The organism is Flavipsychrobacter stenotrophus, from assembly GCF_002954265.1.
In the GTDB taxonomy this organism is placed as follows: Bacteria; Bacteroidota; Bacteroidia; order Chitinophagales; family Chitinophagaceae; genus Flavipsychrobacter; species Flavipsychrobacter stenotrophus.
In genome coordinates this window covers 980,418-1,038,088 of the sequence record NZ_PPSL01000003.1, presented here as the reverse complement: position 1 = coordinate 1,038,088, position 57,671 = coordinate 980,418, and the positions used below count along the sequence as shown (strand labels likewise).

Genomic DNA, 57,671 nt, shown 5'->3' with positions numbered 1-57,671 from the left:
GTATTGCAGGTAGTAGCCAAAGCCCACGTGCCTACACTGACCAAACCGAATATGCTGCGGAGCATTTGAGAAGCGGCTAAAGATTGCTGACCGAGGTGCTCGATAAAGAAAAAGAACACCAGCCAGCCCCCAATACTGAACATGAACTGCACAATGAGTGGCGCTGCTACGGTAAGTGTTTGCTTGGAATGCTCAAAGTCGAACCGGATATATTTGAATATAGGGTACTCTTTGTGCAGATTGTGATAGAAGAAAATACCCACCATAGTAAGGCAGTAGGCTACTTCGGCTATTACAGATGCTACTGCGGCACCTCTGAAACCGAGTGCAGGAAAGCCCCAATGTCCGAAAATGAACAGGTAGTCGAAAAGAATATTGAGTACGGTAGTTACGATGGAGCCATATATCAATAAGCGAGATCTGCCGATAGATATAAAAAAGGAACTGAACAACTGTGCTAATACCAGAAATGGCAACCCCCACACTCTTATGTATACGAAATTGATACTCATGGACAGATTATCATTGTCGTTGAGGCTGATACCGAAGAGAATGGGCACGAACCACAGCGTCAACATCATGAGCCCAAGAGAGAACATGAGCGACAACATGGCACCGTTCATGAAGGTTTCAGCAATACCATTCTTATTTTCCTGGCCCGCACGGCGAGCCATTTGTATCTGCACTCCGCTACTCAAGCCGTAGCCGATCATGGAAAGAATGAGATAGAAAACCCCGGTAATACCGTTTACCCCCAGCTCGCGCTGGCCCAACATACCCATAAAGACGTTGTTGGTAAAGAAATTGGCCTGCGGTATGAATAATGCAACGGAAATAGGAAGCGCTAACTGTATTATTTCTCTGTTTGTTGCCGATACGCTTAATTTTTCCATGGGTGTAGCAAAAATAGATTATTTATTTGTCTGAAGCAGAATAGCCTGAATTTTAGAATGAACAGAATGCACATGTTGGGTATTTGCTTCTTTATTGGCTGCTTCGCTACCTGAATTTTATTTTTATTACTTTTACCCTGCAATAATTGCAGGCATTTACACCTGACATTATGCGTAAACAATATGGGTACAGAATATCAGAATATATATCGCCAGGTATATAATGTACGAGAAGATGAGCATTTGCTCGCCGAGACCGATAATGTTACCTGTGTGCTTTCACGCAGAGGGCTGCTGGCTGCAGCTTATTCTGCATCTAATGAACTGCTTTCGATACACTATGCTGCTTATGGCAAAGAAAGACCGGTGTGGGAGCTCGATTTTTTTGAACAGCTTTTTGCACAGGAACCACTGCTGGTAAGACAGGATAAGATAAAGAAGGTATTTGTGCTGACTTCTTCTAACCTAATCATACCTGAAGAGTTGTATGATAATAATGAAGCAAAAGCCTGGTTTGACCAGATACATTTTTCTGAGCCGAATGATTCACTGGAGTACTACCAATTACAAAAAGAAAATGCCTGGTATGTATACAGTATTCCCCATGGCATTAATGAGCTGGTAAAGATCAATTGCAGAAGCGCCGTAGTTATGCCATTGCCTATCTACCAATTGAGTGGAAAAACCAATCAGACATCGATACAATGCTTCATTACCTGTGAGCAGGCTTGTGTAACCATACATAGTAATAACAAGTTGCTGTGGCACAGAGTATTTGACTACGCAGCTGCGGAAGACATAGCTTATGAAATAAGGTTGATCTGTAAAGAGCATAAATTGAATGCAGATAAACTGACCATAAGCTGCGACACAATGAGTGCGACGGAGTATGCGGCAGCGAATGCACTTTCTCAATATTTTACTGCTATTACCGATGGCATTCAACAGTCGATAAAGGGATTGTGGCAACCTACGCTATCGTTTGTAAAACAACTGACTACATGCGCATAATAGGCGGCGAATTTGGCGGCAGGCGATTTAATCCACCTGCCAATATTCCGGCACGGCCTACTACCGAACTGGCCAAAGAGGCCCTGTTCAATATACTTAGCAATAGTATAGACCTGGAGGACATTAAAACCCTTGACCTGTTTAGCGGCACGGGCAGCATAACCTATGAACTGGTATCGAGAGGAGCAGGTATGGTTACGGCTATAGAAAAGGACGAGAAGAGTTTTGCCTTCATTAAAAAGATGGCAACCGACCTGAAGATAATTGACAGAACTACAATTATAAGGGGGGATGTATTCAAATTTCTGAAACAATGTACAGCGCAATTCGATCTTATTTTTGCAGATCCACCGTATGCCCTGGCCAATATTGATGAATTGCCCAAACTTGTGTTTGAAAAGAACCTACTGGTACCCGGAGGCATATTTGTGATGGAACACGGCAACCGGAATAATTATGAAAAGCACCCCAACTTTTCAAGATCAAAGAACTACGGTACTTCTTTATTTACCATCTTTACAGCACCCAATAACATAACTGAATAATATGGAGCGTATCTGCTTATTTCCCGGCACTTTTGACCCGATAACCAAGGGCCACGTAGACATTATAGAGCGGGCAGTATCTCTTTTTGACAAACTGGTAATAGGCATTGGCACCAACTCGTCTAAACAACCCATGTATAGCGTGGAGCAGCGTGTGGACTGGATAAAGGAAATATTTAAGAATGATCCGCGTATAGTTGTGACCGGGTATAGCGGATTGACAGTTGACTATTGTAAGCAGATAAATGCCCATTATGTGCTGCGAGGTATACGCTATATAAGTGATTTTGAATACGAAAAGGCCATTGCGGATATGAACCGTATGCTGGCACCTCAGATAGAAACGATCTTCCTTACCTGTTCTCCACTCTATTCTACCATATCATCTACCCTTGTGCGAGATGTGATCCGTAACGGAGGAAATGCAGGTATGTTTTTGCCTGATGAGGTGAAAATATAAGTGAACCGTAAAACCAACTCCCGTAATACATCCTGCTGATGCGCCTTTTAATTGGATACGTTATTGTATTGGCTATTTATTTTGGGGTTAAGGCCATCCTTTTCCTACCGCTGACAGTGGCTGAGGGGGAAGTAACGCGCATAATGTGGGTGAAATACAGAGTAGAAGGCAAACATGGTGGCTCTACCCTGTCTTATTCCTATCCAGAAATACAATTTACAGTATCGGCAAAGGGTAACGATACTGCCAGAACATACCTGACCACTGATGATCAGTCTATGTCTTACGAGGATAATAGTTACAAACCCGGGGAGAAAGCGCGTGTAAGTTACCCTTCAGGCCATCCGGAAAAAGCACGTGTGTATTCGTTCACTGAATACTGGTTACCCGCACCTAACATGGTGATGCTGATAATGGGCCTGGTATTTGGAACGATAGCGTACGTAATGATAGTTTACAAACCGTTCAAGTACATGGGAGAGGTAAGTTGATGACTTGCATACACTTACGCCTTTACAGCCTGTGATCGGGCTGAATATACAGATGCCACATCAACTCATTTAATTTGAGGCAGCAACCTTACGCTTCAATAAATATATACTTCTCAAAAATTTGCGCACGGGGCGTAAGGACAATAATAGTGCTACCAGCATTGGGATTGTGTTGCTTTTTTTAATTGTTACAGATGGCTTACGCTGCTCTCATTTGTTTCTCGATCTCCTGCTTTATCAGCGGCATAAGATAGCTGTACTCGGTGTTCGTATCCGCAACCCAATTATATTTTTTAGTTAACGGATTTGCAATTGCTTCCAGAATGAAAATTCCTGCCCCTTTTATCTCGCAGGTAAAAAATTTACCCGATGGCATAACCTTCCCTCTTACATCAATGTTATAACACTGTTGGTTATAAACAATGCTCAATGGCATAAACATTATTGGTCGTGTATAGGTTTCATTCATTTCCCAGATGTATTAAAAAGTAAAACAATCTTGTTTTCAGGTGAGATGTTTTATTATTATTTCTAATACCTTAATCAATTGTTAATGCAATCTAAGGAAGAAAATTTGATTAACCAACGTTTTACAAATCTTTTATATTATAATTTATTAGGGTGGTACTGAAAGTTAAGAAAGCAGGAAGTGGAAGCACAGGGAAGTCAGCGTCAAGCAGCGCTGAATGATAAGATAAAAATTTTGAGTAAAACAATCCAATAAAAAAGACGAATCGTAAGTACTTGCAAACACACACTTATGAACGTGCTGGTAACTAAATCAACTATTAAAATACCCATCGAAATTCAATACAAGGGTGAGCACCATAAAGCAGAAGTAGTGGGAAGAATACACCCATTCAACAAGTACTTTACTTGTCGTATACCCGGAGAGAACTTATTGATAATGGAAGCAACCTACAACGAAACTTCACGACACTACCAATGGAAGGCCTGCGCCCAGCATAACTTTGCCTACATGGCATCACTGATTGGCAAGGAAATAGAAAAATTTTTATCGTAACCAATAAATCAACAAGCCTGATTTAAGAATAAATCAATCGGTGCCATGAAAAAAATAATGATAAAATTTCTCGTCTATTTCACCTCCGTGGAGGCCAATAGTAAGGGTATTGCAATGACAGATACTACAGAAGTGTTCAGAATATGCTTTAGTCTGTCCTAGCCCATTTACCACCGGGCAAAAATATTTTACGGATTCTCAAAACCATTGTCATCCAATTGTCGTAAATACTCTTGCCATTCCGGGTAAATAAGGAAAATTGAAACCAAATAATAACTATCATGAATAAGAAACTGGTCAAGAAGATAGCAATTGGAACAGCAGGAACTATAAGCCTGCTCTGTATTATACTGTGTGTACACATATACTTAGTCACCAGGCCTAAAGCGCCGGATGCCAATACTGTAGCACTTGCCAGGATAGACGTGAAACAAGACATTGATGATGCGGACGCAAGTAAAATAGGCGCATGGCTATCGACTAAAAAAGGTGTAGACCACTATCTGTGTAATACACAATCTAACATAGTTGTATTTAGCTTTCACCCCGCCGTGGTAAACGCAAATGAGATAGCGGAGGAATTCAGTCATAAGTTACATTATAACAGCACAAGGTACGTTCCGAGTGCTGACGAATTGAAGGGAGGGTGCCCTGTTGCAGCAACATCGATATCATCTAGAGCATACAATTTCATCAAACACGTTTTTTAAACATCACCAAAACAATAAATTATGAAGAGAACAACGCTAATGCCAAAAGCACTATTAGGAACACTTGTTCTAGCACTAGCTATTTCAGTATTTTCCATTTCATCATGTAAGAAGAAAGATTCAGGCGGATCAACCATGACATTGTATGATTCACTGGGAGGAACAACAATGGTAGCCGACCCATATAACCCGGGCCAAATGGTAGAATCGGGCAGACTGGGTATACGCAAAGTTGTAGATAGCACCATATTTGTAATAGCAGGCGATACTGCAATTAACGGATACTTTACAGTTTTACTTACAGAGGTAACATCAGGTAACACAACAGGTTTTGCGGCATTGAGCAAAAACCTGACCGATTTCTTCTGTGTTGCTACAGGAGCTAAGAACTTTACCTATGGTGGTAAGAGCATGACAGCATCGCATGACCCGGCACAAAATTCAAGAATGAGTGCAAAGGCTGATAATGGCGATTTTGACGCCTTTGTTACCGATCTGGTTGCGGGTGCACACAAAGTAGGATTATCGGACGTATTAATAGGCCGTGTAGGTGCTGTAGTAGGCACACTGAGAACACAGGTAGTACAACGATAGAAAAAAGCAGAGTATTAACAATTGATACAGAGCGCCTTTCCAGGCGCTCTTTCTATTTTTTACTAACCATTTAAGTCATTGCTGAAGGAGCCAAAACCTTATCCAGAAAGCAACCAGCGAATTTATTTATCTAAATGCAATCCTTAGTTAAAAGCCATGCGTATGTTAATGAGAGAGCCTTACCGGAATGGGGTCGATCATTTTTTTACCACATTTTAAATCACCAATTTTATGCAAAAGAACAAGTACTTTTTGAGAGGGCTACGGATAATTCCAGCACTTCTCGGAGTGATGGCACTAGGGTTTACAGCAAACGCCTCGAGCCATAGAGAAGCTCCATTGATATCATTAGATCCACAGGCCGACAACACTGACCTTTACGCATTCAGAAGCCCGGACAACCCGAATACAGTAACGATAATAGCCAACTATATACCGTTCGAGTCTGCAGAGGGCGGACCTAACTATTATAGCTTTGGCACTAACGTAAGGTACGAGATCCACATTAAGAACAAAACAACAACTATGGGTGATGACATCACCTACAGGTTTACGTTCTCACACGTGAACCAGGACACAACAACGTTCTTCAACATCAGGCTGGGTCAACAAAACCTGAAAACAACGTACACATGTGAAAAGAGCCTTGATGGCGGCACTACGTGGACAAATATCCTTACCAATGGGATTGTGCCACCGCCAAATATAGGTGCACGATCTATAGAGAATGCAGTAGTAGGACTGGGCGCGCCAAACTATATGGCCCTTATGACGGGAGCCATAGGCAGCGCCAGTACAGGAGAAAGTATTTTTTGCGGACCAGTTGATGATCCATTTTTCGTAGACCTTGCCGGAGCTTTTGATCTTGGCAATTTCCGCCCGAATGGCCTAAGCACTGCTAACGCACCTAAAGATGCGCTTGCAAGGTTCAACTGCCATACTATAGCACTGAAAATTCCGATTAATATGTTGCAGAAGAATGGCCTTGCCGTTACCGCTGCATCAAGCATACTTGATCCTGAGTTTGTTATAGGCGTATGGGCATCAGCCAGCAGACAGCAGATCAAAACAATTTCCACAACATCAGAAGGCTATTCAGGCTCATGGGTACAGGTAAGCCGCGTAGGTATGCCATTGACCAATGAAGTAATTATACCTATCGGCATGAAGGACAAGTGGAATGCAACAAATCCTGCTAATGACGTACAATTTGCGAAATATTTCAGCAACCCTGAATTGGCGCTATACATGGATGATTCTCAGTTTGGAACCGCAGTACCTGCAATGAATGCACTGCGCATACAGTCTGCATCACTTGGCGCATTTGATTTCAGGAACTACAAGAAAGGATTGTGGTCATTGAAAGGTAGTGCCGGCGTAGCGGGTACCGCATTGGATGATGCCATCTTCGGAACAATATTGCTTCCTGACTCAATGAGTCCACGCGCAGTAGACATCCTGCCAATATTCTTCACCGGTGTTCCTAATCTTGCTCCGTACCAACTAGCAACAGGCAAGCCAGCGGGCAACCCACTGGGCAGAGGTAAGCCATTCATCAACAACTTCTTACCAACACTAGGTGATATGCTTCGCCTGAATATGGCCGTACCGGTTACTCCGCGCTCAGATCCAAACTTCAGCTCACTGGGTATAGTAAAAGCAGCGGTACTTGGCCTTACAGTTCCAATTTATGCCGATACAAGCATACAGTTCATACCTAACATGGATGGTTTCCCTAATGGCCGTCGCCTTGAAGATGATGTTACCACCATAGAACTACAGGCAGTAAGCGGCGTAGCTCTTGCAGCAATAGGATTGTGGTATGACGATTATCATGGTGTAGGTTCACCTGTTACTGCGCGCCTGGGTAATGTACTTGGATTTAATGCCGGTGTAGTAAAGAACGACACCACATTCCAGACAGCATTCCCTTATGTACAGCAGCCGTGGAGAGGATATGACTACACATTGCAGGCCCGGTTCTAAGACCAATTCATAACGAACTAAAAAAATCAATCATGAGCAATATTTTAAATAAACTATTTACGGCAGCAGCTATATGCATGCTACCGCAGATACAGGCTGTAGCTTCGTCTCACAGAGAAGCGCCCCTGATATCGCTGGATGCACAGGCAGATAATACTGACCTGTATGTATTCCGCAGTCCATGTGATACCAACAAGGTGGTGATCATAGCCAACTATGTTCCATTCGAACATCCGGCAGGTGGACCAAACTGGTATTCATTCGGATCGAACGTACGATATGAGATCCACATTAAGAACAAGACCACGACAACAGGTGATGACATTGTTTACCGGTTTACATTCTCGCAGATCAATGAAGACACAACTACGTTCTTCAATATTCGCCTGAACAAACAGAACCAGAAGACTACCTACACATGTATGCGTAGTATGGATGGAGGCGTAACATTTACCACCATACAAACAAACGGAATAGTACCACCGGCAAACATAGGTCCACGCTCTATAGAAAGCGCGGTAGGCCTTGGCCATACAGCAGGCTATGATGACCTTATGACAGCCGCTGTAACAACTGCAACAACAGGAGAAAAACTATTCTGCGGACCGGTTGATGATCCCTTTTTCGTAGATCTTGGTGGTGCATTTGATGTGGGCGGATTCCGTAATACCGGCCGTGATGGTCTTGCGAAATTCAACTGCCATACAATAGCTTTGGAAATACCGATCAGTACATTGCAGGCTACAGGCCTTTCAGTATCATCTGCAACCAGCATACTTGATCCGAACTTTATCATTGGTGTTTGGGCGTCTGCAAGTCGCCAGACAATAACTACCCTAAGCACAACCGGTGGTAATCCAACAGGTTCAGGGTCATGGGTACAGATATCAAGAATAGGTATGCCGCTTACTAATGAAGTGATCAACCCGATAGGTGCTAAAGACAGGTGGAATGGCGCTGATCCTTACACTGCGGATGTTACTTATGCCAATTACTTCAGCAATCCAGAACTGGCATTGTATATGGACAATGCAGCTTTTGGCGGTGCGGTACCGGGCCTTGCTCCACTGCGCATACAAACTGCTTCATTAGGCACATATAACTTTACCAACGGCAACCAGGGACTATGGCCTTTGAAAGGAACACCTGCAGTAGCGGGCACTGCTCTTGATGATGCATTGTTTGGTACTTTGTTGTTACCTAATGCCACTAGCCCACGTGCAGTAGACATTCTGCCTATCTTCCTGACTGGCGTACCTAATCTGCGTCCTTATCAGTTGGCAACAGGCAAAGGCGGTAATCCATTGGCAGCAGGTAAGCCATTCATCAATAACTTCCTGCCTACAAAATCTGACATGATCCGTTTGAACATGGCTGTACCTGTTACTCCACGTACAAGTGCATCGTTCAGTTCATTGGGCCTTATACAGGCTGCAGTACTTGGTCTTACAGATCCATTGTACAACACAACTGCAACATTACAGAACATACCTAACATGGATGGATTCCCTAATGGTCGCAGACTGGAAGATGACGTAACAACAATTGAATTACAGGCAGTATCTGGTGTTGTATTAGCTGCAATTGGTTTGTGGTATGATGACTATCCGGGCACAGGATCACCAGTAACTCCTAATTTGCTGAGTGTATTGTCATTCAATGCAGGTGTCACTCATAATGATACTACATTCAAATCATGCTTCCCGTATCTGCAGGATCCATGGCAGGGCTTTAATGGAACTGACTACACTGGTCCGGTAGCAGGGGTTGGTATTAACAACCTTGGCTTAAGCACACCACTTGTAGCTATGAGCGCATACCCTAACCCTATGGTTAGCAATGTGACCTTCAGATACAAGCTGGATGTTAATGCCAACATCAGCATACAGATAACTGATCTTCAGGGCAGAACGGTAAAGATGATCAATGAAGGCAGCAAAACAGCCGGTGATTACACAGTACAGTTTGATGCATCAGGACTGAGTGCAGGCACTTACCTGGCTAACCTGATGGCTAACAATCAGAACCAACAAACGGTTAAGCTGGTGAAAACCAATTAAAAAGTAAAAACTGAAAAGTAAAAACTAAAAAGTATACCCTTAGTTATTTACTTGTTGTTTACGTAACCGCAGGAAAGGCCGGACATAAATGTCCGGCCTTTCCATTTACAACGTGAAATATTATCTGGACATCAAAACATTTTACAGGATTCATGCGTATATGTTACTACCAAAGAAAATACTTATGAAACTAACTAAACTTTTTACCGTATTATTTATCACACTTTGTTCATGCACAATAGTTCTTACGTCGTGCAGTGAAAAAAAGAGTGCGATCCCTGCCCTGCTTGAAAGAAAGAAATCTGTAGGTAGCGAAGAAGAGAAGGCACACATTGACTCTTTCTACAACAAAGCTGTTGCAGCTTTACAGAAAAACCCGGATGACCTTCAACAATACATCAACCTGGCAAGTGTATACATCAATGAAGGCCGAATAACGGGCAACAACAGCTATTATGATAATGTTGCAATGCTCATGTTGAACAAAGTAACAGAAAGTAAAACAGGCAACAAGGACATCACCTTCCAGGCATTGAATATTAAATCAGCAATATTACTGAACGTACACCAGTTCAAAGATGCGCTTGAAGTTGCGAAGCAAGGTGTTGCAATTAACACCTTCAACGCGGGCATATACGGTGCGCTGGTAGATGCTAATGTAGAGATGGGCAATTATGATGCGGCGGTGAAAGCTTGCGATCAGATGATTGCTATACGTCCCGACCTGAGATCTTATTCAAGAGCGTCGTACATGAGACAAATATATGGCCAGAATACAGGTGCAATTGAAGCTATGAAAATGGCTGTAGAATCAGGACAACCAGGTTCTGAAAACACAGAATGGGCAAGAACAACATTAGGAGACCTGTACCTGGGTATTGGCAAACTGGATAGTGCCAGCTATGAATACCGCAATTCATTGACATACAGACCTGATTATCCTTTCGCAATGATTGGCCTGGCAAGAGTAGAAAAAGCAAAGAAGAACTATGATGCCGCTATTGAGCAAACCAAGAACACAATAAAAATAAGAAGTGAAGTGGCATTTGTTTCTCTATTGGGCGATCTGTATGCCTTAAAGGGTGACGCCACAAAGGCTAAAGAAACCAGAGCAGACATGATTGAACTGCTGAATGAAGCACAAAAAGAAGAAAAAGAAGATGCTTTAGTAAAGCACAATGCAAACAGGGAACTAGCTAACGCTTACCTGAGTGCCAACAAAATTGATGAAGCACTGAAGTATGCCAATAATGACCTTGCTATGCGCCCGGATAACATTGACGCAAATGAACTTGCCGCATGGATATACTACCTGAAAAATGACAATACCAATGCCAAACTACATGCTGACAAAATGATGCTGACCAATTGCAAAAATGCTGAAAAGCTATATAAGGCAGGTGTTATTTATGCAGCGGCAGGCGAGAACGAGAAAGGGCAAAAATTAATAGCAGAAGCTATGGCCACATCTCCATACGTAGACCAGGAAGTGATCAATCATACCAAGCAAGCGGTAGCATTAAACAAGTAAGATGAAAAAGTATATAGCTCTTATTGTACTTCTTGTTCTGTTCACTGCGCCAATACAGGCGCACGTGATCAACTATGAGCTGGAACGAATGAGCGGCGACCAGGTATTCTGGAAATATACATTAATAGGTTTTCAACATATACTTCCCGAGGGATTTGACCATATACTTTTCATTACCTGCGTGTTCCTGCTAAATACTAACATTAAGCAGATTATAGCACAGGCGTCAATGTTCACAGTAGCACATACAATAACATTGGGGCTGGCTATGTACGGTGTGATCAATCCTCCGCGTAATATAATAGAACCACTGATAGCCATATCAATAGTTTTCCTTGCAATAGAAAATATCTACTTTAAGCAGGTGAAGCCGTGGAGGCTGGTTATGGTGTTTCTGTTTGGAATGGTGCATGGAATGGGATTTGCAGGAGCTTTATCACAATTAGGCATGCCGCAATATGCTTTTGCCACGGCGCTTATCAGCTTTAATGTTGGTGTAGAACTTGGACAGTTGACCATAATATTGTTACTGTACTTCTTGCTATCCAAGCCATTCTCTCAAAAGATATGGTACAGACGTGGCATTGTAATACCCATGAGTTTTGTAATAGCACTTGTAGCGACCTGGTGGACAGTAGAGCGGATATGGTTTGTTGTTTAATTTCTATTAAATGAAGTGTATCCTCACTAATCTATTGATCGTGTCTCTTTATAAATAAACATCAGTATACTGCGTTGAAAACAACCATACACATATTTTCAGGCGAACAACCTGCCTTGCAAGGGGATAGGCTGAGCACCGCTGATGTGAGTGAGATCAAAGCAATACTGACACGAAAAATAGTTTACATTCTGCTCATCGCATATACGATGGTGATGGTAAAACCCATGTTACCTCTGGCAATAGATACTATTGCACACACCTTCTGGAAGAGCCAACACATGCTGGTAGTGCATGAAGTAAATGGAAAATTTCATGTGCATACTGAGCTGGTCAATGGAGCAAAGCAAACAGAAAAAGAAAAGCACACCATAAGCAACAAAGCAGAAGTACAAGAATGTGTGCAGGTATGCTATTCCTACTTAAAACATCCTGCGGCGGCATTGCCTGTTGCTACTGTACATAGGCATTGCTACCTATGCTATTATGCACGAGCGCATGTCCACATCAATTATCCTCCCCCACGAGCCGGTGCCTGACGACAGGACAAACCTATAGTAAGGAAATTTTTCAACACTTAGTGTATGGAAGCGGCTTCCTATGTCCTGTTGTTTTCTAAATGACTGAATTTATCTATATACTGATGCAATCAACATGTAGTGTAACGAATAGAAAAACACTTTCACAGGGAGTAAAAATTGAAACATGAAAACAACAACTAAAAGATATCTATTAAGCCTGTTATTTATATGCTTATCTCTCAAAGCCTTTGCGCATCAGGGAAGTATAAGAGGTATTGTAACAGATGAAGGCAACAAGAAACCACTGGAAGGTGCAAGCCTGTATATTAAGGCAGGCAATTATAGTGCTGTTACTGATGCATTTGGCAGGTTCTTTATAAAGGGTATTTCGCCGGGCCGGTATACTATAGTCATCTCTCACCTGGGCTACAACAATTTAGAAGATGAGATCACAATAGCCGATGGTGAAACAACCGAAACCTTTTTTAAATTGGCTAAGGCACCTATACAGATGAATGCCGTTTCCATCAATGCAAAAAAAGCATTGAACCTGAGTAGCATAAGCGGACTGGATCTGCAACAAAGACCTGTGAATACTACACAAGACCTGCTGCGATTAGTACCCGGCCTTTTCACTGCACAACATCAGGGCGGTGGTAAAGCAGAGCAAATATTTTTACGTGGGTTTGACTGCGATCATGGTACCGATATTAATGTAAGCATTGACAATATGCCGGTAAACATGGTATCTCATGCGCATGGTCAAGGCTTTGCGGATGCTCATTTCATCATACCGGAGTCGGTGCAGGAAGTAGACTATGGTAAAGGTCCATATGAAATAGATAAGGGTAATCTTGCAACTTCGGGGTTCGTAGCATTTAAAACAAGAAATGACCTGGATAATAGTTTTGTGAAAGTTGATGGGGGTAGCTACGGCTATTTTCGTACTGTGGCGGGACTACAATTACTGAGCAGGGAAAAGGATACAAATAGTCACCAGGACGCTTACGTGATGGGCGAGTATGGCTTCAACCGCAGCTACTTTGATATGCCACAGAATTTTAATCGCATGAACCTGATGGGTAAGTACACCAACTATATATCTAACAATAAGATACTCACTTTAACATTGAGCGGCATGCATTCTTTTTGGGATGCCTCAGGGCAGATTCCTACACGTGCGATAGATGAAGGTATAGTAGGCAGGTACGGTGTTCTTGACCCGGAGAGTGGGATAACTAGCAGGTATAACATGAACCTGCAGTACTTTCAGAGCATCAATAGTAACAGCTATTTCAAGAGCAACATTTACCTTACCTACTACCAATTCAAATTGTTCTCAGATTTCACTTACTATGCAATCGACTCCATACATGGAGACCAGATAAAACAGGCCGAAAAACGTGCGGTGGCAGGCTACAACAGTGAATATGGTCATAACTATACTGCATGGGGATTGAAAATGAAAACGCAGGTTGGATTTGGACTGCGCTATGATGACATAATGGGGAGTGAGCTCACTTATACACAAGGTAAAACCACGGTAATTAATCCTGTAGCATTTGGAGACATACATGAAACAAACATTTTTGGATACCTGAATCAGACCGTTAACCTACTCCCTCAGCTGGTCCTAACAGTGGGGACACGTTATGACCATTTTATACAGCAGTATGACAACAGGATGGTGGCCGACACTAAAAGGTATTCATCTACCGGCGGCAAATTCAGCCCCAAGGCTGGTATTTACTATAACATAAAGGATAACGCGCGCATATACTATAATTACGGCACCGGCTTCCATAGCAATGACACCCGCACACTGGCCACCGGTTCGCAACTAGGCGGCAACCTTACAGTGAATAATATCCTACCACAGGCATTTTCCCATGATCTGGGAATAATAATGAAACCCTACAGCAAACTGCTCCTACAGGCAGCGGTGTGGCACATGGACCTGCAGCTGGAATACTCATATGTTGGTGATGCTGCAGTAATAGATACAGGCGGCAGAACACGAAGAATGGGGATAGACTTTTCAGCCCGCTACGAAGTACTGAAATGGCTTTACATAGACTTTGATGCCAACTATGCGCACGGTAGAGCTATAGACCAACCGAAAGGCAATGACTATATTGCCTTAGCGCCATCATTTACGTCTATAGGTGGAGTAACGGTGAAAGTGATGAAAAACACATCTGCGAGTCTGCGCTACAGGCATATTAGCGATCGCCCCGCAAACGATGATAATTCCCGCACCGCATTGGGCTATACTGTGTTGGATGCCGTTGTGAATTATGTACGTCCTCATTATGAGTTTGGTGTGCAGATCCAGAACCTTACCAATACAAAATGGAACGAAGCGCAATTTGATACCGAAACCAGGCTAAAGTTACCCGGCGGCATGCTGGAACCCACGGCTAAAACTGATGTGTGCTATACACCCGGTACGCCATTTTTTCTGAAGCTGAGTGCCACTTACAAATTCTGACAACTATTTGACTGATATAACTACCCCGCGGCCTCCCAAAGGCTGCGGGATAGTTGTTTTAGCGCATTATTCAGGTTATTGGAATAGATTTGTTATAACAATTGATAGACCATTATTTGCCGGTAACCTATGATAAGGAACTTAGCCAAAAAGAACAAGGAAGATTATGAGTGGCTTGATGTGCTTGCCCCCACTCCTGAAGAGTTGCATGAAATAGCTCAGAAATACGACCTTCACGAGGAGTCTGTAAACGACTGCCTGCAGCCCGGACATCTACCCAAATATGAGCGTTTCAGAGGCTATACGTTCATTATTGTGCGGGTATATTTCCCCATTAAAGATCAGGAGGCCGATACTGTACAGGAACTTACTAATAAGGTTGCTATCTTCATTTCAGATAAATACATCATTACCATACACCGCAATGAATGGGCACCACTGGTAGCCATAAGCGAAGAGTATGTAAACTCAGGCGAGTGTAAAAAGCCCACTCATGTACTTACAGAGATCGTAAAGGCAGGGCTGCATTCTTTCGAAGCACCGGGCAACAAGATCACACAACACATAGAGTTTTACGAAGAGCAGGTATTTCTAAAAGACAGGAATGTATCCTTCCTGAAAGGGCTGTATTTTATTAAGCGTAAGATAGATGTAATAAAAAGGTTGCTGATACTAACGCATGAGATAGTAGATAAAATAGACAATAAAGACACCTCTGATGCCTATACAAGGGAGTGCCGTGATATGTATATAAAACAGCAGAGCCTATATGACTCCTTGTTGGAACAGGCAACGCAATTAATGAATATTTACTTCAATATATCTTCTCAGCGTACCAACGAAACAATGCGCGTATTAACCATCTTCTCAGTATTCTTCATGCCACTTACATTTATAGTGGGTGTGTATGGCATGAACTTCAAGTTTATGCCAGAGCTGGAACATAAATGGGGATACCCTGGCGTGATGATCCTGATGGCAGTAGTGATCCTTGTTGTGTATGTTTGGTTTAAAAGGAAAAAGTGGATGTGACCTGTCTCGAGTAGCACGCTATCGCCAGTATTCAATTTCCACTTAAGTGCATTAGCACATTCTTTATCATCTCAAAGCGCGTCCAAGGAATAAAATGATTGGCATCAGGTATTGTAATAAGCTTCACTGCCTTTGAATGTGTTAGTTGTTTCTGGGCGTAATATGCGTTGCCGGGAGGTACCATAGAATCAAGTAACCCCTGCATAATTATTACGGGGCAGGTAATAGCCCTAAGATCCACTGGCATTGTCTTAACGTCTTTTTTAAAATACCATAATTCATCATTACTCGGCCTGAATGCGCCAGGCATTAACCACCTAAACGGAGGAGTTTTCATTAAAGGCCTCCAACCTTCGGGCTTTTCTTCACCTGGATCGACACTCGCAGCAAGAAGGAGGACGCCAGAGATTAGTGAAGAATAATCAGCAGCCAGTTTTACGCAAAGGGGACCACCAAGAGAATGGCCAATTATATAAAAGGGCTTACCATTCTGCAATTGGCCTATCATCTCGCCTATAATTTTACTCTGTTCAACTATACTCATACCCCGCCCAAAACCACTATAACCAAATCCCGGACGATCTATGCTGATCATCCTGTAGTGTAATAGCAAATCGCTATCTTTTAAGTAGGTCTCAAACGCATCCCAGCTGCCAGGCGAACCATGAACGAAAAACAAAGTTGCACTAGTATCTACGCCTGTCTTAGCATAGTGTATTTTACCTCCTTGCGTAGCAACAAAACCAGTAAATAAATCTACACCCGAATTTGAAAAAGATTTGGCGGCTTCTTTATCAGCTGTTCGCATCATCATACATCCCTGCGCAAAAAGCACAAAGAAAACAAAAACACAAAAAGTTATCCTGAAAACAAAACGGCAAGTTCCTTTCATAGATTGATTGTAACTATTAACTCGACGCGCTGTCCAGTTTACCAGGCAATAACCTTAGAACCTGATTACGATAAACTAAGAGTAAAATAGCGGAAGAGACCCAAACAGCCACGCCCATGTAAAAGAGCTGTCCCCCATCACCCATGACCTCTATGCCTAATTTTGTGAGGTGAAAAAAATAGCGCCGGACATAGTGCCTATAGCCATGAGCGCACCAAACGCAGTTGTGCGGGGAATAAGTATTAAAACTGAAGCAATGAGCTCTACAACGCCCGACCCTATTCGTCCCCAAGGCTCCATGCCAACCTTAGTAAATATATAAACGCTTTCAGGCGCTGCACCAAATTTGAATCTAAGTGTTTGCAGTAATATATAAGCGGCAACCAGGCGAAGTACCCAAAGAAAAATGTTCCTGACGATCATATCTTATGTTTTGCAACAAAGCTATTGCGATAGGCTCTTATATATTGTCGCCTACCCGACTTTAGCCAGCTTTTGCAATTGTTTCACATCTCGTATTGTGATTGCTTTTCGGTCGACATCAAGCAGCCCTTCATCGGCAAACTGATTGATAAGCGTGGTAACGGTTTGGCGGCTGGTACCGGTAAGCCGTGCAATATCTTCATGCGTAAGATAGTTAGCCAGCTTAACTACATTACCCGTAGGATTTTCGCTCTGTTGCACCAATGTCCAGAAAAAATACAATAAACGGGTCCTTACATCTTTTTGTAAGAGATTCAATAATCTGTTCTCTACCCGCTTTAATTTTTGCCCGATCTTACGTGAAAAAATAATGCCCATGTCCGGCCGAAGGATCAACAATTTTTCAAAGTCCTAAAGGGTAAATGCGCACAGTATGGTTTCACATTTATGTGCCTGTGCAAATTCCCCATTCATGTTATTACGTTCCAGCATACACTGGCCAAATACATCTCCCGGTTGCAATATTTCTTTGATCAACTCATTCCCTTCTTCGTCCACATTACCAATTTTCACAAAGCCCTCTTTTACAAAGTATAACTTGTTCAAAAACTGTGCATCAAAATAGATATATGCATCTTTGTCGGCAATAATGTAGTTGTGCAATATGTTTAACGTCTCGTAGTTATCGGGAGTTAACTTGTCAAGAAAATCATTCCTGCGAATGATCAACATCTGATCCTGAGCGTCCATATTTTGTAGTTATAAAATTGATTGTCAAAAAAAATTCACTGCCTGGGAAAATGCCATTATTACAAATAAGCACCCCATAGAAATGTTGACGCCTTTCCGATTACGCTCCATAAATGCAGCAAACTTTATTCCTGCAAAAATAAACACTAACAACGCCAGAAAAGTACCCATACCGGCACCCACTGTAAATATATTGTAAGCGCCAGATTCAGGCACAAGGATAACGCTGGAAAGTAAGTATACTGCCCACCCCATCCAAAAAGGGATCTGCATAGGATTCATAGCACTCATAGCCGCACCCAACAAAAATTTGCTACCGCTGTTGTCAATGACCACATGCTTCCCATTTCCCTTTCGTGCCGCCCTAAAACTCCCAATGGCAAGAATAAGCAGTACCAGAATTGTTGCCGCACGGAAGTAATAAAATAATTGCTGGTTGTCCGAAAGTACATTAACAATACTCAGTGTTATTCTAAGGTATAGAACTTCAATGACCGTAACACCCAAAGCAAACAACAGTGCGTTCTTAAGGGTGTCTTTTGCGGCTACCTGCATTGCACACACATTTAGGTTACCCAGTGGCAATGACCCCGAGAGGCTGATCAACAATCCTGAACCTAAATATTGAAAAATGTGAACCGTCATAAGAACTGAAAGCCTTTTAAATAATTACCATACCCTGGCAGATAACGAAGCATCTATCTGCTTGAAAGCATTAATATCGCTGCGCAAAGCCGACAATTTTATATACTTAACCCCTCTCCTGTTGTTCTCTTTACTTATGCTATATAAAAGATCCCAGTGCCTGATGATCTCTTTCCATGCGAACAACAAAGAATGCTCCGGGTCGTAAATATGCGTAGGCTCACTACCACTCCCGTTCACTTCTATTATTGAAATGTTTTCTCCCCGTTCCAAAGCTTCCCAACTAAGAAAACGAACATCGAGGCGGCCATAATAAAACTGCGGAATCTGAGAACATATACGATCTATGGATTCATTCAGTTTGTCTGTTGCTCTGTGGGTATGATCTGTAAATTTAGAACCGCGACTATGATTGCCATATGGTACTAATACAAGCGACTCGCCAACGGGCAATACACTACGCATTTGTTCGCCTTGCTGTGCAGCAATATGATCTAGTTGCAGCAAGTAACGCGGATTGACTCTTACTAGCTGCTCCAGCGTCGATAAACCATCTCCCACAATGGTGACCGGCTCTTTATTGACAATCCCCGATATAAATCCTCGCGCAGCACCAGGTGGCTTGCAATAAAATATGCCTACTTCATTTTCGTAACTGACAAACTCCTGCACCAGGAATGCAAACGGCATATGAGTGATATATTGCTCCAATTCAGCAACATTATTCACCTTTTTTACTGCCAGTCCCCGCTCCCCGATATCAGGCTTTGCAATGAGCGGAAAGGTGAGTGATTTTTCCTCAATACCTCGACTAACAATCTCTAACGGAGTACCGGCTTCGAAATAAAGTGTAGCCGGATAGTATTGGGGAGGAATAAGATCGTAAACATCCTTCTTGCTCTCCATAATAAATCCTCCATTCTTAATAAGGGGGTTAGCCGCTGTAAGAAACATGAAAGACCTTGCCTTAAGAGCCAGCCACGCGTAATAAGGGTATATCGGTGCATATACTATAGTACTATTCCAGTATTCCCAATTAAACAGCCTTATGAAAAACGGAGTGTTGAAGTATCTTTTCATACGCAGATCATATTACTGGCAATAAACCATTCATTAACGGAAAGAAGCCCACCATGCAGATCTTTATAGCGCATAACGGCTTTATCCTGCGTTATCTCAATGCCTGTAATACTTACAGTGTGCAAGAGGCCATCTCTACTCATACGCAAACTATTGCGTTCGTCTCCGTCTCCAGCAAACTCATGAAATGAAATTACCTGCTCAGCGGTAATGAACTGTTTTTTATTCAGCCATTTTTCAAACCATTGCTTTCTCTTCATTCGTACCGGCTCGTCATAAAGAGTTACCGACGACCATATCCTCGGAACATCAACCGGCAATGGAGTGATATATTTCTCAGCTCCATCCCAACGACATTCAAACAACTGATCATGCTGTAGAATGACCAGGGTAAATGATTCAATGGAACTCAGATCAATAGACTGGAAAAAGTTGACAGGATAGGCGCTATCGAAAATATCAAGAAATATCAATCCTCTGCTTTTTCTATATGCCGGCATTGGCACATGCGCTTTAAATCCTCCGTTCAGCAACACCATCACATTGCCGTTGTTGTGCATCGCTATCCAGGTGTCACCGGCCTTACCATCGCGCGGATAAAGGATCTTGCCACTTTTAAATTCTACAGCTTCGGGTAACTCGGCCACCTCACGCGATGTCTTTTCATCTCTGCTGGACGTGATCAATATCCGGTCACTGAGCGGAAGGAAAGTTACTGTACACATGTTTTTCTAAATTGAATGGTAGATGGAGCTACTCCAAATTTTTCAGAAACAGTTATTTTTGTCAGTTCAGCAATGCCCACCCTTATTAGTGCCATATGGTGAATGGTGTGCTCCAGGTTATAAACCAATTCACGGAGAAAATTACTTTCAACATCCAAGCTCTCTGTATCACTACCAAACGAAGATTGCAACAGAATGCGCCTGTTTTCAATACCAATAGAAAGCGGAATTTCGTGAAGAAAACAAATAGCAACACGCCTGTCTGTCTCTATAGTGTAATCACGTTTTCTCTTATCGTAATTTACCACACCTGTATCGTACCCCTCAACAAGACACTGAAAGAGTTCGATGATATGCCGCACATGCTGACCAATTGTAGCACCAAAAAGATGTGAACTCTTAGTAACATACTCCTGATCGGTCATCCGATCGATGGCCTCTTCCAACTCTGCAAATACAGACTCTATTGTATGCTGTAGTGTCATGTCTTAAGTGTTTTGTACAATAGTTTGAGTGAATTACTTTTTGCCAATTTTTTGCCAGTTAGCATCGGCTTTAGGCTTCAGCGTAGTCTCGCTCTTGTTCCATGTCTTCAGTGTGTTATTGAAGTACTTGTTATAAAAGAGATAGAGTTTACCGCCAATGATCTTATACGTTTCGGGATCGACTTCTACCTTTTCTCCGGTGCTTCCCATAGCGAATGCGCACCATCCGCCATATTGCGGTTCGTAAGCGGTGGGATTTTGTTTGAACTTATTAAGGTCGGCAGCATTGGCAAATCTGTAAGTAACGCCATCTTGCACCAGGCTAAAGTTTGCAGCACCTTTCTCCGGCTTACCATTAAAATAACTCACAGGGTCATAACCCTCCAGGGCAAGACCCTTGCTTAAATTATAATTTTTCTGCCGTAAGGCTGCCTGTTGTCCGAAAGACGAGATAGAAAGTAATGTCAGCAAAAGGACAGATAGAAATGATTGTTTCATATAGTAGTCTGATTAACGGTACAAAATTTCAAATAAGTAAGCGGTTCAATTGTCGGGGAGGTGACAATTGGAACATTTTAACAATTACTTTTTCAGATGTGTGTACCTGATGGTAATAACCCAGGCCCGTGTAAGTCCGTCTGGGCGATAATCCCTTACAATAAAGGGAGTCCCCGCCAGCAGATCGATCTTTGTCTTGTTGAACGAGTAGGATAGTGACCCGGCAAGATTGAGAGTTAGTCCTTCACTACCTTTTAATGAAATGTCAGTTTCATCTTGTAGTGCAATTTTATCTTCGCCCAGGTGGTAAATAAGCAAAGGACCGGCGGCTATTCTCCATTTCCGCCAATTCCAATTGGCCTCGGATCTCAAGAGCAGACCACCTTTACGACGCAAGTGACGTGACGCAAAATAGTCTGTATCATTACTTGCTACAGGGTAGATAGCTGATGAAACGTACCCATTATTATTGTATTGCAATAATGGCTGTTGATATCCAAGAGCGAAACTGAGATGGCGTCCATAGAGTGCACTTACACCGGCTATAAGATCTGTAGTGCCTAGGCTTGACTGGTAAGGCATTGGCAAAGGCTGTCCTTTATGGCCTGCACTTGCATCACCCAATCCAATTCTTCCACCCAGTGTGCCTTGCCACTGACACCGGTTAGCTGAACGGTAAAGATGTCTTGTGTAGGTAACTATAAGATCGCCAATTCCGGTATGTGCACCCAATCTTCCATTAGCAATGTTGATCGGCAGTTTAGCATCTAGTATGCCTTGCTTCCCAATACCCGCAGAACCTTCCAATTGGGGAATAATGATAGTCGTTGCCTTTTCTCCGGCACCGGCAGTTAAGGATAATCCCCACGTCATCTTTCGCTGTGTGGTATCTGATAATTCGCCACCGCCCTTCATAGCACCAGCGGTACAAAATCCTGCATCTGAACAACCTTGCGCATGAACGAATTGTTGCGACCAAACCAAAAGCAATAGAAAGAAAATGAATGTTCTCATGATTGACATTTGCAGCAAACCTAACTATCAAAGCCGGCTACAATTGTCATTTAAACGACTAATGCATACCGGAGTATGCATTAGTCGTTTAAATCGCTTAAAAATATTCTAGCTAACCAACCCGAGAACAGCGCTAGTAGCAGCTCTTGTCTTTTCGAGCAGATCCGCATCGGCTGCCAATGAAAGACCATAAGATGGGATCATGGTTTTCATTTTCGCCGTCCATTCAGTTGAATTCATTTTCTCTTTGAAGCATGTTTCTAATAGTCCCAGCATAATAGATACTGATGTAGAGGCTCCGGGCGATGCCCCCAGCAAGGCCGCGATGCTACCATCTGCGGCACAAACTACCTCAGTGCCGAATTCCAGCACACCACCCTCTTCTTCATCTTTCTTTATTACCTGTACCCGCTGGCCTGCTATCTTCAATTCCCAGTCTTCATCTCTAGCATCGGGGAAATACTCACGCAGTTCGTTCATCCTGTCTTCCTGCGATTGTATGACCTGACTGATCAGGTATTTTGTCAGGGGGATATTGTGTATACCTGCTTCTATCATTGGAATGATATTGCCCGCCTTTATTGAAGTGACCAGATCAAGATAAGACCCTTCTTTCAGGAATTTGGTAGAAAAGCCTGCATATGGACCAAATAACAATTCACGCTTACCATCTATGACACGTGTATCCAAATGTGGAACCGACATAGGCGGCGTACCCACCGATGCCTTACCATACACTTTAGCATGATGCTGTTCAATGATAGTATCATTTGTGCACTTCAACCATTGCCCGCTTACCGGGAAACCGCCATAGCCCTTGCTTTCAGGAACGTGCGATTTTTCTAACAACGGCAATGATCCGCCACCTGCACCTATGAATACAAACTTAGTTTTGATCTTTTTGTGCGTATCTGTAATTTCATCTTTTACATGCACCAACCAATTGCCCGATTCATCTTTGTCCAGGTGCCTCACTTCATGTCTCAGGTGCAATTCTATACTATCCTGCAAACATAAGTATTGAAACAGCCCCCTTGTAAGTGCACCAAAATTCACATCAGCACCAATATCTATTTTAGTAGCTGCAACTTTTTGTTGAACATCCCTGTGCTGCATTACCAATGGTATCCATCCCGCGATGTGGCCATGATCATCTGAAAACTGCATTTCTTTATAAAAATGATGCTGTTTCATTGCCTCAAAACGCTTTCGAAGGAATTCAGTGTTTTCATCACCCCATACAAAGCTCATATGCGGCACACTATGTATAAATTCATCGGCACTCTTCAGACACTTTGCACCAAGCAAATAAGCCCAGAATTGCTTCGATATTTCAAACGACTCAGTGATATGCAATGCTTTAGAAATATCTATTGTGCCGTCACTTTTTTCAGGTGTATAATTCAACTCGCATAGTGCCGAGTGGCCTGTACCTGCGTTGTTCCAGGCATCAGAACTTTCTGCCGCTACCATATCCAGCCGCTCAAATATTTGAATTCGCAGAGTAGGGTCAAGCTCCTTTAGTAATACACCAAGGGTAGCACTCATTATGCCAGCACCAATTAATACAACATCTGCTTCGCCCGTAACCGGATGGTCAAATAACATAGATCAAGTTTTATGCACTAAAATTATCTTAAAAACTGTTCCCTTAGTCAACAGCGTACATTCTGATACCCATAAAATAAATTACTACCTTCATGGCCTGATGAAAGACGGCATTATTCCCATACTTCTATTGATCTCCGTTATCGTTGCAACAGTAATGTTCAGCAACAAAATAAACGGGAAAACAGACGATGTAGACAAAATGGAAAAGGCATTGGCCGGAACTCACAACTTCATTGCGCCGGGCAGCAACATTTCGTTTCAGAATGTCCCAAATAAAAATGAACTGCACTTCTGGGCAAGGCTGGCACTTGCGCCCAGTTACCTTACCAATAAAGCTGACCGATTTGATACAGTGCTGACTATTTGCAATACTGACAAATGCGATAGTATAAAAATGTTGCTAAAAACAAACAACAGAAATACGTTGTGGCAAAACAACGATGACCAGTATTGTTACTTTTTAACCACAAGCCACTTACCGTAAATGGAATTAAGTAACAGATATATATTGTTCGTATTAGCCTCATTGGGCGCGATAAGCTGCATATATTTTCTATGCCTGCTGGCTGCATTGCCAATTGCTGTTCCCGCAGTTATTAGCGCAGCCACCTGTTACTTTTTATACAGGTGGATGGTGCCAGACAATAGCCCCGATATCTACGTTAAAAAAAGAACCAGCTGGCTGGCACTCAGTGCGTTCACCATCGGTCTGGCAATGATCGCTCAGAACGCCATTAATGCCGCAGAAAAGCATGGCGGCTGGGATGCATGGGCTATATGGAACCTGCATAGCCATTTTGTCCAATCTCCCGTCCATTGGAAAGTAATGTTCCGAAATGTAGAGAACGACCATCCCGATTATCCTTTGTTTCTGCCTGCATTGAATGCATTCTGGGGAAGGCTAACAATTGATAAGTTTAGCCTGATGATCCCTTTTATCATGAGTATAATCGTTACGGTTGCTGCGCCTGCACTTGTATTCGTAGAGTTTATGAAACGAAATTTGCTCATTGCATCGCTTGCGCTTTTTCTGTTCGCGTATAATGCTTTCTACATTTCCTGCGGCACATCACAATATGCCGATCCATGGCTGGGCATCTTCTTCCTTGCAGCAATGGTGTGCATGGATCATGTAAAAGAAAACAAGAAGTATATTGCCTTTTCTGCCGCATTCCTGGGGTGCTGCATCTGGACAAAAAACGAAGGCGCCATACTGGCTGCTATATTCATCCTGTTCTATGCCAACAGGTTCTTTGCAAGGAAATATATTAAGCTCACAGTAGCAGGTATAGCTTTGCCACTAGCGTGTTTCATTCTATTCAAATCTATCGTACCCAACAGCAACGACCTGGTATCAGGACTTAACGGACATACCTTTAATCAGATCTTTGAGAAGGAACGTTACATGATCATCTATGAGAACTTCTTCCGCAATCTTAAGGAGCATTACCCCTATTTCAAAGGCATATTTATTACTTATATGCTGCTTTGTTTCTTGCGCCGTAAGTGGCCAGACAAGCAAATGGCTGTAGTTATAACCTGCCTTATTGCCTATAATGCTATATACCTGCTTACCAAATATTCGGTAGAATGGCATGTCATTACGTCTCAGGACAGGCTGATGGTGCAGTTAATGCCTGCAATGGTCTATGCGTTCGCATTAAATTTTGCAGGGGATGGAGGACAACAAAGAAATCAGTTTAGCTTTAAGGTAATGTAAGGTTGGCTTATAGCAGAGATTTGACAACTTTTTAGAAAGTTGTCAAATCTGATATTATATAGCTAACACACGTGCAGCGGATTATCATAGTTGTCGCTTTGATCTTCGTCTACCGAGCTATCAATGCACTTAAAGTCCTTTTCCAACAGCAGGAATAACTGCTTGCCTTCGCCTATATCCATGTAATGACCATATCCTACTTTCTCTGTAGCCACCCATTCGGCCACCATATCGGCAGGAACGAACATGGACATGGTATTACCCTCAAATCCGGCCGATAGCGAAGCTATTTCTTGTTTATTATGCAGCGCGTATCTAAAGGCAACATTGCTGCCAAACTCTGTTAGCTCTTCCAGATAACCTTCTCTACCCAATGTATCTACTTCTGTCCTGCTAAGCCTTATGCGGATAGAATTGCCTTTAATACGGATTTTCATTACTACAAAATTATGAAACGATTCTTTGTGCGCCTGAATAAATATTGAATCTTTCGCCCCTCAGGAACCCTATAAGTGTGATGTTCCATTCCTCGGCCATCTGCACCGCCAGGCTGGAGGGCGCGCCTACCGCGGCTATCATTTTCACACCTGCCATGGCTGCCTTCTGTACCAGTTCAAAACTAGCTCGGCCACTCAAGAGTAATATATGAGATGATAGAGGAAGTACACCGGAGCTTAGTGACGCGCCTATCAGCTTGTCGAGCGCATTGTGTCTGCCCACATCTTCCCGTAGATTCAACAGATGGGCCTGAGCAGTGAATATGGCACATGCATGTAATCCCCCGGTTTGCTCAAAAACAGCTTGCTTGTCGCGTAGTATGCCCGGCAGAGAAATGATGCGTTCAGCAGTACATTGCAAATCATCATAAGGATAATCTCCGGGCACATCACAATAGGTCTTCACCGCATCAATAGAGGCCTTGCCGCACACACCACAACTCGATGTAGTATAGAAATTTCTGTCGAGCTTATTTAATGTAGGTACTATATGGTCTTTCAGCGAAACAGTGACTATGTTATCGTTTGTGATTGATACAGTTGCAATATCATCGGAGGAAGTAATAATGCCCTCTGTAAACAAAAAACCCATTACTAACTCCTCATCATTACCGGGCGTACGCATGGTTACGGAGATATTTTTCTCTGTTCGCTTTCCGTCGAGTAAAAATGCCAATCTTATTTCCAGTGGCTCTTCTACAGCCAATATATCATTGGCGCCAGACACGCTGCCGGCGGCAACCTTAATAATATTTGTAGACGATGTAGACTGCATCAGCTGGGTATCAATTATAAAGCAAATTACGAAACAATTACGGCACTGAGTTAAACAACAACGCCCGTCTCTAAGAACGGGCGCTAATATTTATTTGCAGCAGGGAAATTATTTTTCCTTGTTACCAAACTTCAGTTTGTAATCATTAATGCTGTGCATCAATATCTTCTTAGCCAAACGGGCATTCTGGAAATCTTCGATCTTAACCACCTTATTTTCCAGGCGCTTATACTCTTCAAAGAAGTGACGCAGCTCATCCATAAAGTATGGTGGCAGTTCGCTTATATCATTGATGTGTGCAACGCTCATATCATTAGCGCAAACAGCTATCAACTTATCATCAGCTTCGCCCTGATCAAACATACGCATAACGCCTATGATCTTCGCCTCAACAATACACATTGGCTGCATATCGATCTGCGACAATACCAATATATCTAACGGGTCATTATCATCGCAATAGGTCTGTGGAACAAAACCATAGTTGGCCGGATAATAAACGGAAGAGTACAATACTCTATCCAGTTTCAACATACCGGTTTCTTTATCTAATTCGTACTTAGCCCTCGAATTACGGGGGATCTCAATTACTGCAGTTACTACATCAGGTACATTACTTCCGTAGCTGACAGAATGCCATGGGTTAAAATTGCTCATCTTTTCAATTAAATATAGTCTGCGAAATTAATGCCTTTTGCTTTGTTCTCCCGCTTTTTTACTATAAAACGAGTGTAGATAACAAGTAATTAATAGTAAAACGCTTCGTTTTTGATTGTTACAACATTCATATACAAAAGGTTCAACACATAAAACGCCACTAACAAGACTAGCCTACACTCTTTATCAACTCCATAAACTCCTGCTCTGTAAGAATATTTACTGTGCCCAACTTCTTTGCTTTTTCGAGTTTGGATCCTGCATCTTCTCCCACAATCAGGTAGTTGAGCTTGGCACTTACGCCCCCCAATATAGCTCCACCCTTTTCTTCCACCATAGCCTCGGCATCACTACGCTTGAACTGACTAAGGGTACCGGTAAACAAAAAGGTTTTCCCAGTAAGCGCACCATCTACCGGCTGTTGTCCTTTCAACTGATTGACAAGATTTACGCCGGCAGCGTCCAGCTTGTCTATCATATGCCTGTTTTCCTCCCTATTGAAAAAGTCGGCAACAGATGTGGCCACCTTTGGACCAATATCTTCAAGAGAGATCAGTTTGTCTATGTTCCAATCGTAGAGTTCCCGAAGGTTCATTATTGCACTCGCCAACGTCTTTGCGGTTGTCTCGCCCACAAAACGGATACCCAACCCAAAGATCAGCCTGTTCAAAGTTTGTGTCTTTGACTGCTCTATGGCCTGCTGCATATTGGTAATAGACTTGTCGCCAAAACCACCCAATGCCCGCACTTTATCCCAATCTATCGTGTATATCGAAGGAATGTCTGTCAGTATACCCTGCTCATAAAATTTCTGAATATTGGCACCACCCAGGTTACGGATATCCATTGCATCTTTACTCACATAGTGTATCATGCGCTCCGCTACCTGCACCGGGCAATTGATGTTGATGCAACGCCATGCTGCTTCTTCCGGTTGTTTCTCCAGTTCAGACTCACATACGGGGCAGTTCTTAGGGAATTGTATTATCTCCTCATTGCCTGTACGTAGCTCTGTAAGCGGCTTTACAATATACGGTATCACATCACCTGCCCGCTCTACCAATACAGTATCACCTATACGCACATCTTTCTCTCTTACCACGTCTTCATTAAACAACGAGACAGATGAAACTGTAACACCGCCAATAGGCACAGGCTCTATTTTAGCCACCGGTGTTATTGCCCCCGTTCTGCCTACCTGGTATTCTACTCTTAATAATTTACTGGTAGCCTGCCTGGCCTTAAACTTATAGGCCACTGCCCAGCGCGGATGGTGAGATGTCATCCCCATACGTTCCTGCATTGCAAAGCTATTCACCTTTATTACCAGACCATCCACTTCAAACTGCAGACTATCTCTTTGTTGCTCAAACTCACTGCAATAAGCTATTACCTGGTCAATATGGGTAAACACCTTCATCTCTTTGGCGGGAGTTGGAAAGCCCATATTATACAACCATTGCAATGAATTATAGTGTGTATCTAATCCTTCGGGCCTGGTTGTGCCAGCCGCCAGGGTATAATCACTTATGTGATACAATATAGCGCTCAATCCGCGTTTGCGTACCTCTGCAGGATCAAGTATCCTCAATGTACCTGACGCTGCATTGCGGGGATTGGCCAATGGAGGCTGCCCTTCTGCAATACGTTGTTTATTGAAAGCTTCAAATACATTTTTATGTATCACTACCTCACCTCTTATCTCTATCTGTTCTACCCCCTTTGCCACCAAAGTAGCTGACAGTGGTAATGATTTTATCTGGCGGACGTTAATTGTCACATCTTCTCCCATTATACCGTCTCCACGGGTAGCGCCTCTGCTTAGTGCGCCATTTTCATAAATGAGCGATACACTTGCGCCATCATATTTTGGCTCTACACAATACTCCACTACATCGGCACCTGCAAGCTCTCTGCACTTCCTGTCCCAATCGTTAAGATCATCTGCATTATAGGTGTTATCAAGGCTCAGCATCGGCACCAGGTGGCTCACAGTAGGGAAGCGCTCACTTATACCCTTGGCTATACGCTGAGTTGGCGAATCGGCCGAAACTAATTCGGGGTTCTTGTCTTCTGTATGTTTTAATAGCTTGAATAAGGCATCATATTCCTGGTCGGCCAGTACCGGGTTACTCTGTACATAGTATTTCCAGTCGGCATAGTTGATCGCCTCTTTCAGCTGGTCAATTGCATGTTCTGCATTCATGCCTGCAGATTCCGTCAATAAGTGTTTGGCCTGTTCATAAAGGCGCATTTCATCCTGTTGCGTGTACATAGATTGCAAAGTAAAGAATTATTAGGGGAAGGCGGAAAACGACTAATCGCTTTTCAGGTTAAGGCTGGAAGAATTACCGGCTCTGATCGCGGGATACCAGGCCGCAAGGAATCCAATGCCCATTATAGTAACTATCACCAGCAGAGAATCAGAGAATACGAGCTTTACCGGGAAGGCACTCATAAGGAAACTGCCTCTCAGTTTTATTAGTTCAAAGTGTTGTTGCAGAAAACATACGGTACACCCAAGGGCAATGCCTATTATTCCTCCTGCCGACGACCACAACACCCCTTCAAGTAAAAACACCGTTCTTATTAACCCGGGCGTGGCGCCCATTGCCCGTAATATAGCTATGTCTTTTTGCTTACCTACTACCAGCATAGACAAGGCACCTACCATGTTGAATGAAGCGATAAGCAGTACAAAAAGCAGTATCATGTAGATGATCCACTTCTCACCTCCCATCATGGCGTATAGGTTTTTATTCTGATCGGCTATATCTTCTACTTTATAGGTATTGCCCAGCTTCTGTTGCAGCGTTTTTTTTATGTCACCGATCTTTGTAGAATCTGCCTTTATTTCTATTGATGAGTATTTACCTTGTGCATGCAGCAACTCCTGCACCTGTGCCAGAGGTGCTATAACATACTTATCGTCAAATTCTTCATCCACATTAAATATGCCTGCAGGATGCACTTTCAGCGATTGTAATGCGTTGAGCGGATCGGTTTCCGGGTTAGCTATTTCAGGATTGGCGTAGTATAGCTGCACATAATTAAATGAATTCTCCACTCCCGAGCGCAACGCATCAGCAACACTTACACCCAATATAGCCGTGTTCATCGCTCCACCCGAAACACTATCCACACCCTCTATAATATAATCACCAAGCCGGTTTACTTTAAAATAGCTGTTCTCTACCCCCTTTACTATCACTACTTTCTGCTGTTTAGAACTGCCGGTCATTTCATCGCCATCGCCTGCCAGTGCATTATCTTCAATAACGGGAGATACAAACAGTACTCCGTTGATCTTCTTTATTTCATCAAGCCCTATTGCAGAAGCAGGAAAGAATTTACCTCTTACTATTGATATTTTGATGTCGGGACAAAAGGCTTTATGATTATCTTTTACAAAAGCGTCAAAGCCATTGAATACTGAGAACACTACGATCATTGCAGCGCTGCATACTGCAATTGCAGCCATGCTGATACGCGAAAGCAAAGGCACCGCATTAGCAGTGCCCTTGCCACGAAAGTATCGGGCAGCAATCGTCCATATCATGGATCTATTCACCTGTATTTTCTTTCAAGGCTTCCCGCGATATACGCTCCTCTTCTATTTTTTTGAAAATGTCATTCATCTTTTCAACGTGGTCAAGCGTATCATCTTCATAAAATGTAAGATTAGGAATTCTACGCAATTGGTTCTTCACCCTCGATCCTAATGCTTTGCGCCATTCCCCAGTTCTATCTGTTATTTTATGCAGCAGGTCAGTAGCATTTTTGATCTTGAAAAAGCTGAGGTACACTCGTGCTTCCAGCAGATCCGGCGTCACCATCACCTTGGAGATAGACACCATACCACCCTCTATTATGTTTATTCCTTCCTTCTGAAAGATATCACTCATTTCTTCTGCGATCAGTTGCCCAACCTGTTTTTGCCTTTTATTTTCTTCCATAACATGTCAAAGATAATAATAAAGCAGCGGTATGGGTCTGAATGAACGCAAATGAGGCTAAAATCCTACTACTTTATAATTTATTTATCAACCGGCACAAAATGTAGCCCCCTATGTTCCAGTACTTTAGCGCAACTCTGGCAGAATCCGTTTTCATCGTCTTTGTGATTACCACCTTCGGCATCGCGCATATAGCAATATTTTTGGGGACAATGCGGCAACCCCATGTTGTGCCCAAGTTCGTGCAGACAAAGCTTGTAAAGCTGCTCATCTTCTTTTGTTTTATTCAGGCGAAACGTCGAAACCACACAACCATTACCAGGTTGGAAACCCAAACCCATAATACCCCAATCTGCCACCTTACCCTTTGTAGTACTTATATCTTTAGATGTTATCCCTATATATAATATAGTATCTGCAGAGCGCTGCCTTAGCCAGTATATAATTGTATCGGCCTTGTACCGTCCTCTGGTTTTAATCCATGCATTAGCTGGTAATGGCAGGGAACTTGCTATCCGCAGATCAGGAATATCCATTTTTATTTTATTGTATATCCGCATCGCCTGACCGGGCGGCAGATCGTCAAATGGCTGTAAACATAGACTGTAGTTCCCGGTGTAAATATTGACGATTTGTTTTAGAGGCTTATATAAATAATAAGCGCATAGACAGATCAGAAATAACAATATACCCCAAACAACCTTTTTCATTCAACAATGTTATGCAAAAACAGATGTGCCACACTTTTGAAGTGTGGCACATCTGCTTAAATGGGAGTTAATTTTATTGTTTCAGCCACTTCAATACGGCAGAGCCATCAGCATTGCCTACCCTTATAATATATATTCCAGATGTCAGACCTGGTGCGTTAAATTGCTTCCTGTCCGATCCCCCTGCCCAGTTTTCCTGTAGAAGCAGACGGCCCGTAGCATCATAGACACGGACATCAAGATTGGCATTTAGTATCTGTGATGCATATAAGGTAAAGGCGTCATTACCCGATTGAGATACCGCATAACGGGTATCTGTCGAAGCAATCTCTACCACACCTAAAGTATGCACAATAGCATTTGATGCACCCTTACAGCCACCCGAATCTACTATTACCTGGAAACTACCTGTACCTGTGTAAGTATAAGTATTGTTTGTTGCACCAACAATCGCAGTATCATTTTTTGTCCATTGGTAGGTAGTATAGGTTCCGCTTACAGTTAAAGTATGCCCGGTTGCAGTAATTACAGGATGCGGAGCAGGATTAACGGTAATGGTAGCCATTGCAGAGTCGAAACTGAGGGCACCATAAACAAGTAAAGCTATACTTGATGTACCCGAAGCAGGAAAGCAAGTAGTAAATGGAGAAATAGTGGACGTTGAAATACTTGCACCCGGAACTATCCAGCGGATACTATCTATAGTACCTGTAGATGTGCTGGTAAATGTGATGCAACTGTCTTCACAAATAGTAGTTGCACTTTTTGTGAACGACGCATTTACACCGGTAGTAGTTGACGGCGTAGACAAATTAACACTATCAACTGCAAATGAGGGGTCTGTACCGGTACCATCATCATTGTTTACCCAACGGAAACCAATTTTGACATTAGGGTTATTATTTGCGCTGGTCGGCAAGGCAATAGAATAATGTGTCCACAACCCTTGTCCTCCGCAAGCTGCCGATACCGGCGTTTTAGGGGTATTTACCAAGAGGCTCCATGTAGTACCACCGTCAGCAGAATAATATACGCTTGCATCGTCTGAAGTACCTTGTCCATTTTCAATATAATTGAATGCAAGATTGATATTAATTTTACCGGTGCAATTTATTGTTGGAGATTCAGCCCGGCGATCAGTTTGCGGACAAGCAATAATTCCGCAAAGACCACCAGCATCATAAGTGGCTCCATTATCGCCACCTGTAATTGAAGACGGATTAGCTCCAATATGAAGCGAGGCTCCGGTAACTGTTGCTCCTGTAGCACAGGCCGTGCCGCATGCGCCTGCAGTATGTCCATTTTCCGCACAGCTTACATAAAAGACATTGGGGTCGGCTCCTTCAGTTCCCGTAACGCTTAATGTCCAGCCACCATAAGAAGTGATCAGCGCACCTGCTGTTGAGCCGCTTTCAAAGTTCTCCACCCAGAATATCTGGGCTTTAGCGCTGAATGACCCGATCAGCAGAAATAATGATAATAGAGTAGTTAGTTTTTTCATTTTATAGTTGTTTTACTAAAAATACTTAAAAAACTATATAAACATCAAAAACAATTCTATTTTTTTATTCTATAATTTTCGCTATTACTAAGCAGTTTACAAAACGGCCTCCACTTTATACCCTGCACTTCACAGCAAATTGACCACCCCGGTTTTGCCGGGAAGATGCCCTGCACCTACGGCAAAGAAGATTGAGTTTTTAGTCATCTTAATTCTCATTCGGTCTATCCACCTTTTATTTCTGTCATCCAGCAATACACGCATGTCATCTCCCTGGCCTTTAACGGTTGTAATCTTATCGTAAAGCACAGTCAATTGCTGCTTTTTGTAGGCCATAACCATGTCATTATACTCTTTCTTATTTTTTGTAAAATCCCTCACGCCTTCAAAAACCTCTTTTGCCACACTATCAGACGACATACTGTCCAATGCCCCTATTTGCTCCGATGGATCTTCAAGGCCTAAAACTTCCTTTTCGGAGGCCTTCGCAATCTTCATGATCGTTTCTTCATAGGACACGGGATTCGTGCAACGGGTAGTTTTCATACTAATGATACTTTCCAGCGCTATGGGTTTCATTTGCTGTAACATCCCAATATCCATACCTACCGAGTCTTTCATAAATTTTTTCAGCTGCTGGTACTGCTCCGGTGTATAATAGTCCTTAAGCTTCCGCCCATCAGTGGCAATAAAACCATTACTGGCAGACATCATCAACTTAGTATCGTCCAGGTCCATCTCAAAACAAACCTTTTCGCACGCCGACAGGCTTTGCTTCATCTTGTCGGTCCACAAATAATCTTCAGGACAGATCAGGTGAATAGTGCCAAAAAGATAAGATGGTTTTGCCAGCCCATTACCACTTATTCGCCATAAAAGCGATTGCTCATTAGGGCCATTTTGGGCACCACAATGAATATGAACAAATATTATAGCAAACGCCAGCAAAAGGATCTTCCTCATTTTATAAAGATAGCGTTTACAGCCATTTATTCATTCAGACAACCTGTAATTTTACGCCTATCCTTATTCTTTCATTAACAAGGCATTTCATAAATTTGCTATCAGATGAAATCATTCAATGTACCGGTACACTACCGCAGCCCGCTGGTAACAGCTATAAAGCAGAAAAGAAAAGCTGATGATAAGATGAAAAAAGACTTCACCCCAACGGTTCTGGAGTTAGGTTCTTTGCATATAGTCATGGCTCGTCATTTCGGCTTTTGCTACGGTGTGGAAAATGCCATCGAGATCGCATTCCGGGCTGTTGAAGAAAATCCGGGTAAGCGTATTTTCCTGCTGAGTGAAATGATCCATAACCCCGGCGTAAATGCAGACCTGCAGGCCTTGGGCATACAATTCATCATGGATACCAAAGGCAAAATGCTTATGAGCTGGGATGAATTGACACCTGAAGATGTCGTTATTATTCCAGCATTTGGCACTACGCTGGAAACCGAACAGATACTTCGCGAAAGAGGCATCAACCCTACCCTGTACGAAACAACTTGCCCATTTGTAGAAAAGGTCTGGAATCGTGCAGGAAAAATTGGCGATGATGGCTATACTATCATTGTTCACGGCAAACCGGGACATGAAGAAACAAGGGCTACTTTCTCCCACAGTAAAGCACACACGCCTACTATAGTGGTGAAAGATATGAGCCAGGCAGAATTACTCGGCCAGTATATTTCACGATCACTCCCTGCTGATCAATTTTACGAAGATTTTAAGGGGCAGTTTTCCGAAGGATTTGATGTTACTAAAGATTTAGAACGTATTGGTGTGGTGAACCAGACAACCATGCTGGCTAGTGAAACACAGGCTATTGCCGACTATCTGCGTGAGGCTACGCTCGACCATTTTGGCACACCGTCAAACAAAGCAAGTGAGCGCGTTGCGGACACACGTGATACGCTTTGCTATGCCACCAACGACAACCAAAGCGCTGTGGCAGGAATGCTGGAAACAGATGCTGATTTTGCCTTTGTTATTGGAGGATACAACAGCTCAAACACATCTCACCTTGTGGAGCTTTGCGAACTAAAACTGCCTACTTATTATATCAGCGACGAACATTGCATTGTTTCAGCAAACGAGATCAGACACTATAATATGCACACTCATCAGGAGGAAACCACACAAGGGTACCTTCCTGTCTTTACGCCAATAAAAGTTATGATCACCTCGGGCGCGTCTTGCCCCGATGCGCTTGTAGAACGTGTTATTGCAAAGCTTGCAAACATTACCGGCAACATAGTTAATACAGACAAGCTTATTGCAGAGTGGTCTTGATCAATGACCGACTTCGGTAGTTTTATAATAGTTGAATACTCTTACCCAATCAGCTACACCATCACCGGTCTTGTCAATAAAGATCATTGTGCTCCCGGCGTCTTCCGTCTGGTTGGCTCTTAATTCAGTGTACTTATTGCCGGGGTACTGTATGCACATCCATTTGTCCCTTGCTACCCTGTCATACCTGCGTACGATGGTACTGACAGGCAAGAATTGCTTAACGCCATTAGTGTCCTTATAGGTATGAAAGGAATCAGTGTATTCTTTAAATTCTGAATAGTAACGCACCTGCTCATAATCATTTACATATTTTATCAGGCTGTCGTGCTTATCGTAGCACCTGAATATAAACATGGTATCCCTGCTGAAACGTGGCGAGGCTGAATAAAAATCGGGCACACTATAGAAAGTGGAATCTAATTGTGCTGCAGTTGTGGCCTTGATGGAATGCTTAGGAGCTTGCCCATTTGCGTCTTTCGAAATAATGCACACCATCATAATTAAACCCACAAATATCAAAGTTGTTCTGTCCAATTCTATTAGTTATGATTCGTATAAATTTAGACCTCCAAAAATATATCTGTAAGGTCCATTGAAAATCCCCGCAATACGGAAGAGGTAACTATATCTCCTTCAAAAACAGCGCCCAGTTGTCAGAACGCCCTCGCTGAATCGCGGGCAGCCCCTTGAGCCACGCTCAGAAAAGGCATCGTTGCCCGGAGTAAGACAATAGTGTGGGTATATTACGCATATTGCAAAAAACTACAACAAACAAAAATACAAAACATAAGCACTAGTATTATATAAAAAAATGCGCACTGCAATTTAGTTTATTTGCAATATGCCTTTATATACCCCTCAGCATCACTGTCACCCATTTCCCTGCCTTTCTGCAAGTCTTCGCAGCCATTGCCCGTGCTTGTTAGCATCACTTTTGCCAACCCTCTGCCAGTATAACTCCCTGCGTCATTGGGCGAGAGGTTTATTGCACTATTAAAATCTGAAATGGCCTTTTTGTAATCTTTAAGCGTTATTTGGGTAAGGCCCCTGTTATAATATGTCTCAGCTATTTTATTGTGGCTGAGCCTTATCGCTTCAGAATAGTCTTCTAACGCTCCTGTGTAATCTTCATTTTTTGAGCGTGTGTTAGCCCGGTTGGAGTAAAATTCGTATCTATCCGGGCTTATTGCAATAGCACGAGTATAATCTTCTATTGCTGCGTCAAAGTTTTGTAACGAATCATATATATTACCCCTACTGTTATACCCTCTTGCATTTTCCGGTTGTATCTCCAGTGATTTATTGGCGTCGGTCATAGCCTCCTTCAATTGGCCCATTCTTAGCCTGACAATTGACCTGTCAATATAACCTCCGGCGCGTTCAGGGTGAGCCTTAATAGCAATATTAATATCCGGGATTGCGGCTTCATAATCCCGGATCCATACTCTGGCATTGCCTCTCATGCCGTAATAACTTACATTATCAGGTTCTAACTCTATTGCTTTATTGAAATCGGGAATAGCGTTTGCACCATAGTTCATCTTAAGTTTCGACATTCCACGAAGTGCGTAGGCATAGCCATTATCAGGCTGTAGTGCAATGACCATAGTAAAATCAGCCAATGCTCCTTCATAGTCTGCTAACCGGTATTTTGCATATCCACGTGCAATATATGCCTCAGTATATTGTTCATCGCCGGAAATCGCAAGGGTATAAAGGGTAACAGCGTCTTTCAGAGAATTAACGCTGTCCTTTTCCCTGCCCTGCCGATAATAATCTCTCGCCGACTGACCGTTTACCGCGGAAAAAATAAGGCAACTAACCAAAAAACAAAGCAGATTCTTCATATAGATAGTTAGGAAAATAGAAGTAAGTGAAATTGATTAAATAATGGAACAGGGTGTTAGTACATACTTCTATGTAAACAGCATATAGTTTTAACTATATGCTGTTCACATGCTTTAAAGCTTTCTACCCCAGCTCCACCACCAGATCATTGGTATTTACCAACGTTCCTCCGGTAAGTTCTATATGCTTTATCATTCCATCAACAGGAGAGGTGATAATGGTTTCCATCTTCATCGCTTCAATGATAAATAGCTGCTGGTTCTTCTTCACCACGTCATCTTTCTTAACCAATAACTTACTCAGCATTCCTTGAAGCGGAGCACCGATCTGTTTATCATTGGCCTTATCTATCTTTTTGTTTTCCTTGTGCTCTACTTTCACAGCCCTGTCACGCACTTCTATATTACGTGTCTGGCCATTGAGTTTAAAGAATACAGTTCTGTTGCCCTTTTCATCAATGTTACCTATGCTCAGCAAGCGGATCAACAACGTCTTACCCTTAGCTATCTCAATTGTCGTATCCTGCCCTTCTTTCATACCGTAGAAGAAGTATTTGGTGGGAACTACAGACACATCTCCATACAGGCGTACAAACTTCAGGTAATCCTCATAAACCTTTGGATAGAACTTGTAAGAAAGGAAGTCACACAGGTTCAGATCTTCACCAAACTTGGCCTTGAAAGCAGCCAGCTCCACATCAAAATCTATGGGCGGTAAGTGCTTGTTAGGCCTGTCATTAAATGGGGTTCTGTTCTTAAGAATGATATCCTGCAACTGCTTAGGGAATCCACCTTCAGGCTGGCCTATTTCACCCATAAAGAACTGCTGTACAGATTCGGGGAATGATATATTCTCGCCCTTTTCCATCACATCTTCTTTACTCAATCCGTTAGCCACCATGAACTGTGCCATATCGCCAACTACCTTTGAGCTCGGCGTTACCTTCACTATGTCTCCAAACATGTCATTGACAGTAGCATACATATCTTTGATCTGCTCAAATTTATCGCCCAAACCCAGTGCTATTGCCTGCGGTTTCAGGTTACTATACTGGCCACCTGGTATCTCATGATGGAATACCTCCGCAGTGCTCGCCATCAGCCCGCTTTCAAACGGATAATAGTATCCGCGTACTGCTTCCCAATACGTACTGAATTGGTTGAGCAGTTTAACATCATACGGATTCTCACGCTCATGGAATCGCATCATCTCCACAATAGAGTTGAAATTAGGCTGCGATGTCAGACCCGACAATGAACCTAATGCGCAATCAATCACGTTTACACCAGCTTCTACCGCCATCAGGTAAGTAGCAGGTTGCAGTGCCGATGTATCATGCGTATGCAGGTGTATGGGCAGCTTCACAGTATCTTTCAATCCTTCAATGAGTTCCTTTGCAGCATACGGTTTCAACAGGCCAGACATGTCTTTGATGGCCAGTATATGCGCACCCGCATTTTCCAGATCCTTAGCCAGTCGCAGGTAATATTCCAGTGTATATTTAGTCCGTTTAGGATCCATTATATCACCTGTATAACACAATGATCCTTCGGCCAATCCACCTGTACGCTTACGTACCATTTCTATGCATGGCGCTATATTCGGCATCCAGTTAAGCGAATCAAATATGCGGAAAATATCTACACCCTTCTCCCACGATTTTTCTACAAATTTCTCTATCAGATTATCGGGATATGCTGCATAACCGACACCATTACAACCGCGTATAAGCATCTGCAACAGTATGTTGGGTGCAGCAGCACGTATTGCCTCCAGTCTCTTCCATGGGTCCTCATTCAGGAAGCGCATGCACACATCAAAAGTAGCACCTCCCCATACCTCCAGACTGAATGTTTGTGGGAATGCAATAGCAAAGCTCTTTGCCACCTTAAGCATATCCCAGCTACGCATACGCGTAGCCAGCAAGCTCTGGTGCGCATCGCGCATGGTAGTATCGGTATAATGTATCTTCTTTTCGTTCTTCAGCCACTCGCTGAATTTATCCGGACCAAGTTCGGTCAACAGGTCTTTGGTACCTTTTTGATACGGTTGATGGGTATCAACGGGTGGTAATATCGGCTTCTCAAATACTTTGTTAGCGTCCTTTACTTTTACGTCTGGGTTACCATTTACTGTCACATCTGCCAGGTAGCCCAACATTCTGGTACCCCTATCCTGGCGCTCAGATATGTTGAATAATTCCGGATGCTCCTGTATGAAATTCACCGTTGCATTACCCGAGATGAATCCTTCGTTGGTGATCAGATTTTCAAGAAACGGAATATTGTTCTTCACACCGCGTATACGGAATTCGCGCAGCGCTCTATGCATCTTTAAAGTAGCATCTCTCAGTGTGTTACCGGAGGTACTCACCTTCACCAGCATAGAGTCGAAGAACGGACTGATCTTCATACCCGGATAGGTGCTGCCCTCATCAAGCCTTACACCAAAACCGGTTGCATTACGATAGGTAACCAATGTCCCGTAATCAGGCTTAAAGTCATTGGTTGGATCTTCAGTTGTAATACGGCACTGTATGGCAAAACCGATCTTAGGTATCTTATTCTGGTCGCCCAATCCTATCTCAGGATCAGATAGTTTGTGGCCCGACGCGATAAAGATCTGCGTCTTTATGAGGTCAACACCGGTAATCATTTCGGTAACAGTATGTTCCACCTGTATACGCGGATTAACTTCAATAAAGTAGATATTTTCATTGCTATCTACCAGAAATTCTACGGTACCAAGATTGTTATAGTTTACTGCCTTTGCAATATTCACTGCATAAGTGTATAGTTTGTCAAGCGCACCCTGGCTCAATGTAGCCGATGGCGCCATTTCCACCACTTTTTGGAATCTGCGCTGCACAGAGCAGTCGCGCTCATAAAGATGGACAATATTACCAAAGCTATCAGCCGCTATCTGTATCTCTATATGTTTAGGGCGTTCTACAAATTTTTCAAGAAATACAGTATCATCACCAAATGCATTCTTCGCTTCACTACGCGCTTCCGGGAACGATTTATTCAGATCTTCATCGCTGCGTACTACACGCATGCCACGTCCACCACCGCCCGATGCTGCCTTCAGCATTAGCGGGTAACCTATACGGTTTGCTTCGCTGAGTGCCGTCTCTATATCGTTCAGCTCGCCTACATTACTTTCTATAAGTGGTATACCTGCCTTTTTAGCTACTTCTTTTGCAGTAACCTTATCGCCAAGCGCCGCCATTGCCTCTGGGCGCGGACCGATAAAGATGATACCCTTTTCGCCGCATTTGCGGGCAAAAGTTGCATTCTCAGACAAAAAGCCATAACCCGGATGTATTGCGTTTGCCCCGCAATCAAGCGCCACCTGTATGATCTCATCCATATCCAGGTATGGCTTTAACGGATCAGTGTCCGCACCTACCTGGTAAGCCTCATCGGCTTTATACCTATGTAATGAATATCTATCTTCATAAGTAAAAATGGCCACCGTAGGTATATGCAACTCTGTAGCTGCACGCGAAATACGAATGGCAATTTCTCCTCTGTTGGCAATCAGTAATTTCTTTATGGTCATATTGTTTCTTGAGTGGCGTGGAATAATACAACAAATATAATCCTACCAACATTAGTTTTCGAGGTATTTTGTATCAAATTATCATTATAATAATAAACATACATTTCACACAAGTTTATAGGCCGCTGCGCATGCTATTTATCTTCTTCATTTTCCTCAGCCCCACCTTCCGGTTACTCTTTGTGTATCTACTAGTCATGAATTTAATAAAAAAGCACTATATTGTATAACTAACAATTAAAATCATTAATTTCAGCAATATATATTTATATTCTTAAAAGTAGATTAAATGAAGAGACTACTACAATTAACAGCAGCATTATCTCTCGGGGTAATGTCCTATCAGGCCGATGCTCAGACACCATTTTCCACAATGGACTTTGTCAACATCAACAATATCAAAGCCTCAGTATTGGTACATGGCGATATGTGGTGGGATCCTGTTTCTCAGGCATCACAGTGCTTTTATCCTGCTACATCTACCAAAAATATCAGCTTTGCGGGCGCACTATGGATGTCGGGCTATGATGCAGGATCGCAGTTACACATTTCCTCACAGATGTATCGTCAGAACGGCAATGATTACTGGCCCGGCCCGCTCGATGCAAGTGATACACTTACTTATGCCACATCAACAGATTGGGCTAAGATCTGGAAGATCAACAGAACAACTATAGACACATTCATTGGTTTATCCACACACACAGTTCTCAATACTTCACCTTCTATCCTCAGATGGCCGGGTAAAGGCAATACTTATGCGCAGGGTAACGCCGGCGCATCATTGACCATTACACAAGACATGGCCCCATTCGTAGACCTTAACAGCAATGGTATATATGAACCCTTGCAAGGTGAATACCCCAAAATAAATGGCGACCAGGCGCTTTGGTGGGTATTCAGCGATAATGGCCCAACGCATACTGAATCTAAAGGCAAGCCACTTGGTGTAGAGATACATACTATGGCTTATGCATATAAAAGAGGAACGCTGGTAGACAATATCATTCTTTACGAATACTCTATCATCAACAAATCGCCCAACACCTACACTAACTTCAGGATAGGTCAGTTTGCCGATATGGACCTGGGCACATATTCTGATGATTATATTGGATTCGATTCTGCCCACCGAATGGGCTATACGTACAATGGTGCAGCAATAGACGGAGTATACGGTGCTAATATGCCGGTAGCAGGTGTCACCATGATCGTTCTGCCGGGGGATGCATATCCCGCGTATGTACCGGCCGGTAGCTTTGCCTACTTCAACAACGATACCCTTTCGCCGGTAGGTAACCCGGGCATTGATACCGAATACAACAACTACCTCCGCTCTAAAATAAAAACAGGAGTTCATTTCTCGAATGACTTTACTACAACAGGTCTTCCTACTGTTGGTTATGGTTCGGGCCCGCTAACGGATTACGTGTTCCCCGGCGACCCAACAGTAAATACACAGTGGTCTGAATGTAGCTCTACAAACACTGCAGGCGACCGACGCTTTGTAATTACCAGTAACGATTTTACTCTTTCTCCCGGTGCCGTTCAAAAAGTAGTAATGGGCCTGATATCTACACCCGAAGGGCTGAACGCATGCGGAGATGCAGGCTTTAGTCTGACGGGCATTCATAACCTGGCTGACACCGCATGGAACTTGTTCCTCAACCCAATAGCACCTGTCTCCGTAAATACACCGACTATTGACAATGCTATCAGCGTATTTCCTAATCCTGGTCACGACAAAATAACTGTGCACTTATCGGGCACTATCGATGGTGCGGCAACAGTAAGTATTTACAACACAATGGGCCAACTGGTAATGCACGGTCGCGATCTTAACGCTATCAATACATTTGATGTAAATAATTTGCCGGCTGGGGTATACTATCTGAAGTATACCAACAAGCAAACACAAACTTCAATCTCGTTTATTAAGCAATAAAATTTCCCCCATAAACAACGAGGGTGTGTCTGATCAGACACACCCTCGTTGTTTATAACCGTTACTAGTACTGTATACTTACAATCCTTTAAACAACTCTTCAATATCCAGAGAAAATCCCGGCATAATTTCAGTCGTTGCAATATCACCAACAGCTAATGCGCGCTTTGGAACGTATTTTCCGTCCTCCAGCTTGTTTATTTGTACTGTATGATAAACAGGGTCAACGATCCAATACTCTTTTACTCCCGCCTCCTCATAAACATCAAACTTATTCCTGATCTCCTTCTTATTGTTGCCCGGTGAAAGTACCTCAACAACCAGATCAGGCGCACCCAAACAACCTCTCTCTTCAATTTTTGAAGGATCACAGATCACACAAAGATCTGGCTGCAGCACAGTAATGATGTCCTCATCTTTACTTGTTTTCCTTGGCAACCTCACGTCAAAGGGGGCAAAAAACACCTCGCACGTTTTACCGGATAGATAATTACCAATGGCTATATGCAAACGGGATGCAAGACGCTGATGCGTAGATGATGGTGCAGGACTCATCTTAAATACAACTCCCTTAATTAGCTCCACTCTTTCGTCAAACTTCCATTTGTAGTAATCTGCGTAAGTGTATAGTTTATTGAGATCAAGATCCGCCAGTTGCATAAAGTAACATTTTTACAAATTTAAGGATGAAAATTGAAAAGGGCCACCGATAACGGTGGCCCTTTCAAACTTATTAACTAGTTAACCTTTCTACAGGTTAACTTACTTTACTTCTTCGTACTCAGCATCAGATACGCCGCCATCTTCATGACCTGCAGGTTGTCCCTGTGCAGCACCTTCCGGTGCACCCTGTGTGCCCTTGTACATTTCTTCACTTGCAGCCATCCATGCAGCATTCAATTCTGCTTCTGCAGTATCAATACCAGCTATGTCCTGTGCAGCATGTGCAGCCTTCAGCTTTTCAGCAGCAGCTTCAATCACTGATTTCTTTTCAGCAGGGATCTTGTCACCATATTCCTTCAACTGCTTTTCAGTAGTGAACAACAGGTTATCTGCCTTATTCAGCTTTTCAACGCGCTCACGAACTATCTTGTCCGCTTCTTCGTTAGCCTTAGCTTCATTCTTCATTTTTTCTATTTCTTCCTTGCTCAAGCCGCTACCCGCTTCAATACGGATGTTCTGCTGTTTGCCGGTGCCCTTGTCTCTTGCAGTTACGTGCAATATACCGTTAGCATCAATGTCAAACACAACTTCAACCTGTGGAACTCCACGTGGTGCAGGTGGTATACCATCGAGTATGAAACGACCAAGGTTTTTGTTGTCTGTTGCCATTGGGCGCTCACCCTGCAATACGTTGATTTCAACACTTGGCTGGCTATCGCTTGCAGTAGAGAATACTTCGCTCTTCTTAGTAGGGATAGTAGTGTTAGATTCGATCAAACGGGTCATTACACCTCCCATTGTTTCGATACCCAAAGAAAGTGGAGTTACGTCAAGCAACAACACATCCTTTACTTCTCCTGTCAATACACCACCCTGAATTGCAGCACCAATTGCTACAACTTCATCCGGGTTAACACCCTTGTGTGGCTTCTTGCCAAAGAACTTCTCAACTACTTCCTGTACTTTAGGGATACGTGTAGAACCACCTACCAATATAACTTCGTCGATGTCGCTTGTAGTCATACCTGCATCTTTCAATGCTTTGCGGCATGGCTCCAGTGTACGCTCAACCAATGCATCAGAAAGTTGCTCGAACTTAGCTCTTGACAACTTACGTACAAGGTGCTTAGGTGCGCCATCCACTGCAGTAATATAAGGAAGATTGATTTCTGACTCCTGAGAAGATGACAATTCAACCTTAGCTTTTTCTGAAGCTTCTTTCAGCCTCTGCCAAGCCATAGGATCTTTACGCAGGTCGATAGCTTCTTCTTTCTTGAAGTCGTCTGCCAACCAGTCCATGATCACCTTATCAAAGTCATCACCACCCAGGTGTGTATCACCGTTAGTTGATTTTACTTCGAAGATGCCATCACCCAATTCAAGTACTGATACATCGAATGTACCACCACCAAGGTCAAATACAGCTATCTTGCTGTCTTTGTGCTGCTTGTCAAGGCCATAAGCCAATGCTGCTGCAGTAGGTTCGTTAATGATACGCTTTACTGTAAGACCAGCGATCTCACCGGCTTCTTTAGTAGCCTGGCGCTGTGCATCGTTAAAGTATGCAGGAACGGTAATAACCGCTTCTGTAACTTCCTGACCCAGGAAATCTTCTGCAGTCTTCTTCATTTTCTGAAGGATCATTGCTGATACTTCCTGCGGAGTGTACATACGACCGTCAATATCCACACGTGGAGTATTGTTATCGCCCTTTACCAGCTTGTAAGTAAAGTGTGACATTTCGTTAGTAACCTCATCAAAACGACGGCCCATAAAACGCTTGATGGACTGTACTGTGTTGATTGGGTTAGTGATAGCCTGGCGCTTTGCAGGATCTCCTACTTTACGCTCGCCATTTTTCAAAAACGCCACTACCGATGGCGTGGTACGACGACCTTCGTCGTTTGCAATTACCACTGGCTCATTGCCTTCCATTACAGATACGCACGAGTTAGTGGTTCCTAAGTCTATTCCGATAATTTTTCCCATAATCAGTTCTTATTGTTATTATTTATTGTTTGTTTCTTTATGTTCTTCCTTTCTATTAGCAATCTATATGCCATACAACTTTCACTGTAATTATGGCAGAAACAGTGACAGAATCAACACATAAACCGCTCTGCCAACATTCATTTAGTCATAAAATCGGTTTGTCTAACGTTTTCCTTGTACCTGTTACCGGGCAAAAAAAAGTATGGTGCCCATAGGCACCATACAAAAAACCATTCCAATATTATATCAAATAGCTATCAATGGTATACTGTCCCAACAATTCTTTGGGCCGCAACTATATCAAGGGTCTTTAGCATTTCTATCGTTCCCCCACCTATTGTCACATATCCTTTGCGCATACAACGAGATGTATACAAGCCTAATACATTTGCACCCTTTACATTGGTATAGGTGGGCTGTATCTCATTACCCGTAAGGCCCGTGCCCTGTAATTCTTCCACCTTCACGTAATCATAAAAATCTTGTGTACCCAGGTACATGATCAATTCACATCTGTCCATTAATCGCACGGTATTTTCAGGGGCTCTCACCATAGCTGTATTAATGGCATTATACATGTCCGAATTTCTTATCTGGTAGGTAAAAAATGTATTCGGATCTAAAGGCTTATAACCAAGATTATAGTCGTAAGATCTTTGTGCAATCAATCCGGTCACGGTATTCGAATCGACCCAATGAAACCTTATAAATGCTTGCGCAACGGATGCCGGAGTTGTATATCCATTGAAATTAAAATTGCTTGGCGCAGAGTACTTGCTTATAATTTCTATTTTTTGATATATAGTATTTACTGCAAAATCAAAGGTATAGGTCGTTGAGTTGTCGTCTAAATAATAAATATAAAAAGAAGACATTGAAGCGGTATTGTCAATAATTGGAGCTTCTGCCGAATCTACCTCACCGGTGGCAGCATTAGTAACTACTATACGGTATATATAGTTGGGGTTGAGTGTCCCCTTAAACTTATAAGCATAGTTAGGACTGTTGAAAAATGTACCTGCTTCCTTAGGATAGCCCTCTGTGGTAAGATCCACGCGGTTCAGGTGAATTGTATCAAGCAAATTGCCCGACATACTGATCCTTTTGATCTTTACATTGATGTTATTGAAAAAGCTCGAATCTGACTCCTTCGCCATAGCAAGCGCACTCTTAGAGTCATCTAAAAATGCTTTTTGTATACGAATATAATGAGCCGTATCGCCCTTGTCAAGCAATCCATAAACAATAGTAATACTCTTGTAGGGGGCTGCTACACTAAATTTCTCAGAACAAGACGGCAAAATTGATAAGGCCATCAATACCAGTAACGGCAGAATGATTTTTTTCATGTATATTTTAAAATATAAAACGCAAACAAAAGTAAGTTTTTAAAGCGATAAGTCGTCAGAGCAAAACATTCAAAAAAAACATTAACAAATAGACAAAATAATAAATGCGACTAGTACTATTTGTACTAACCTGCAAAAAAAATCCTGCAGCAAACGCAGCAGGATCTCTTAATATTAGCAGGCAGGATTAGTATCCTATACCAAAGTATTTACAATCATAATTAATAGTATCAAATTGTACATGGTAGCTCATCCACAAAGAGTCATTGCTTATTTTGCCATAACCTCTGTAAGTAATACTATTATTACTACCGTTGAATGAGAACGTATCAACACCTACCAACGTGCATATTGCACTATCATCCATATTGTTGAGCATATTCCGCATGGTCATCTGCGTTTGGTTACCAACTGTCTTTACAAAGTTGATAGAATATTGAGTGTAACCACCTACTCCGCAGCTGTCTCCGCCGTTAAACGTTCCAACAAATTTATCTCTGCTGGCAGTCTGGCATCTGTTACCTTCCCAACCAGCTGCGCAGGTACAGTTACCTCCGTCACAAGCACCACCATTAAGGCACGCTACATTATTGCAACGATCTTTGTTACAAGCTGTATGTGTAATTGCGAAAAAAGCTCCGATAGAGAGTAATGTAGTAATAAGTATGCCGCGCAATGCTTTCATAAATAAAATTTGAAAGGCCTAAAGTATTAAATCTTTACCCAAAAATAAAACGATGGACAATAAATTTTTACTCGTTCCGCCTGATTTTTATAAAAATAAGGTATTTTTTATAGTTTTTTACATATAACACAAAGCCATATTAACTATTGGCTAGTACACTATTTTGTGTCGTAAGCCCACTTTATGTAGGTAGAGCCCCATGTAAATCCACCACCAAAAGCAGCAAGGATTATATTGTCTCCCTTTTTCAACTGGTTTTCCCATTCCCAAAGACACAATGGTAATGTGCCGTTTGTTGTGTTTCCAAACCGCTCAATGTTCATCATTACCTTTTCCATAGGCAAGCTCATCCTATCGGCAGTAGCCGTTATGATACGCTTATTGGCCTGGTGTGGCACCAACCAGCTTATATCATCTGCTGTAAGTTTATTGCGCTCCATTATCTCAGCGGCAACATCAGCCATGTTCTTTACGGCAAACTTAAATACATACTGACCCTCCTGGTAAACAAAGTGCTCCTTGTTCATCACTGTTTCCATAGTCGCCGGCTTTACAGATCCACCTGCTTTCTGGTGCAGGTGCACTCTGCCGCTACCATCTGTGCGCAATATAGAGTCAATTAGTCCATATCCATCTGTATCCGGCTCCAGCAATACACAGCCGGCACCGTCTCCAAAAATTATTGATGTGGTCCTGTCTTCGTAGTTCATAATAGAACTCATCTTGTCCACACCTATCACCAATACTTTTTTATGACGGCCCGTTTCAATGAACTGAGAACCCACAGTAAGCGCATAGATAAATCCGCTGCAGGCTGCATTAATATCATAGCCCCATGCATTGGTCATCCCTACTTTATCGCATATTACATTGGCGGTAGCGGGAAACTGCATATCGGGTGTGGTTGTCGCACAGATCACCAATTCTATATCCTTAGCATCTAATCCTTTTTTTGCCAGCAGCACTTTTACAGCTTCTACAGCCATATCACTGCTACCCTTTCCTTCTCCTTTAAGAATACGACGCTCCTTGATACCTGTTCTTGACTGGATCCACTCATCGTTGGTATCCATCATTGTTTCCAATTCGGCATTGGTCAATATATACTCGGGAACAAAACCACCTACAGCCGTGATAGCAGCATGAATTTTCTGCATTTATAATATTTTAGTAACACAAAGATAAACAAAACTAAAAAGTGAAAACTAAAAAGTAAAAATCACCACCTATTAGTTACCTTTTTGAGCAGACCTCCTTTCGAGGCTTACAAAATTTGTCTGTTGCAACAAATCTAATTAAGCAACCACTTTTTACTTTTAAGTTTTAAGTTTTCACTTTTAAACCGCCATTCCACCACACACATTCAGCACCTGGCCGGTAATGTAAGTGCTCATATCGCTGGCAAGGAACAGCGCAGCATTAGCCACATCTTCGGTCTTGCCAAAGCGGCCCAATGGTATTTTCTCAAACCATTTTTCAGCACCACCATCCTGTAGGTAGTGCGTCATATCTGTTTCTATAAATCCCGGAGCTATGGCATTGCAGCGGATGTTGCGACTGCCTATTTCCTGGGCTATACTCTTGGTAAAGCCTATTATACCTGCCTTAGATGCCGCATAAGCTGCCTGCCCCGCATTGCCTTTTACGCCTACTACAGAGCTCATATTAATAATGCTGCCCGAGCGCGCCTTCATCATTGGCTTTATAACCTGCTTGGTAAGATTGTATACGCTCTTCAGGTTGGCCTGCATCACATCGTCCCACTGTTCCGGCGTAAGACGCAGCAACAGGTTGTCTTTACTGATACCGGCATTATTGACACAAATATCTATACTGCCAAAATCTTTTGCTATGTCAGCGGCCAATTGCTCCGCTGCCTTAAAGTCAGCAGCATCGCTCTTGTAACCTTTTGCCTTTACACCCATGGCTGTCAGTTTTTCTTCCAGCGACTTTGCACGCTCTTCTGATGACAAATAGGTAAATGCTACGTTAGCACCATTTTCAGCAAATTTTATGGCTATTGCCTCGCCTATACCACGACTTGCGCCTGTTATCAGCGCTACTTTATTTTCGAGCAGTTTCATTTATAATAATGTTTGGAGGTGCTAAAGTAGTAATTGAATGGGAAAGGAGAAAGAAAATGGGAAAATGCGCTCTTGTTAGGGCTTACTACTTGGATAAAAATACCCATATGCCTTATTTACAAACCCATCTCGTGCACCAACTATATTGAAGTTGAACGGCGTATACATCAACACTATACAGTCTGCCTTCATCATCGACTCCTTCCATTTGTATTCATACATATGTGCCTCAGCCACACTGTCTGACCAGATAGTATTATTATAATACCAGAATTCCCATCCTATACTGGTTTTGCGCATCAGCTGGTCTTCATTCCACAACCATAAGAAGCTATCGCCTATGTATATGGTTTTAGGTTTTTGCACAGGGCCGTTTTCTACATATTCATACTCAGGATAAGTGAGTTTTTCCTTTGTCATCGGATAGATCATGTTCAGAATAGAACCCAGATCTGCATCCGGCGGATGCGGATCATCAGAATAGTTAAACTTAGTTAAGTGCAGGTGAGGCATATTTATCCCTCTTGCATGCTCTATATATTTTATCATACTGTCGGCCGCAAGCATACCGCCATACACACTCCAGTGTATCCCCTGCCGGGTCATCAATACATGCGTTGACGTGTCTTTTATTTTCTTAAACCACGCATTAAAATCTATCTTGTTTATCTGTAGAGAATCAGCAAAATGCTCATAGGCCCAATAGGTGGTCTTATGTGGCTCGCGCCGTTGCAGGTATTCCGGTATCTTCTCAGAGAAGAAATAAGGCTTTGATGGCGAGGTGACAAACACAAAGGTCTTACCCAGTTTGGCCAGCGTATCCTGTACCTTCTTCATTTTATAGCAGGCATCCATAATGGCAGTATCCCCAATATACCCCAGCCCGTTATACTCATCAATGTATTTACTGCCAAACAGGTAATCATCGCTGCCCAGTATTATGGTGTTGGCATTGATCTTTCTGAATAGCCAGTAGTCTATCTGGTTATTCACTCTTACCAGGTCGGGCCTGAAACCTATACTGTCATTGAAATAAGTATTGCGCTGCTCCTGAAACTTGCCGTCCCACCAATTTTCTAATGAAAATGGGGCAAATTCAGGTTTAGGCGCTACACCATCCAGTTTGCCACTTTGTATTATTTTCAATTCATAGTTGATCAATGGCAATGCCACAAGCAATGCTATAAACAAGAATAACCTCCCACGTGCTGTTTTCAATTCCATAGCGCTTAGAATCTAAAATATATGAAAGGGTTAAAAGTAGTAATGGTAGTGCGCCCCGCACAGAGGAAGAACAGTATTACCATGGCAGTAGCCATAAGGTAATGCCTTCTCATACTGTAGTCCTCAAAAAACACTTTGTGCTGTATCTTCTGCCCTATGGGCACCAATGTAAAAAATGAGAAGAGCACGGCCATAGCCGTCATGGTAATAAATTCCCTATCAGCCCGCCAAACGAAGGTATCAGGTTTCCAGGTAAACATAGCATGGAGAAACTCCATTGATTTATCCAGATGTTCGGTCTTAAAAAACACCCAGCCCACTACTGCTACAAGAAAAGTATAAACAAACGCTCCCTTACCTAGCTTCTGCAACCATTTACCCAGGAACAAGCGTTCCAATACCAGGAACAACCCATGGTAAGCACCCCATATAATAAAGCCCCATGCAGCACCATGCCACAAGCCGGACAACAGAAACACAAGCCAAAGATTAAAGAATAAACGAGCCTTACTGTTTACCCTATTACCTCCAAGTGGTATATACAGATAGTTACGCATCCAGCTACCCAGCGATATATGCCACTTGCGCCAGAAGTCGGTAATAGAGGTAGCAGAATATGGATTATTAAAGTTCTCAGGAAAACGGAAACCCATCATCATCCCCAACCCGAGCGCCATATCTGAATAGCCCGAAAAATCGAAGTAGATCTGAAAGGTATAGCTGATAGCGCCAATCCATGCGGTGGTAGTACTCAACTGATCGCCAAGGTCAAAAATACTACTGGCAGCACTACCCACCACATTGGCTATAAGTACCTTTTTACCCAGCCCGAGGCAGAACCGATAAAAACCCCTCAGCTTATACTCTGTAGTTTCATACTCTACGTGATCATATATCTGCCCCGCAAAATCATGATACCTTATGATCGGACCCGCTATCAGCTTAGGGAAGAGGATAATATACAGCTGATAATCCCAGAAATTCTTCAGCGGTTTGTGTATACGCCGATACACATCTACCACATAAGTAATCGTCTCAAATGTGTAAAACGAGATACCGATGGGCAGCACCAGTTTGGTCCATTGCATTGGCTTCATCTTGAATAGCGTTAAGACCGTATTCAGATTATCTTCAAAAAAATTGAGGTACTTAAAGTAAAAAAGTAGACCTAGATTTATGGATAGGGATATGAATAACAGCCCTCTTCTAAAAGCCGTCTTTTCAGCAGCGGCCATAGCCCGCACCACATAAAAATCTATAACAGTTGTACCCAGTATTACAAATATGAAGCGGGGTGCTCCCCAGGCATAAAACAGTATACTACCCGCAAGGATAATACCATTCTTATATCGCTTATCAGCCAGGTAATAAAGGAAAAAGAAGATTGGTAAAAAGCAGAATAAAAATATAAGGCTGCTAAATACCATTTCCTGTTTGTTTACACATCATCATTGCCGCAAAGCTAAATAATATGACTCTACTATCAAGCAAAGTCGAAAATCACTTAGTTACGGGTTAAAAACATATCGAGCACATCTGTTCTGGTACTTGTACGGGCAAAATCCATTGCACTTTTACCATGCAGACCTTTGTAGTTCTTATCGGCACCATGCTGCAGCAATAACGCAGCTATCTCGGTAAACCCATGCTGTGCGGCTATCATTATTGGTGTGGTATTCTGCTTGTCTTTACACTCTACCACTGCGCCTCGTGCCAACAGTATTCTTATTGTACCCAATTGTCCATGCTCCGTCGCGTATAGCAATGGTGTATATCCCGTTTCACTTTTCCGGTCTACGTCTGCACCTTTCCGCAGCAATATTTCTATGATGTCACTGTTTCCGTGCTTTGATGCCCACATCAGCGCAGTCATACCTGCACTATCCGGCTGATCTACTTTAGCTCCGGCAGTAACCAATAGCTGCACCACTTCTTTACACCCGTTGGCAGATGACATAATAAGAACGGTCAGCTTTTCAGCCGAACCCTCCGCCTTTGCATTACAATCTGCACCCTTCTCCAGAGCACCGATAGCGGCCGCGGTATCTTTTGCAGTAATTGCATCTATCAGCTCCTTATCCAGTGTTTTCTGCTTGCTCCCTTTCAGTATATCTAATAATCCCATACTCTGCCATATTTGCTTGCAAAGTTATTTGCAGTTTTCTTTCAGCTGGTTGTAAAAAAGATCGTGTGCTCTTTTCAATATCCCCATAAACACACTACCTATCACAATCGGCGCTTCAAGACTAATGAACTCCGTTACTTCTGTGTTTCCTGTGTTTGTATTGTAAGCAAAAGTGAAATCAATCGTCAGATGTACGCCACTCATTACGTCCGATACATATTGTACATGTTTCAGCTTTGCCAATTCCAGCACTTTAGCATCATAGGTCGGCCGCATAGGTATAAACCCATACAACAAAAAACGCTCCTTTACATTGTAGTACCTGGCTTCTTTGTCCCTGCCATCTATCTCTGTTACCTGCACCATATACGGATGCACCATACCATATTGCCGCAAGTCTGCAAGGTAGCTATACACCTTTTCCAATGGAGCTTTGATCTCATTTTTTATAGTATGTGTTAACATATGTTGACGCTTGCGTGCAAAAATTATATACTCATGCCCTTTTCCGCGACTATGATCATGCTGTTACCCTCTTTATGGGAAAAACAATAATCAACTGCATATAGAATCAACGTAAGTGGGTACAATAAATTGATAATTATCCCGCTGATGATCCGCTCTATTACGTTTCCGTTAAGCAATATTACCAGCGATGTATTGTATATCTCGTGTCCCAGCTTCCCAAGTGTGCCATAGGCATAGGTAACAGACTTCACATCCAGTCCACTCTCACTCACTAATGCCAGCACTTCATCAGGCAGGTAATTACGCTTCCTTTCATTGATCGTATCATAGTTGCCATAACGGCTCAATGCCCATCTATAAATCGGAAGTAGTGTCTTACCATTCACCGGCACTTCGAGCAGCAAACTGCCTCCCGGCTTCACCATTGCAGCCAGTGCGCAGATCCCTGCTTTGTCATCATCAACAAAATGCAGCACGCCTATACACATAACAATATCACCCTCGAGTAACGGGGTCATCTCTTCAAAAACTGCTTGTGTAACTGTTACGTTGGGGAATGGCCGCTGCCTGATATACTCGTTGGCAAATTCTATGTTGCCCGAACTCTTATCAATACCCGTTATTGTGGACCGTGGAAATTGTGCAGCTAAAGGAAACATATACTGCCCTTCACCGCAACCTACATCTATAAAACTGAATTGGGGGGATGCTGTTTGTCTGACCAGCTTGTTCAGTTTCCCGACTACATACCATTTCCTTAGTTGGTTGAGATAACTGATGCCGTATGCAATCCTGATCAACCCCGGATATTTAAAAAATATCCGGGGAAAATCATGAGTTTGTAACGATCTTAATTTATTGTCAGACAAAATTATACTCTATTAGGCTGCTGGTCAGATAATTTGTGCATCCAGCTCTTTGCGCTCTTAAAACAAAACCTGGCTTTGCGTTCTTTGCGCACTATCTCAGCGCTCTTTGCGTGAACCCTCTAAGCACATTTTTATCAAACGTGGAGCATCAACGTAGAGCCTAAAGTACATTATCTATAATCACTAAGACGTAAATGCGTCTTTTATTTTATCAAAAAAGCTCTTTTCCCTGTCTTCTCTGGCTTCTGCACCCGGTTTGAAGTTGGGAGAGTTCTTTAGTTTTTCCAGCATATCTTTCTCTTCATGGCTCAGGTTGGTTGGCGACCATACATTCACCTCTACCAGCTCATCGCCTTTCTCATAACTCTGGAATGCAGGGAAGCCTTTGCCCTTCAGTCTGAAGATCTTACCGCTCTGTGTTCCGGCAGGTATCTTTATTTTAGCCTTACCGTCAATGGTCGGTACTTCTACGTTTGTACCCAATACAGCATCGGGGAACGATACATGTAAAAGGTAAATAACATCCAGATCACGACGGATCAGTTCTTCGTGCTTTTCTTCTTCTATCAGTATCAACAGATCACCTGCCGGACCGCCACGCTCACCGGCATTACCCTTTCCACTCATACTCAGCTGCATGCCGTCCTGCACGCCTGCAGGTATATCCAGGCTCAGTGTTTCTTCGCCATACACGCGACCTTCACCCTTACAGCTACCACACTTCTGGGTAATTGTAGATCCCTCACCATTACAGCTCGGGCAGGTAGTCACGGTCTGCATCTGTCCCAGGAATGTGTTGGTTACCCTGCGCACCTGTCCACTACCACCGCAACCGCTACATGTCTGTATCGAGCCCTTATCTTTAGCACCGCTGCCACTGCATGTGGTACAGCCTACGTGCTTCTTTACCTTTATCTTTTTGTTGGCGCCATTGGCTATTTCACCAAAGTCCATCTTCAGCTTTATGCGCAGGTTAGCACCACGTGTGCCCTGCCTTCTGCCGCCACCGCCGCCTCCCTGGCGACCACCACCAAAGAAACTGCCAAACATGTCATCGCCAAACACATCTCCGAAATTGGAGAAGATGTCATCCATGTTCATGCCTCCCGGGCCACCGCCATAACCACCACGGCCGCCACCACCTTGTGCTGCATGACCAAATCTGTCATACTGCGCCTTCTTATCAGGATTGCTCAGGTAATCGTATGCTTCTGCCGCTTCCTTAAATTTTTCCTCAGATTCCTTATCACCCGGATTACGATCGGGGTGATACTGCATAGCTACCTTTCTGTAAGCCTTCTTGATCTCATCAGCACTGGCACCTTTCGCCACTCCAAGAACCTCGTAATAATCTCTTTTTGCCATATTCTATCCCCCGACCAGGGACGGTATTTTATGTTTATCAAATATTTTTCTTTGCACCATACCACAAACTCTTCACATCTCCGCAATCATCGGGACTATCTACTATGTACTAAATACTATGTAATTAATTCCCTACAACCACCTTAGCGTGCCTGATCAGCTTGTCATTCAGATAATATCCCGGTTCTACCATATCTATCACTTTACCCTTCATCTTAGGGCTCGGTGCTGGTATTTCGGTAATAGCTTCATGCAGGTCTGCATTAAATTCTTCATTTACCGCTTCCATAGCCTTCAACCCCTTGTTCTGCAACACAGTACGCAGCTTATTGAAAACCAACGATACCCCTTCTTTCATTGCAGCTACATCGGTCGCTTTTTCTATCTGCTTCTCAGCACGACCCATATCATCAAGCACTACAAGCAAAGACTGCACGATCTCTTTACCCGCCAATTGTGTCATTTCAATACGCTCCTTAGCACTCCTCCTTCTGAAGTTATCAAACTCAGCTATCAATCTCAGGTGTTTGTCCTTCACCTCATCCAGCTCAGCCTGTATCTTAGCTACCTCTTCATCATTTCCTTCACTCAACGGGTCATTACCATGGCGGCTGTCGTCAGTATTCAGCACATTGCCTAATACTTCTTCCATATCTTCATTGTGTGCCAAGTTGTCGCCACTGTTATTAGTAGTATCTTTTATATTATTACTCATAGACTTCTTTTTTTTGAAAAACATAATGCATATATACCCGACAATAATTTTGCCAAACCAATAAATGGGACAAAATGTCGGAGTTAACAATCAATTTCTGCCGTAAGAGGAAGATGTTTAAAGTGCGGGCAGACTTACAGATATTTTTGTACCCACATTTACCTCTGAGGATACACTTATCTCGCCCTTTAGTTTTTCTACATTCTGCTTCAGTATATACAATCCCAGGCCCGTACCCCGGTTGTCATTTGATGTCACAAAAAACATCTGGAAGATCTTTTCAAAATTCTCTTTTTCAATGCCTACACCGTTATCCTCTACCTCAATCACCACATTACCTTCTATTCTGTTGGCCCGCACCACCAGCCACCTATCTGTCTTATTCGGGTCGCTATACTTTATGGCGTTCGACACCAAATTGTTCAATATCATTTTCAACCTCAGCTCGTCACATTGAATAGTAGTAATATTTACTTCTTTCCTTATCTCCATTTGCTGCGCCAGCTCGGTATACTTATTATTATTAAC

The 57,671-nt window shown here is 42.8% G+C and carries 57 protein-coding genes (2 of these 57 cut by a window edge); 18 read left to right on the top strand and 39 right to left on the bottom strand.

Annotated elements, in window-relative coordinates; translation table 11 throughout:
• A protein-coding gene (locus tag CJD36_RS14410) for an MATE family efflux transporter (RefSeq protein WP_105039883.1) crosses the window boundary here: on the bottom strand, positions 1-893 show its 5' portion. The gene continues 448 nt to the left of window position 1, outside the view; 893 of the gene's 1,341 nt are visible here — the first part of the coding sequence; it begins with the start codon at positions 891-893; the stop codon falls past the left edge of the window.
• Positions 894-1,076: 183 nt separating this feature from the next.
• On the opposite strand from CJD36_RS14410, the gene CJD36_RS14405 reads away from it, so the two are divergent.
• The 4 genes from CJD36_RS14405 to CJD36_RS14390 are packed head-to-tail and all read left to right on the top strand — an operon-like array spanning position 1,077 to position 3,400.
• Positions 1,077-1,904, top strand: a complete 828-nt coding sequence (locus tag CJD36_RS14405) for a DUF3822 family protein (RefSeq protein WP_105039882.1) — start codon at positions 1,077-1,079, stop codon at positions 1,902-1,904.
• On the top strand, positions 1,895-2,449 hold the full coding sequence (locus CJD36_RS14400) for an RsmD family RNA methyltransferase (protein WP_105039881.1): 555 nt from the start codon (positions 1,895-1,897) through the stop codon (positions 2,447-2,449). The genes CJD36_RS14405 and CJD36_RS14400 overlap by 10 nt, the downstream gene beginning before the upstream one ends.
• A gap of 1 nt (position 2,450) precedes the next feature.
• Positions 2,451-2,909: a pantetheine-phosphate adenylyltransferase gene (gene coaD, locus CJD36_RS14395; protein WP_105039880.1), complete on the top strand. Its 459-nt coding sequence runs from the start codon at positions 2,451-2,453 to the stop codon at positions 2,907-2,909.
• A gap of 38 nt (positions 2,910-2,947) precedes the next feature.
• Positions 2,948-3,400 carry a DUF3592 domain-containing protein gene (locus CJD36_RS14390; protein WP_105039879.1) on the top strand — a complete coding sequence of 151 codons (453 nt, stop codon included), beginning with the start codon at positions 2,948-2,950 and terminating at the stop codon, positions 3,398-3,400.
• Between the two features lie 199 nt (positions 3,401-3,599).
• Here CJD36_RS14390 and CJD36_RS14385 read toward each other — a convergent pair whose 3' ends face one another.
• The gene (locus CJD36_RS14385; RefSeq protein WP_105039878.1) at positions 3,600-3,869 is read right to left on the bottom strand and encodes a hypothetical protein; all 270 of its coding nucleotides are present in this window, start codon (positions 3,867-3,869) and stop codon (positions 3,600-3,602) included.
• A gap of 291 nt (positions 3,870-4,160) precedes the next feature.
• Here CJD36_RS14385 and CJD36_RS14380 point away from each other — a divergent pair, with 291 nt between their 5' ends.
• The 10 genes from CJD36_RS14380 to CJD36_RS14335 all read left to right on the top strand — a co-directional run bounded on the left by CJD36_RS14380 (position 4,161) and on the right by CJD36_RS14335 (position 16,010).
• Positions 4,161-4,424, top strand: a complete 264-nt coding sequence (locus CJD36_RS14380) for a hypothetical protein (RefSeq protein WP_105039877.1) — start codon at positions 4,161-4,163, stop codon at positions 4,422-4,424.
• A gap of 281 nt (positions 4,425-4,705) precedes the next feature.
• Entirely contained in the window at positions 4,706-5,134 is a 429-nt protein-coding gene (locus CJD36_RS14375) for a hypothetical protein (protein WP_105039876.1), read from the top strand.
• A 21-nt stretch (positions 5,135-5,155) separates the two neighbouring features.
• Complete coding sequence (locus tag CJD36_RS14370; protein ID WP_205685609.1) at positions 5,156-5,728, top strand: globin family protein; 573 nt, start codon at positions 5,156-5,158, stop codon at positions 5,726-5,728.
• Between the two features lie 231 nt (positions 5,729-5,959).
• Positions 5,960-7,714 (top strand): DUF4331 domain-containing protein, encoded by a 1,755-nt coding sequence (locus tag CJD36_RS14365; protein WP_105039875.1) that lies wholly within the window; start codon positions 5,960-5,962, stop codon positions 7,712-7,714.
• A gap of 32 nt (positions 7,715-7,746) precedes the next feature.
• Positions 7,747-9,774 (top strand): T9SS type A sorting domain-containing protein, encoded by a 2,028-nt coding sequence (locus tag CJD36_RS14360; protein WP_105039874.1) that lies wholly within the window; start codon positions 7,747-7,749, stop codon positions 9,772-9,774.
• A 184-nt stretch (positions 9,775-9,958) separates the two neighbouring features.
• On the top strand, positions 9,959-11,305 hold the full coding sequence (locus CJD36_RS14355; RefSeq protein WP_161499320.1) for a tetratricopeptide repeat protein: 1,347 nt from the start codon (positions 9,959-9,961) through the stop codon (positions 11,303-11,305).
• 1 nt (position 11,306) lies between these two features.
• A complete protein-coding gene (locus CJD36_RS14350) occupies positions 11,307-11,966 on the top strand; it encodes a HupE/UreJ family protein (protein WP_105039872.1) in 660 nt (219 codons plus the stop codon).
• 74 nt (positions 11,967-12,040) lie between these two features.
• Complete coding sequence (locus CJD36_RS14345; protein ID WP_105039871.1) at positions 12,041-12,505, top strand: hypothetical protein; 465 nt, start codon at positions 12,041-12,043, stop codon at positions 12,503-12,505.
• A gap of 166 nt (positions 12,506-12,671) precedes the next feature.
• Entirely contained in the window at positions 12,672-14,978 is a 2,307-nt protein-coding gene (locus CJD36_RS14340; protein ID WP_105039870.1) for a TonB-dependent receptor, read from the top strand.
• A 129-nt stretch (positions 14,979-15,107) separates the two neighbouring features.
• Positions 15,108-16,010 (top strand): magnesium transporter CorA family protein, encoded by a 903-nt coding sequence (locus CJD36_RS14335; RefSeq protein WP_105039869.1) that lies wholly within the window; start codon positions 15,108-15,110, stop codon positions 16,008-16,010.
• 31 nt (positions 16,011-16,041) lie between these two features.
• Here the strand turns inward: CJD36_RS14335 and CJD36_RS14330 are convergent, their stop codons facing one another.
• From CJD36_RS14330 to CJD36_RS14280, 11 genes are all read right to left on the bottom strand, one after another.
• Positions 16,042-16,902 (bottom strand): alpha/beta fold hydrolase, encoded by an 861-nt coding sequence (locus CJD36_RS14330; protein ID WP_105039868.1) that lies wholly within the window; start codon positions 16,900-16,902, stop codon positions 16,042-16,044.
• A 156-nt stretch (positions 16,903-17,058) separates the two neighbouring features.
• Positions 17,059-17,325, bottom strand: a complete 267-nt coding sequence (locus tag CJD36_RS14325) for a DoxX family membrane protein (RefSeq protein ID WP_205685608.1) — start codon at positions 17,323-17,325, stop codon at positions 17,059-17,061.
• 51 nt (positions 17,326-17,376) lie between these two features.
• Positions 17,377-17,703 carry a Crp/Fnr family transcriptional regulator gene (locus CJD36_RS14320; protein WP_105039867.1) on the bottom strand — a complete coding sequence of 109 codons (327 nt, stop codon included), beginning with the start codon at positions 17,701-17,703 and terminating at the stop codon, positions 17,377-17,379.
• Positions 17,704-17,736: 33 nt separating this feature from the next.
• A complete protein-coding gene (locus CJD36_RS14315) occupies positions 17,737-18,075 on the bottom strand; it encodes a cyclic nucleotide-binding domain-containing protein (protein ID WP_105039866.1) in 339 nt (112 codons plus the stop codon).
• Between the two features lie 24 nt (positions 18,076-18,099).
• Positions 18,100-18,720, bottom strand: a complete 621-nt coding sequence (locus tag CJD36_RS14310) for a LysE family transporter (RefSeq protein ID WP_105039865.1) — start codon at positions 18,718-18,720, stop codon at positions 18,100-18,102.
• A gap of 24 nt (positions 18,721-18,744) precedes the next feature.
• On the bottom strand, positions 18,745-19,800 hold the full coding sequence (locus tag CJD36_RS14305; RefSeq protein ID WP_105039864.1) for a D-alanine--D-alanine ligase: 1,056 nt from the start codon (positions 19,798-19,800) through the stop codon (positions 18,745-18,747).
• On the bottom strand, positions 19,797-20,525 hold the full coding sequence (locus CJD36_RS14300) for an NRDE family protein (protein ID WP_105039863.1): 729 nt from the start codon (positions 20,523-20,525) through the stop codon (positions 19,797-19,799). The genes CJD36_RS14305 and CJD36_RS14300 overlap by 4 nt, the downstream gene beginning before the upstream one ends.
• A complete protein-coding gene (locus CJD36_RS14295) occupies positions 20,513-21,010 on the bottom strand; it encodes a hypothetical protein (RefSeq protein ID WP_105039862.1) in 498 nt (165 codons plus the stop codon). The genes CJD36_RS14300 and CJD36_RS14295 overlap by 13 nt, the downstream gene beginning before the upstream one ends.
• Positions 21,011-21,043: 33 nt before the next feature.
• A complete protein-coding gene (locus CJD36_RS14290; protein ID WP_105039861.1) occupies positions 21,044-21,508 on the bottom strand; it encodes a YHS domain-containing (seleno)protein in 465 nt (154 codons plus the stop codon).
• An 84-nt stretch (positions 21,509-21,592) separates the two neighbouring features.
• Positions 21,593-22,522 (bottom strand): hypothetical protein, encoded by a 930-nt coding sequence (locus tag CJD36_RS14285; RefSeq protein WP_105039860.1) that lies wholly within the window; start codon positions 22,520-22,522, stop codon positions 21,593-21,595.
• A 108-nt stretch (positions 22,523-22,630) separates the two neighbouring features.
• Positions 22,631-24,130, bottom strand: a complete 1,500-nt coding sequence (locus CJD36_RS14280) for a malate:quinone oxidoreductase (RefSeq protein ID WP_105039859.1) — start codon at positions 24,128-24,130, stop codon at positions 22,631-22,633.
• A 100-nt stretch (positions 24,131-24,230) separates the two neighbouring features.
• Here CJD36_RS14280 and CJD36_RS14275 point away from each other — a divergent pair, with 100 nt between their 5' ends.
• Positions 24,231-24,617 carry a hypothetical protein gene (locus CJD36_RS14275; protein WP_105039858.1) on the top strand — a complete coding sequence of 129 codons (387 nt, stop codon included), beginning with the start codon at positions 24,231-24,233 and terminating at the stop codon, positions 24,615-24,617.
• Positions 24,618-25,853 carry a hypothetical protein gene (locus tag CJD36_RS14270; RefSeq protein WP_105039857.1) on the top strand — a complete coding sequence of 412 codons (1,236 nt, stop codon included), beginning with the start codon at positions 24,618-24,620 and terminating at the stop codon, positions 25,851-25,853.
• 62 nt (positions 25,854-25,915) lie between these two features.
• On the opposite strand, the gene CJD36_RS14265 is transcribed toward CJD36_RS14270, so the two are convergent.
• From CJD36_RS14265 to CJD36_RS14225, 9 genes are all read right to left on the bottom strand, one after another.
• Positions 25,916-26,290: a DUF7009 family protein gene (locus CJD36_RS14265; RefSeq protein WP_105039856.1), complete on the bottom strand. Its 375-nt coding sequence runs from the start codon at positions 26,288-26,290 to the stop codon at positions 25,916-25,918.
• Between the two features lie 10 nt (positions 26,291-26,300).
• Positions 26,301-27,125, bottom strand: a complete 825-nt coding sequence (gene fdhD, locus CJD36_RS14260) for a formate dehydrogenase accessory sulfurtransferase FdhD (RefSeq protein WP_105039855.1) — start codon at positions 27,123-27,125, stop codon at positions 26,301-26,303.
• Between the two features lie 108 nt (positions 27,126-27,233).
• Complete coding sequence (locus CJD36_RS14255) at positions 27,234-27,782, bottom strand: inorganic diphosphatase (protein ID WP_105039854.1); 549 nt, start codon at positions 27,780-27,782, stop codon at positions 27,234-27,236.
• Positions 27,783-27,951: 169 nt separating this feature from the next.
• Positions 27,952-30,057: an NAD-dependent DNA ligase LigA gene (ligA, locus tag CJD36_RS14250; protein WP_105039853.1), complete on the bottom strand. Its 2,106-nt coding sequence runs from the start codon at positions 30,055-30,057 to the stop codon at positions 27,952-27,954.
• 42 nt (positions 30,058-30,099) lie between these two features.
• The gene (locus tag CJD36_RS14245; RefSeq protein WP_133162653.1) at positions 30,100-31,353 is read right to left on the bottom strand and encodes an FtsX-like permease family protein; all 1,254 of its coding nucleotides are present in this window, start codon (positions 31,351-31,353) and stop codon (positions 30,100-30,102) included.
• Positions 31,346-31,738 (bottom strand): 30S ribosome-binding factor RbfA, encoded by a 393-nt coding sequence (gene rbfA / locus CJD36_RS14240; protein WP_105039851.1) that lies wholly within the window; start codon positions 31,736-31,738, stop codon positions 31,346-31,348. The genes CJD36_RS14245 and rbfA overlap by 8 nt, the downstream gene beginning before the upstream one ends.
• 80 nt (positions 31,739-31,818) lie before the next feature.
• Positions 31,819-32,448: a Zn-dependent protease gene (locus CJD36_RS14235; RefSeq protein ID WP_105039850.1), complete on the bottom strand. Its 630-nt coding sequence runs from the start codon at positions 32,446-32,448 to the stop codon at positions 31,819-31,821.
• A 73-nt stretch (positions 32,449-32,521) separates the two neighbouring features.
• Complete coding sequence (locus CJD36_RS14230) at positions 32,522-33,949, bottom strand: T9SS type A sorting domain-containing protein (RefSeq protein WP_105039849.1); 1,428 nt, start codon at positions 33,947-33,949, stop codon at positions 32,522-32,524.
• A 129-nt stretch (positions 33,950-34,078) separates the two neighbouring features.
• Positions 34,079-34,912 (bottom strand): TraB/GumN family protein, encoded by an 834-nt coding sequence (locus tag CJD36_RS14225; protein ID WP_105039848.1) that lies wholly within the window; start codon positions 34,910-34,912, stop codon positions 34,079-34,081.
• A 105-nt stretch (positions 34,913-35,017) separates the two neighbouring features.
• Between CJD36_RS14225 and CJD36_RS14220 the strand changes: the two genes are divergently transcribed.
• On the top strand, positions 35,018-36,244 hold the full coding sequence (locus CJD36_RS14220; RefSeq protein ID WP_105039847.1) for a 4-hydroxy-3-methylbut-2-enyl diphosphate reductase: 1,227 nt from the start codon (positions 35,018-35,020) through the stop codon (positions 36,242-36,244).
• Here the strand turns inward: CJD36_RS14220 and CJD36_RS14215 are convergent, their stop codons facing one another.
• From CJD36_RS14215 to CJD36_RS14205, 3 genes are all read right to left on the bottom strand, one after another.
• Complete coding sequence (locus CJD36_RS14215; protein ID WP_133162652.1) at positions 36,245-36,781, bottom strand: hypothetical protein; 537 nt, start codon at positions 36,779-36,781, stop codon at positions 36,245-36,247.
• Between the two features lie 296 nt (positions 36,782-37,077).
• The gene (locus CJD36_RS14210; protein ID WP_105039845.1) at positions 37,078-38,094 is read right to left on the bottom strand and encodes a tetratricopeptide repeat protein; all 1,017 of its coding nucleotides are present in this window, start codon (positions 38,092-38,094) and stop codon (positions 37,078-37,080) included.
• Between the two features lie 124 nt (positions 38,095-38,218).
• Positions 38,219-41,659, bottom strand: a complete 3,441-nt coding sequence (locus CJD36_RS14205) for a pyruvate carboxylase (RefSeq protein ID WP_105039844.1) — start codon at positions 41,657-41,659, stop codon at positions 38,219-38,221.
• Between the two features lie 289 nt (positions 41,660-41,948).
• Between CJD36_RS14205 and CJD36_RS14200 the strand changes: the two genes are divergently transcribed.
• Positions 41,949-43,604: a T9SS type A sorting domain-containing protein gene (locus tag CJD36_RS14200; protein WP_105039843.1), complete on the top strand. Its 1,656-nt coding sequence runs from the start codon at positions 41,949-41,951 to the stop codon at positions 43,602-43,604.
• Between the two features lie 78 nt (positions 43,605-43,682).
• Here the strand turns inward: CJD36_RS14200 and CJD36_RS14195 are convergent, their stop codons facing one another.
• The 14 genes from CJD36_RS14195 to CJD36_RS14130 form a co-directional block, all read right to left on the bottom strand.
• Complete coding sequence (locus CJD36_RS14195) at positions 43,683-44,264, bottom strand: Uma2 family endonuclease (RefSeq protein WP_105039842.1); 582 nt, start codon at positions 44,262-44,264, stop codon at positions 43,683-43,685.
• Between the two features lie 102 nt (positions 44,265-44,366).
• Positions 44,367-46,256 carry a molecular chaperone DnaK gene (dnaK, locus tag CJD36_RS14190; RefSeq protein WP_105039841.1) on the bottom strand — a complete coding sequence of 630 codons (1,890 nt, stop codon included), beginning with the start codon at positions 46,254-46,256 and terminating at the stop codon, positions 44,367-44,369.
• A 260-nt stretch (positions 46,257-46,516) separates the two neighbouring features.
• Positions 46,517-47,608, bottom strand: coding sequence for a hypothetical protein (locus CJD36_RS14185; RefSeq protein ID WP_105039840.1), 1,092 nt, complete (start codon positions 47,606-47,608; stop codon positions 46,517-46,519).
• Positions 47,609-47,795: 187 nt separating this feature from the next.
• Positions 47,796-48,293 carry a hypothetical protein gene (locus tag CJD36_RS14180; protein WP_105039839.1) on the bottom strand — a complete coding sequence of 166 codons (498 nt, stop codon included), beginning with the start codon at positions 48,291-48,293 and terminating at the stop codon, positions 47,796-47,798.
• A gap of 158 nt (positions 48,294-48,451) precedes the next feature.
• Positions 48,452-49,450, bottom strand: coding sequence for a beta-ketoacyl-ACP synthase III (locus CJD36_RS14175; protein WP_105039838.1), 999 nt, complete (start codon positions 49,448-49,450; stop codon positions 48,452-48,454).
• 180 nt (positions 49,451-49,630) lie between these two features.
• Positions 49,631-50,377 carry a 3-oxoacyl-[acyl-carrier-protein] reductase gene (gene fabG / locus CJD36_RS14170; RefSeq protein ID WP_105039837.1) on the bottom strand — a complete coding sequence of 249 codons (747 nt, stop codon included), beginning with the start codon at positions 50,375-50,377 and terminating at the stop codon, positions 49,631-49,633.
• A gap of 75 nt (positions 50,378-50,452) precedes the next feature.
• Positions 50,453-51,601, bottom strand: coding sequence for an alginate O-acetyltransferase AlgX-related protein (locus CJD36_RS14165; RefSeq protein WP_105039836.1), 1,149 nt, complete (start codon positions 51,599-51,601; stop codon positions 50,453-50,455).
• A gap of 5 nt (positions 51,602-51,606) precedes the next feature.
• Positions 51,607-53,028, bottom strand: a complete 1,422-nt coding sequence (locus CJD36_RS14160; protein WP_105039835.1) for an MBOAT family O-acyltransferase — start codon at positions 53,026-53,028, stop codon at positions 51,607-51,609.
• Positions 53,029-53,105: 77 nt separating this feature from the next.
• Positions 53,106-53,726, bottom strand: coding sequence for an ankyrin repeat domain-containing protein (locus CJD36_RS14155; protein ID WP_105039834.1), 621 nt, complete (start codon positions 53,724-53,726; stop codon positions 53,106-53,108).
• 24 nt (positions 53,727-53,750) lie between these two features.
• Positions 53,751-54,191: an SRPBCC family protein gene (locus CJD36_RS14150; protein ID WP_105039833.1), complete on the bottom strand. Its 441-nt coding sequence runs from the start codon at positions 54,189-54,191 to the stop codon at positions 53,751-53,753.
• A 23-nt stretch (positions 54,192-54,214) separates the two neighbouring features.
• The gene (locus CJD36_RS14145; RefSeq protein WP_161499319.1) at positions 54,215-54,994 is read right to left on the bottom strand and encodes a class I SAM-dependent methyltransferase; all 780 of its coding nucleotides are present in this window, start codon (positions 54,992-54,994) and stop codon (positions 54,215-54,217) included.
• A 252-nt stretch (positions 54,995-55,246) separates the two neighbouring features.
• Positions 55,247-56,428, bottom strand: a complete 1,182-nt coding sequence (gene dnaJ, locus CJD36_RS14140; RefSeq protein WP_105039831.1) for a molecular chaperone DnaJ — start codon at positions 56,426-56,428, stop codon at positions 55,247-55,249.
• A gap of 124 nt (positions 56,429-56,552) precedes the next feature.
• Entirely contained in the window at positions 56,553-57,143 is a 591-nt protein-coding gene (locus tag CJD36_RS14135) for a nucleotide exchange factor GrpE (protein WP_240609349.1), read from the bottom strand.
• 117 nt (positions 57,144-57,260) lie between these two features.
• Positions 57,261-57,671: the 3' end of a sensor histidine kinase gene (locus tag CJD36_RS14130; protein ID WP_105039829.1), read on the bottom strand. Its footprint extends 1,011 nt past the window's final position; only the last 411 of its 1,422 coding nucleotides appear in the window; the start codon falls outside the window, past its right edge — the gene reads right to left on this strand; its stop codon occupies positions 57,261-57,263.

Excerpts from the sequence above, each read along its gene's own strand:
- CJD36_RS14405 (WP_105039882.1), top strand. The coding sequence starts at position 1,077 with ATGGGTACAGAATATCAGAATATATATCGCCAGGTATATAATGTACGA.
- CJD36_RS14225 (WP_105039848.1), bottom strand. The coding sequence starts at position 34,912 with ATGAGGAAGATCCTTTTGCTGGCGTTTGCTATAATATTTGTTCATATT.
- fabG (WP_105039837.1), bottom strand. The coding sequence starts at position 50,377 with ATGAAACTGCTCGAAAATAAAGTAGCGCTGATAACAGGCGCAAGTCGT.
- CJD36_RS14175 (WP_105039838.1), bottom strand. The coding sequence starts at position 49,450 with ATGCAGAAAATTCATGCTGCTATCACGGCTGTAGGTGGTTTTGTTCCC.
- CJD36_RS14280 (WP_105039859.1), bottom strand. The coding sequence starts at position 24,130 with ATGTTATTTGACCATCCGGTTACGGGCGAAGCAGATGTTGTATTAATT.
- CJD36_RS14205 (WP_105039844.1), bottom strand. The coding sequence starts at position 41,659 with ATGACCATAAAGAAATTACTGATTGCCAACAGAGGAGAAATTGCCATT.
- CJD36_RS14310 (WP_105039865.1), bottom strand. The coding sequence starts at position 18,720 with ATGACGGTTCACATTTTTCAATATTTAGGTTCAGGATTGTTGATCAGC.
- coaD (WP_105039880.1), top strand. The coding sequence starts at position 2,451 with ATGGAGCGTATCTGCTTATTTCCCGGCACTTTTGACCCGATAACCAAG.
- CJD36_RS14180 (WP_105039839.1), bottom strand. The coding sequence starts at position 48,293 with ATGAAAGCATTGCGCGGCATACTTATTACTACATTACTCTCTATCGGA.
- CJD36_RS14390 (WP_105039879.1), top strand. The coding sequence starts at position 2,948 with ATGCGCCTTTTAATTGGATACGTTATTGTATTGGCTATTTATTTTGGG.
- CJD36_RS14155 (WP_105039834.1), bottom strand. The coding sequence starts at position 53,726 with ATGGGATTATTAGATATACTGAAAGGGAGCAAGCAGAAAACACTGGAT.
- CJD36_RS14220 (WP_105039847.1), top strand. The coding sequence starts at position 35,018 with ATGAAATCATTCAATGTACCGGTACACTACCGCAGCCCGCTGGTAACA.
- fdhD (WP_105039855.1), bottom strand. The coding sequence starts at position 27,125 with ATGCAGTCTACATCGTCTACAAATATTATTAAGGTTGCCGCCGGCAGC.
- CJD36_RS14340 (WP_105039870.1), top strand. The coding sequence starts at position 12,672 with ATGAAAACAACAACTAAAAGATATCTATTAAGCCTGTTATTTATATGC.
- CJD36_RS14315 (WP_105039866.1), bottom strand. The coding sequence starts at position 18,075 with ATGGACGCTCAGGATCAGATGTTGATCATTCGCAGGAATGATTTTCTT.
- CJD36_RS14400 (WP_105039881.1), top strand. The coding sequence starts at position 1,895 with ATGCGCATAATAGGCGGCGAATTTGGCGGCAGGCGATTTAATCCACCT.
- ligA (WP_105039853.1), bottom strand. The coding sequence starts at position 30,057 with ATGTACACGCAACAGGATGAAATGCGCCTTTATGAACAGGCCAAACAC.
- CJD36_RS14305 (WP_105039864.1), bottom strand. The coding sequence starts at position 19,800 with ATGAAAAGATACTTCAACACTCCGTTTTTCATAAGGCTGTTTAATTGG.
- CJD36_RS14325 (WP_205685608.1), bottom strand. The coding sequence starts at position 17,325 with ATGATCGTCAGGAACATTTTTCTTTGGGTACTTCGCCTGGTTGCCGCT.
- CJD36_RS14200 (WP_105039843.1), top strand. The coding sequence starts at position 41,949 with ATGAAGAGACTACTACAATTAACAGCAGCATTATCTCTCGGGGTAATG.
- CJD36_RS14370 (WP_205685609.1), top strand. The coding sequence starts at position 5,156 with ATGAAGAGAACAACGCTAATGCCAAAAGCACTATTAGGAACACTTGTT.
- CJD36_RS14295 (WP_105039862.1), bottom strand. The coding sequence starts at position 21,010 with ATGACACTACAGCATACAATAGAGTCTGTATTTGCAGAGTTGGAAGAG.
- CJD36_RS14335 (WP_105039869.1), top strand. The coding sequence starts at position 15,108 with ATGATAAGGAACTTAGCCAAAAAGAACAAGGAAGATTATGAGTGGCTT.
- CJD36_RS14275 (WP_105039858.1), top strand. The coding sequence starts at position 24,231 with ATGAAAGACGGCATTATTCCCATACTTCTATTGATCTCCGTTATCGTT.
- CJD36_RS14165 (WP_105039836.1), bottom strand. The coding sequence starts at position 51,601 with ATGGAATTGAAAACAGCACGTGGGAGGTTATTCTTGTTTATAGCATTG.
- CJD36_RS14230 (WP_105039849.1), bottom strand. The coding sequence starts at position 33,949 with ATGAAAAAACTAACTACTCTATTATCATTATTTCTGCTGATCGGGTCA.
- CJD36_RS14375 (WP_105039876.1), top strand. The coding sequence starts at position 4,706 with ATGAATAAGAAACTGGTCAAGAAGATAGCAATTGGAACAGCAGGAACT.
- CJD36_RS14290 (WP_105039861.1), bottom strand. The coding sequence starts at position 21,508 with ATGAAACAATCATTTCTATCTGTCCTTTTGCTGACATTACTTTCTATC.
- CJD36_RS14195 (WP_105039842.1), bottom strand. The coding sequence starts at position 44,264 with ATGCAACTGGCGGATCTTGATCTCAATAAACTATACACTTACGCAGAT.
- CJD36_RS14135 (WP_240609349.1), bottom strand. The coding sequence starts at position 57,143 with ATGAGTAATAATATAAAAGATACTACTAATAACAGTGGCGACAACTTG.
- CJD36_RS14185 (WP_105039840.1), bottom strand. The coding sequence starts at position 47,608 with ATGAAAAAAATCATTCTGCCGTTACTGGTATTGATGGCCTTATCAATT.
- CJD36_RS14160 (WP_105039835.1), bottom strand. The coding sequence starts at position 53,028 with ATGGTATTTAGCAGCCTTATATTTTTATTCTGCTTTTTACCAATCTTC.
- CJD36_RS14385 (WP_105039878.1), bottom strand. The coding sequence starts at position 3,869 with ATGAATGAAACCTATACACGACCAATAATGTTTATGCCATTGAGCATT.
- dnaK (WP_105039841.1), bottom strand. The coding sequence starts at position 46,256 with ATGGGAAAAATTATCGGAATAGACTTAGGAACCACTAACTCGTGCGTA.
- CJD36_RS14265 (WP_105039856.1), bottom strand. The coding sequence starts at position 26,290 with ATGAAAATCCGTATTAAAGGCAATTCTATCCGCATAAGGCTTAGCAGG.
- CJD36_RS14255 (WP_105039854.1), bottom strand. The coding sequence starts at position 27,782 with ATGAGCAATTTTAACCCATGGCATTCTGTCAGCTACGGAAGTAATGTA.
- CJD36_RS14150 (WP_105039833.1), bottom strand. The coding sequence starts at position 54,191 with ATGTTAACACATACTATAAAAAATGAGATCAAAGCTCCATTGGAAAAG.
- CJD36_RS14330 (WP_105039868.1), bottom strand. The coding sequence starts at position 16,902 with ATGAAAGGAACTTGCCGTTTTGTTTTCAGGATAACTTTTTGTGTTTTT.
- CJD36_RS14235 (WP_105039850.1), bottom strand. The coding sequence starts at position 32,448 with ATGAAAAAGGTTGTTTGGGGTATATTGTTATTTCTGATCTGTCTATGC.
- CJD36_RS14350 (WP_105039872.1), top strand. The coding sequence starts at position 11,307 with ATGAAAAAGTATATAGCTCTTATTGTACTTCTTGTTCTGTTCACTGCG.
- CJD36_RS14380 (WP_105039877.1), top strand. The coding sequence starts at position 4,161 with ATGAACGTGCTGGTAACTAAATCAACTATTAAAATACCCATCGAAATT.
- CJD36_RS14210 (WP_105039845.1), bottom strand. The coding sequence starts at position 38,094 with ATGAAGAATCTGCTTTGTTTTTTGGTTAGTTGCCTTATTTTTTCCGCG.
- rbfA (WP_105039851.1), bottom strand. The coding sequence starts at position 31,738 with ATGGAAGAAAATAAAAGGCAAAAACAGGTTGGGCAACTGATCGCAGAA.
- dnaJ (WP_105039831.1), bottom strand. The coding sequence starts at position 56,428 with ATGGCAAAAAGAGATTATTACGAGGTTCTTGGAGTGGCGAAAGGTGCC.
- CJD36_RS14355 (WP_161499320.1), top strand. The coding sequence starts at position 9,959 with ATGAAACTAACTAAACTTTTTACCGTATTATTTATCACACTTTGTTCA.
- CJD36_RS14300 (WP_105039863.1), bottom strand. The coding sequence starts at position 20,525 with ATGTGTACAGTAACTTTCCTTCCGCTCAGTGACCGGATATTGATCACG.
- CJD36_RS14270 (WP_105039857.1), top strand. The coding sequence starts at position 24,618 with ATGGAATTAAGTAACAGATATATATTGTTCGTATTAGCCTCATTGGGC.
- CJD36_RS14285 (WP_105039860.1), bottom strand. The coding sequence starts at position 22,522 with ATGAGAACATTCATTTTCTTTCTATTGCTTTTGGTTTGGTCGCAACAA.
- CJD36_RS14320 (WP_105039867.1), bottom strand. The coding sequence starts at position 17,703 with ATGGGCATTATTTTTTCACGTAAGATCGGGCAAAAATTAAAGCGGGTA.
- CJD36_RS14360 (WP_105039874.1), top strand. The coding sequence starts at position 7,747 with ATGAGCAATATTTTAAATAAACTATTTACGGCAGCAGCTATATGCATG.
- CJD36_RS14365 (WP_105039875.1), top strand. The coding sequence starts at position 5,960 with ATGCAAAAGAACAAGTACTTTTTGAGAGGGCTACGGATAATTCCAGCA.